The organism is Pseudomonas sp. 1152_12 (assembly GCF_052850675.1).
Window position 1 is genome coordinate 1 of the sequence record NZ_VXCW01000012.1, and the last position, 56,900, is coordinate 56,900.

The window sequence follows — 56,900 nt, forward strand, 5'->3', positions numbered from 1 at the left end:
GGCACGTAGATCAGCTTGATACTCATAAGATTACGACGCCGTGCTTGAGACGCGTGGGTGAAACGAGCCGTTGAAGGCTTTGAGGATGATAAAAAGCCGCCACCCTGTGAAGGAGTGGCGGCGCTGGAAGGGAACCCGGTAAGGCTTAGTAAGCCAGGCCAAAATCCTCTTCTTTCATGTCCATCAGGTTGTTGGCGCCCGACAACATGGTTGCAACGTGAGTGCGAGTACGCGGCAAAATACGCTGGAAGTAGAAGCGCGCAGTCTGCAACTTGGCGGTGTAGAACGCCTCTTCGGTGGTGCCGGCAGCCAGTTTCTCGGCAGCCAGGCGCGCCATGTCGGCCCAGAAGTAAGCCAGGCACGCGTAGCCGGAGTACATCAGGTAATCCACCGAAGCGGCGCCGACTTCTTCACGGTCTTTCATCGCGGCCATGCCGACCTTCATGGTCAACTCGCCCCACTCTTTGTTCAGTGCTGCCAGCGGTACGACGAACTCTTTAACCGCTTCGTTGCCTTCGTTGGCCTGACAGAACTTGTGCACGATCTTGGTGAAGCCCTTGAGCGCTTCGCCTTGAGTCATCAGCACTTTACGGCCGAGCAAGTCCAGCGCCTGGATGCCGGTGGTGCCTTCGTACAGCATCGAAATGCGGCTGTCGCGAACGTTCTGCTCCATGCCCCACTCAGCGATAAAGCCGTGGCCGCCGTAGATTTGCACACCGTGGTTGGCGGATTCAAAACCGACTTCGGTCATGAATGCCTTGGCGATGGGTGTCATGAAAGCCAGCAGGCCATCGGCCTGTTTCTTCGCCTCGTCGTCGGTGCCGTATTTGACGATATCCACTTGCTTGGCGGTGAAGTACACCATCGCACGGTTGCCTTCAGCAAAGGCTTTCATGGTCAACAGCATGCGGCGCACGTCGGGGTGCACGATGATCGGGTCAGCGGCTTTTTCTGGCGCTTTCGGGCCAGTCAGCGAGCGCATTTGCAGACGATCACGGGCGTATTTCAGGCCGCCCTGGAAGCCGATTTCGGCATGGGACAGGCCTTGCAGCGCGGTGCCCAGGCGAGCGGTGTTCATAAAGGTGAACATGCAGTTCAGACCTTTGTTCGCCGGACCGATCAGGAAACCAGTGGCCGCGTCGAAGTTCATCACGCAGGTGGCGTTGCCGTGGATGCCCATCTTGTGTTCCAGCGAGCCACAGGAAACGGCGTTGCGCTCGCCAATCGAGCCATCGGCTTGAGGCAGGAACTTCGGCACGATAAACAACGAGATGCCTTTGGTGCCGGCCGGTGCATCCGGCAGGCGGGCCAGTACGATGTGGACGATGTTGTCGGCCATGTCGTGTTCACCAGCCGAGATGAAGATCTTGGTGCCGGAGACTTTGTAGGAACCGTCAGCCTGAAGCTCGGCCTTGGTGCGCAGCATGCCCAGGTCGGTACCACAGTGTGGCTCGGTCAGGCACATGGTGCCGGTCCACTCGCCCGAAACCAGTTTGGTCAGGTAGGCGTTTTGCTGCTCGGGGGTACCGTGCTCGGAGATGGTGTTCATCGCACCGTGCGACAGGCCCGGGTACATGCCCCAAGACCAGTTGGCCGCGCCAACCATTTCGCTCACGGCCAAGCCCAGGGATTCCGGCAAGCCTTGACCACCATGCTCCACATCGTGGGCCAGGCTTGGCCAGCCGCCTTCGACGAACTGTTTGTAAGCTTCTTTGAAACCTGTAGGGGTCTTAACGCCTGACTCGCTCCAGGTGCAACCTTCGATGTCACCCACGCGGTTCAACGGTGCCAGCACTTGCTCACAGAACTTGGCGCCCTCTTCGAGAATGGCGTCAACCATGTCTGGAGTAGCGTCCTGGCAAGCCGGCAGGCTCTGATAGTGCGCTTCATAGCCGAGCAGTTCGTCACGAACGAAGCGAATATCACGCAAGGGGGCCTTGTAGTCAGGCATAGCGATAAACCTCTGCTGATGTATCTGGGATGAACAACCGCGTGGAATTGTTGTGGCGGTCAAACAGGTGTTTGAAACATACGTTTACGACCAGGGGTTGTCAAGCATCGTCCAGGCGCCATTTGTCATGACGCGGATCAATGGCGCGCACGGCAAGACCTGTGGCGAGATGCCACGCGGTTCAGGGTGTGTAAAATTTCAGATGGACGACGCAGAGCAAATGTGGGAGCGGGCTTGCTCGCCCCCACAGGAAAACCGGCGTACGGCAGAGAGGAGGATTAAGCGTAAGTGTCGATCAGGGTGCCAAGCATTTCATCCGAAGCCTTGACGACTTTGGCGCCCAGCTCCACTTGAAACTTGCCTTGGGCCATTTCGACCATGTTGCTCGCCGAGTTGGACGGCTGTGCGCGGTCGTTGGCTTGCAAACGGTCGCTCTGTGCGCCCGATGGCTGGGTCGTCGCGGCACTGGCAATGTTGCCAGCGGCTTGGTCGACACGGTTTTGCCCGGCCTGAATAGTACTCAGCCCCGAATAAAACGCGCTGCTTCCAGAGATTTCCATGGCGTAAACCTGCCTTTAGAGAATCGTGAACTTGAATTGAAGCAGAGATCCCGGCAAAACGCCCGTCAAAAACACTAATGGCATAATGCCTTGGCGATAGCCAAAATCAGTCAAGCAGGTCCAACGCCAAGAACTCGGCTACCGCCTCGGCGCTGGCGTGCTTGAGTTTCGGCACACGGCCCAAGCAAGGCGCGGGCAGCCTTTCAGCCAGGGTAGCGAGGTTCTCTTCCAGACGGGAGGTCTTGGGGTCGATGATATTTGCCACCCAGCCCGCCAAGGACAAACCGTCCCTTGCAATGGCTTCGGCAGTCAGCAAGGCATGGCTGATACAGCCCAGACGTACGCCCACCACCAGGATCACCGGCAGCTTGAGGGCCATGGCCAAGTCCGACAGGTTGTCCTGACCGGCCAACGGCACCCGCCAGCCACCCGCGCCTTCGATCAAGGTGAAATCGGCCTCCCGCGCCAGAATCTGCTGCATGGGTGTGAGCAGCGATTGCACCGTCAACGCCACGCCCGCTTCCCGCGCCGCCAAGTGCGGCGCAATGGCCGGCTCGAGCGCCACCGGGTTGACCTCGGCATAACTCAGCGGCAGCGAACACTCAGCCAGCAGTGCCAGGGCATCGCTATTGCGCAAACCTTTAGGCGTGACCTGGCAACCCGAGGCCAGCGGTTTTCCCGCAGCAGTGCTTTTGCCCGCCAGCCTTGCGGCATGCAGCAGGCCGGCAGCGATGGTGGTTTTGCCGACATCAGTGTCGGTACCGGTGATGAAGTAAGCGGCGCTCATAGAGATTTCTCCAGTACGGCGTACACCACTTGATAAGTGGCAGGCAGGCCCTGGGCCTGACGGAACTGCTCGTAAGCGTCCACCAGTGCAACAATCCGCGCGCGCCCCGTCAACCCTCCCGGGCGGCCCGGGTTGAGGTTATGCGCGCCCAATGCTTTGAGTTCGTGAGTCAAGCTGCGCACATCCGGGTAATGCAACACGTGGGGCTGGCGCTCCAGGCTGATCACACGTAAGCCGCTGGCGGCGCACAGCTGTTGATACGCCTCAAAGGTGCGGAAACGGTTGACGTGCACCAGGCCATCCGCGGCGCGCCAGCTTTCGCGAAGCTCATCCAGGGTGCCCACGCACAGGCTCGCGAACGCCAACACGCCGCCAGGTTGCAGCACGCGGTAAGCCTCGCTGAGCACCGCGTCGAAATTCGCGCACCATTGCACCGCCAGGCTGGAAAAGATCATCCCGCAACTATTGCCCTGCAACGGCAAGCGCTCGGCATCACCAGCGATGAAATGCTCGGCGCCACCTAATGGCCGCGCGTGGTTGAGCATGCCCTCGGCAATATCCAGTGCCACGCCCTGACTCACCGGCCAGCGCTCGCCCAACACCCGGCTGAAAAAACCCGTGCCACAGCCCAGGTCCAACCAGCGTTGCGGTGTGGTGGCAGCGGGCAGACGCACCAACAGTTGATTGCCCACTGTGCGCTGCAACTCGGCCACAGCGTCGTAACTGGCGGCGGCGCGAGAAAACGATGCGGCCACTTGGCGCTTGTCCGGCAAGGCGCCCGGCAGGGGTGGGTGGGATAAATCAGTCATCAACGCACTCATGCAAAAAAGCCTGGATGGCCCCCGCTACACCGTGAGGGTCTTCCAGAAGAAAAGCGTGACCAGCCTGTTCAATCAGGCCGACTTCTACATCGGGGAGCAGGGCCAGCAAGTCACTGGCGGCCTCGGCGGGCACCAGCCCATCCAGACCAGCGAACAGATGAAGCTGCGGCCCGCGATACGCCAACAAGGCTTCGCGGGTATCCAGTTGGGCAAGCAGTTCCAGGCCTGGCATCAATACGCTGGACGGTGTAGTCGGTGCGCCACTGACCAGCAAACGCGACAACCCTCTCGGGTCCTCGGCACCTTTGGCACACAGCAGGCCGAAGCGCTTGAGGGTGACTTGGGAATCGGCATGGCAACCGGCGAGAAACGCATCAAACGTCTCGGCTGGCATCGCGCTGGGCCAGCCGGCATGGGCCACAAAACACGGGTTGCTGGCTAACGTCAGAAGGCCGCAGCAACGCTCGCCGCGCCGCGCCGCCAACTCTGAGGCAAGCATACCGCCCAGGGACCAGCCGCCCAGCCAGGCATTGTCCGGCAGCGTGGCGTCGAGTTCGTCGAGCCATTCACCCAAGTCACCCGAACCCAGCGGCGGGAGCGGCTCAATCTGCACCTGCAGGTGTTCATCAAGACCACGCAGCGCCGCGGCCAAAGGCTCCAGCGGCGACACACCGAGACCCCAGCCGGGCAGCAATATCAGTCGATCACGCATGGTCGGGCTCCGTGGCACCTAACAAGCGAAAACACGCTTCCAACGCGTTTAACAATAGCTGCACCTGCGCCTCGCTGTGGGCCGCCGTCAAGGTCACGCGCAAACGCGCGCTGCCGGCAGGCACGGTGGGCGGGCGAATCGCAGTGACCATCAGGCCGCGCTCGCGCAGCATCTGCGACAGGCGCACGGCCTTGGCACTGTCGCCGATCATGATCGGCTGGATCGGCGTAAAGCTGTCCATCAACGCCAGGCCGAGCTGCTCAGCGCCTTGTCGAAACTGGCGGATCAGGCGATTGAGGTGCTCACGTCGCCAATGCTCGGTGCGCAACAGTTCCAGGCTCTTCAAGGTGGCACAGGCCAGCGCCGGCGGTTGGCTGGTGGTGTAGATGTACGGCCGGGCGAACTGGATCAGGCTTTCGATCAGATCTTCACTGCCCGCTACGAACGCACCGGCAGTGCCGAATGCTTTGCCCAGGGTACCGACCAGTACCGGCACCTGCTCCTGGCTCAAGCCGAAATGCTCGACGATACCGCCGCCGGTGGCACCCAACGGGCCGAAGCCATGGGCATCATCCACCATCAGCCAGGCGCCTTTGGCTCGGGTTTCACGGGCCAGCGCGGGCAGGTCAGCCAGATCACCGTCCATACTGAATACGCCGTCGGTGACCACCAACGTATTGCCGGTGGCTTTCTCCAAGCGCTTGGCCAGGCTGACAGCGTCGTTATGTAAGTAGCGATTGAAACGCGCACCGCAGAGCAAACCGGCATCCAGCAGCGAGGCATGATTGAGGCGGTCTTCCAGCACCGTATCACCCTGCCCCACCAACGCCGTGACCGCACCGAGGTTGGCCATATAGCCGGTGGTAAACAGCAGCGCACGCGGGCGGCCGGTCAGGTCAGCCAGGGCCTCTTCCAGTTCATGGTGCGGCGCGGAATGCCCGACCACCAAGTGCGACGCGCCACCGCCCACGCCCCAACGCGACGCGCCGGCACGCCAGGCTTCGATCACGTGCGGGTGATTGGCCAGGCCCAGGTAGTCGTTGTTGCAGAACGCGAGCAGCGGTTGGCCGTCCACCACCACTTGAGGGCCTTGCGGGCTCTGCAGCAAAGGGCGTTGGCGGTAAAGGTGTTCGGCACGGCGGGCAGCGAGACGCGCGGCGAGATCAAAAGACATGCAGGCCTCGGTAGATCAGGTTGAACTCTATCCAATGTGGTCGGCGTCAAACCACGGCGTTATAAAACTGCTCGCTGCTTTTCTGCTCCACCAACGCCTGCTCGATCGCCGCCTGATGCACTTCATCGGCGTGCTCTTCACGGGCTTCCGGCAAGATCCCCAGACGCGAGAACAGCTGCATGTCCTTATCTGCCTGCGGGTTGGCAGTGGTCAGCAATTTGTCGCCGTAGAAGATCGAGTTGGCGCCGGCAAAGAACGCCAAGGCCTGCATCTGCTCGTTCATCGCCTCACGGCCAGCGGACAGACGCACATGGGATTGCGGCATCAGGATGCGCGCCACGGCCAGCATGCGGATGAAATCAAACGGATCAATATCATCGGCGTTTTCCAACGGCGTGCCAGCCACCTTCACCAGCATGTTGATCGGCACCGACTCCGGATGCTCCGGCAAATTGGCCAGCTGGATCAGCAGGTTGGCGCGGTCGTCGAGGGATTCGCCCATGCCCAGGATACCGCCCGAACAGATCTTCATCCCGGAATCGCGCACGTAGGCCAGGGTTTGCAAGCGCTCGCCGTAGGTGCGGGTGGTGATGATCGAGCCGTAGAACTCAGGCGAGGTGTCGAGGTTGTGGTTGTAGTAATCAAGGCCGGCCTGGGCCAGGGCTTCGGTCTGGTCCTGATCGAGGCGGCCGAGGGTCATGCAGGTTTCCAGGCCCATGGCTTTCACGCCTTTGACCATTTCAAGCACGTACGGCATGTCTTTGGCCGATGGGTGTTTCCACGCCGCGCCCATGCAGAAACGGGTCGAACCGATAGCCTTGGCGCGGGCGGCCTCTTCGAGGACCTTCTGCACTTCCATCAGCTTTTCTTTTTCCAGGCCAGTGTTGTAGTGGCCCGACTGCGGACAATATTTGCAATCTTCCGGGCAGGCGCCGGTTTTGATCGACAGCAAGGTCGACACCTGCACCCGGTTGGCGTCGAAATGCGCGCGGTGCACGGTCTGCGCCTGGAACAACAGGTCATTGAAGGGCTGCACAAACAGCGCTTTGACTTCGGCTAAGGACCAATCGTGACGCAGGGTGGCAGTGGTGCTGGCGCTCATGGGCGATTCCTTGATTATGCTTGGGCTTTCGCTGCGGGAAGGGCAATACCCACAGTCACGACACGGATGCTCGGCATATTTAAGGAAGATTCATGCACTGTCAACCTGGATACAAACACGAGGTTTACATCTGGTTAAAAAACAACCAAATCTGTTTAGTTTGCGATGAAAGCACCGATTCGGCCGATTGTGTATGCAACGTCTGCGAAACTGAGCTGCCATGGCTAATGGAGCAGTGCGAGGTATGCGCCTTGCCGTTGCCGATGGACGGGTTGATCTGCGGCCAGTGTCAAAAACAACCGCCTGCGTTTAAACAGGTGATCGCGCCGTGGTCCTACAGCTTTCCGGTCGACACCCTGATCAGCCGCTTCAAGCACCAGTCACGCTGGCCATTCGGCCACATGCTCGCGCGCCTGCTGGGGCAGCACTTGCAACACCGCTTCGACAACGAACTCGCGCGCCCCGACTGCCTGCTGCCGGTGCCCATGGCACGTAAACGCCTGCGCGAGCGCGGCTTCAACCAAGCGTTGATGCTAGCCCGCTGGCTCAGTGAACGCCTGGATATCCCGTACGATGAACACCTGTTGTTACGCCCGCATGAAGCCGTCGCGCAACAAGCCCTCGACGCCAAGACCCGCAAACGCAATCTGCTGACCGCGTTTGCCCTGGCACCCGCCGCCCAGGTGCAAGACCGTCACTTGGCGTTGGTGGACGACGTCCTCACCACGGGCGCCACCGCCCACCGTCTGGCGCGGCTGTTGATGGATGCCGGTGCACGCCAAGTCGACGTGTACTGCCTGGCCCGCACGCCAAAACCCGGCACATGACTTGACTCCCGTGCGCCACGCCTGCAACGTCCGCTGACCTTATCGAAGCGTACCCACATGTCTCTGCCGACGTCTCTCAGCCAACACATCATCCGCCGCCCCCAGCGTATTGCCTTGCTGGCACACATTGAGGAGCAGGGTTCGATCACTCGCGCGGCCAAAAGCGCCGGTTTGAGTTACAAAGCCGCCTGGGACGCCATCGATGAGCTGAACAACTTGGCGCAAAAACCGCTGGTCGAGCGCAGTGTCGGCGGCAAAGGCGGCGGCGGCGCCAAGCTGACCGCCGAAGGCGAGCGCGTGCTGCGCCTGTATCAGCGCCTGCAAGTGTTACAGGCTGAGGTGCTCGGCTCGGACGAAGCGGCCCACGACTTCAACCTGCTGGGCCGCTTGATGTTGCGCACCAGCGCGCGCAACCAATTGCATGGCCAAGTCATCGGCATCGACAGCCATGGCCGCAATGACCTGATCCGCCTGCAGTTATCGGGCGGCTTGAGCCTGAGTGCACAGATCACCCACGACAGCACGCAGCGCCTGGAACTTGAAACCGGCGTGGAAGTGGTCGCGCTGATCAAGGCCGGTTGGCTGGAGCTACTCGGCAGCGAGCGGCCAGCAACATCTGGACACAATTGCATGAGCGGTGTGATCGAGACGATTATCGACGCCGATGACGGCCCCAGCGAGGTGCGTATCACGCTACCCAACAGCCAGGTTTTATGCGCCCTGTCGCAGCCTGCGGCGCTCAAGGCGCTGAATGCCGCCGAGGGCCAGCCAATCCAGGTGCAATTCGCCCCGAGCAATGTGCTGCTCGGCACGCCGGTGTAACGGGCGAGCTTCTTCAAACTGCAACAATTTGGTCACGAGCGCTCCTTAAGGTGTCTGCAAAAACCGCAGGGAGCCTGACATGAGCCTATTAGAAGAAAACCAAGCCACCGACCTGGAACAGATGGTCGGCCTCACCCGCCGTCGTTTTATCGGCGCCGGCGCTTTGTGCGGCGCCGCGATGTTCCTCGGCGGCAACCTCCTGACCCGTAGCGCTCTGGCCGTGAACGCCGCCAGCGCCAGCCCGCTGCTGGGGTTCACCAGCATCGCCGCCGCCACCCGCGACGCCATCACCTTGCCGCCGGGCTACAGCGCCTCGGTGCTGATCAGTTGGGGCCAACCGCTGCACAAAAATGCCCCGGCGTTCGACCCGTCCGGCAACGGCACGGCCAAGGCCCAGGAGCAGCAGTTCGGTGACAACAATGACGGCATGAGCCTGTTCGCCTTCCCCGGCGATGACAACCGCGCGCTGATGGCGATCAACAACGAATACACCAATTACCGCTACCTTTACGCCCACGGCGGCGCGCCGCAATCGGCCGAAGACGTGCACAAGGCACAGGCCAGCGAAGGCGTATCCGTGATCGAAGTACGGCGCCAGGGCGACACCTGGCAGTTCGTGCAGGACTCGCGCTACAACCGGCGCATCCACGGCAACTCGCCGATCCGCCTGAGCGGCCCGGCAGCCGGCCACGACTGGTTGAAAACCAGTGCCGACAAAACCGGTAAAAAAGTCCTCGGCACGTTCCAGAACTGTGCCAACGGCAAGACTCCTTGGGGCACTTACCTGACGTGCGAAGAGAATTTCACCGACTGCTTCGGCAGTAGCAATCCACAACAGGCCTTCGACGCAGGGCAAAAGCGCTACGGCGTGTCGGCGGCGAGCAAAGAGATCAACTGGCACCCGCACGACCCGCGTTTCGACATGGCCAAGAACCCCAACGAACTCAACCGCCATGGCTGGGTGGTGGAAATCGACCCGTTCGACCCGCAATCCACACCGGTCAAACGCACCGCCCTTGGGCGCTTCAAACACGAAAACGCCGCCTTGGCTGAAACCCGCGACGGCCGCGCCGTGGTGTACATGGGCGATGACGAGCGCGGCGAGTTCATCTACAAGTTCGTCAGCCGCGACACGATCAACCACAAGAACCCCAAGGCCAACAAAGACCTGCTCGACCACGGCACGTTGTATGTGGCGATCTTCGACGCGGGCGACGGCAACGCCGACCATCCCAAAGGCTCTGGCCAATGGGTCGAGCTGACGCATGGCAAAAACGGCATCGACGCCAGCACCGGCTTCGCCAGCCAGGCCGAAGTACTGATTCACGCGCGCCTGGCCGCCAGTGTGGTGAAAGCCACGCGCATGGATCGCCCGGAGTGGATCGTGGTCAGCCCTACGGATGGCCAGGTTTATTGCACCCTGACCAACAATGCCAAGCGCGGTGAAGACGGCCAGCCCGTGGGTGGGCCGAACCCGCGCGAGAAAAATGTCTATGGCCAGATCCTGCGCTGGAAGGCCAACGCTTCCGATCATGGCGCGTCGGACTTTACCTGGGACCTGTTTGTGGTGGCAGGTAATCCCGGTGTGCATGCCGGCACGCCGAAGGGCGGCTCGTCCAACATCAACCCGCAGAACATGTTCAACAGCCCAGACGGCCTGGGTTTCGACAAAGCTGGGCGCCTGTGGATTCTGACCGACGGTGACTACAGCAACGCGGGAGACTTCGCCGGCATGGGCAATAACCAGCTGCTATGTGCCGACCCGGCGACCGGGGAAATTCGACGTTTTATGGTCGGACCGGTGGCGTGTGAGGTGACCGGCATCAGCTTCTCGCCGGACCAGAAGACGCTGTTTGTAGGGATTCAACACCCGGGCGAAACCGGAGGCTCGACCTGGCCGGAGCATCTGCCCAATGGCAAACCGCGCTCCTCGGTGATAGCGATTCGGCGGGATGACGGCGCGATTGTAGGCGCCTGACAGGGCCTCATCGCGAGCAAGCCCGCACCCACAGTCGACCGCATTCCAAAGGTGAAACTCGGTCAATTGTGGGAGCGGGCTTGCCCGTGAAGGCGTCCGCACAGCCACCACCTATCTATGCGCGGGTGCGTTACCATACCGGGCCGGACGCGGCGCCCTGCTGCGCGCAGGAGTTCGCATGGCCCACCCGTTTGAAACACTCACTCCCGACCTGGTGCTCGACGCCGTCGAAAGCATCGGTTTTCTCAGCGACGCGCGCATTCTGGCGCTTAACAGCTACGAAAACCGCGTCTACCAGGTGGGCATCGAAGACTCCGAGCCGCTGATCGCCAAGTTTTACCGGCCGCAGCGCTGGACCAACGAAGCGATTCTCGAAGAGCACCGTTTCACCTTCGAACTGGCCGAATGCGAAGTGCCCGTGGTCGCGCCCATGATCCACAACGGCGAAAGCTTGTTCGAACACGCCGGTTTCCGCTTCACCCTGTTCCCCCGCCGTGGCGGCCGTGCGCCGGAGCCGGGTAATCTCGATCAGCTCTATCGCCTGGGGCAATTGCTCGGCCGTTTGCACGCGGTGGGTTCCACCCGCCCGTTCGAACACCGCGAAGCCTTGGGGGTGAAGAACTTCGGTCATGACTCCCTCACCACCTTGCTCGAAGGCAACTTCATTCCCAAGAGCCTGCTGCCGGCCTACGAGTCCGTGGCCCGCGACCTGCTCAAGCGCGTGGAAGAGGTGTACAAGGCCACACCGCACAAGAACATCCGTATGCACGGCGATTGCCACCCCGGCAACATGATGTGCCGAGACGAGATGTTCCATATCGTCGACTTGGATGACTGCCGCATGGGCCCGGCCGTGCAGGACTTGTGGATGATGCTCGCCGGCGACCGTCAGGAATGTCTGGGCCAGCTGTCGGAATTGATGGACGGCTACCAGGAATTCCACGACTTCGACCCACGCGAACTGGCGCTGATCGAGCCCCTGCGCGCCTTGCGCCTGATGCACTACAGCGCCTGGCTCGCCCGACGCTGGGATGACCCGGCGTTCCCGCACAGCTTCCCGTGGTTTGGCAGCGAGCGTTATTGGGGTGATCAAGTGTTGGCGTTGCGCGAGCAACTGTCGGCGCTGAATGAAGAACCGCTGAAACTGTTCTGACTCCCATGATCATTCCCGCGCTCTGCGTGGGAATGATCACCCATTGGTAGACAAAAATCCTTACAATTGCGCCTTTGTTAGCTGCCTAAGCAAGGATTCTGCAATGCAAGCCGCCAACCCCCGCAAAGGGTACATCCTGGGTCTGAGCGCCTATGTCATCTGGGGCCTGTTCCCGATTTACTTCAAAGCCATCGCCAGCGTTCCCGCCGCCGAAATCATCGTGCACCGCGTATTGTGGTCCGCACTGTTCGGCGGCTTGCTGTTGATGGTGTGGAAACACCCGGGCTGGTTCCGCGAACTGCGCGACAACCCAAAGCGCCTGGCAATTCTGGCGCTCAGTGGCTCATTGATTGCGGCTAACTGGCTGACCTATGTGTGGTCGGTGAACAGCGGGCGCATGCTCGAAGCCAGCCTGGGTTACTACATCAATCCGCTGGTGAACGTGCTGCTGGGTATGTTGATCCTCGGCGAACGCTTGCGCCGCTTGCAGTGGATGGCCGTTGGGCTGGCGGCGGTCGGCGTGGCCCAACAGGTGTGGCAAGTCGGCAGCTTGCCGTGGGTGTCGCTGGTGCTGGCGCTGACGTTCGGCTTCTACGGTTTGATCCGCAAGCAGGCACCGGTCAAGGCGCTGCCGGGGCTGGTGGTGGAAACCTGGATGCTAGTGCCGATTGCTGTCGCTTGGCTGTTGTTCAACCCGACAGCGCACAGTGCGCAGCTTGAATTCTGGAGCACGTCCGAAGCCTGGTGGCTGGTGGCCGCAGGCCCAGTGACATTGATCCCGCTGGTGTGCTTCAACGCTGCAGCACGGCATTTGCCCTACACCGCTCTGGGCTTTTTGCAGTACGTGGCACCAACCCTGGTGCTGCTGGAAGCGATATTGCTGTTCGGTGAGCATCTGGCAACAAGCACGCTGATCGCCTTCGCGTTTATCTGGGCGGGCCTCGTGGTCTACAGCCTGGACGCCTGGCTGACCTTGCGCAAACGCTGATCAAATAACGCACAAAGCTCTGCAAGCCACAACCCGCCTGGCTTGCAGATATCCACCCCACGGTTATCCACAGCCTGATCCCCGCCATCTGTGCACAAGCCGTTGAAACTGTTCGTTTTTTGATCAGATTACGAAGAAGCCCGCCCGGCACCGCCTGGCGCCGGGTCTCTACAGGTTATCCACAGGCACATGCAAGATTTCCATGCATAACCCTGTGGGCAGTTATTCCTCGTGGTGCAACTCCACCATCAAGTCATCCGCGAGGGTTTCAAGGGACAGTTGCAACGTATCCAGGGATAACGCTGCCGGCACCTGCAATACTGCCTCGGCGGTAAACAACGGATCACCGCTCATAGGCGCCGGGCGCACATCAGTGCTTAGACTTTCCAGGTTCACGCCCTGTTTACTCAACAGGGCTGTGATCTCGCGCACGATGCCCGAGCGGTCGTTACCCACCAGCGTCATCAAAATCGCCTTGGACGCCGCAGCCTGGCCGGTGCTGCCCTCGCCCACCAATACGCGAATACCGTGTGTGGATAAGTCCTCCAGCGCATTCACCAGATCCTGACGGTGTTCTGTAGGCACACTGACCCGCAGGATCCCGGCGAACTGCCCGGCCATGTGCGCCATACGGCTCTCCAGCCAGTTGCCGCCGTGGGCGGCGATGTTCTGTGCGATGCGTTCAACCAGCCCGGGTTTGTCGGCGGCGATAATAGTGAGTACAAGATGGTCCATGGCGAAGCCCTCTGAATTCAATCTACAAGGTGGACTCGGGAGCGAGCGAAAACAAATCGTGTACCATTTTTATATTTATCTGGAACAATCCATTAGTTTTTTGAGAACATCCCATACCCCACTGTGACTGCACAGCCAAAGTGGGTCGCTAAACGACGTAATTAGTCTAATTTTCACAACTGCAAGTCATCATGTAGTATGCCCAATCGCGCACTACATAACGTTAGGTCGATGTCTGCCAAGGCACCAACGTACCGCGACAAACCCTCCAACCCAGCCGCCCGCACGGCATGTACTGGGAGATCGGGCTCGTGGTTTAAATGGCCAAAGGCTTCATTGGTAAATTGAAAAGCTGAAAAGCGCATAGCTCCGCAGAGTGAGGCAAGCAATGACTGAACACGTTCAAGTCGGTGGCCTGCAGGTCGCCAAAGTCCTGTTCGACTTCGTGAACAACGAAGCCATTCCCGGCACCGGCATCACTGCCGACCAGTTCTGGGCCGGCGCCGACAAGGTCATCCACGACCTGGCACCGAAGAACAAAGCCCTACTCGCCAAACGCGACGACTTCCAAGCGCGGATCGATACCTGGCACCAGACCCACGCAGGCCAGGCCCATGACCCGGTGGCCTACAAAGCCTTTCTGCAAGACATCGGATACCTGCTGCCAGAAGCTGCAGACTTCCAGGCCTCGACCCAAAACGTCGATGACGAAATTGCCCGCATGGCCGGCCCGCAGTTGGTGGTGCCGGTGATGAATGCCCGCTTCGCCCTCAACGCCTCCAATGCCCGCTGGGGCTCGCTGTATGACGCGTTGTATGGCACCGACGCCATCAGCGAGGCCGACGGCGCCGAGAAGGGCAAGGGTTACAACAAAGTGCGTGGCGACAAGGTCATCGCCTTCGCCCGCGCCTTCCTCGACGAAGCCGCACCGCTCACGGCGGGCAGCCATGTCGACGCCACCGGCTACAAGATCGTGGATGGCAAGCTGATCGTCAGCCTCAAGGGCGGCAGCAACAGCGGCCTGCGCGACGACGCCCAGTTCATCGGTTTCCAGGGCCCTGCGGCCGAGCCGATTGCGATCCTGCTGAAACACAACGGCCTGCACTTCGAAATCCAGATCGACGCCAGCACTCCGGTCGGCCAGACCGACGCCGCTGGCGTCAAAGACGTGCTGATGGAAGCCGCGCTGACCACCATCATGGACTGCGAAGACTCCGTCGCCGCCGTCGATGCCGATGACAAAGTGGTGATCTACCGCAACTGGCTCGGCCTGATGAAGGGCGACCTGGCCGAAGAAGTTGCCAAGGGCGGCAAGACCTTCACGCGCACCATGAATGCCGACCGTGTGTACACCGGCGTAGACGGCCAGGACGTGACCTTGCACGGCCGGTCGCTGCTGTTCGTGCGCAACGTTGGCCACTTGATGACCATCGACGCGATCCTCGATAAAGACGGCAACGAAGTACCGGAAGGCATTCTCGACGGCCTGCTCACCAGCCTGGCGGCTGTCCACAGCCTCAACGGTAACAGCCGCCGCAAGAACAGCCGCACCGGCTCCGTGTATATCGTTAAACCGAAAATGCACGGCCCGGAAGAAGCCGCGTTCACCAACGAGCTGTTCGGCCGCATCGAAGACGTGCTGAACCTGCCGCGCAATACGCTCAAAGTCGGGATCATGGACGAGGAGCGCCGTACCACGGTCAACCTCAAGGCTTGCATCAAGGCGGCCAGCGAGCGCGTGGTGTTTATCAACACCGGCTTCCTCGACCGTACCGGCGACGAGATACACACGTCCATGGAAGCCGGCGCGATGGTGCGCAAGGCGGCCATGAAAGCCGAAAAATGGATCGGCGCGTATGAGAACTGGAACGTCGATATCGGCCTGAGTACCGGCCTGCAAGGGCGCGCTCAGATCGGTAAAGGCATGTGGGCGATGCCTGATCTGATGGCGGCGATGCTTGAACAGAAAATCGCTCACCCACTGGCCGGCGCCAACACCGCGTGGGTCCCTTCGCCAACGGCCGCTGCGCTGCACGCGCTGCACTACCACAAGGTCGACGTGTTCGCGCGTCAGGCCGAACTGGCCAAGCGTGAGCGCGCTTCGTTAGACGATATCCTGACGATTCCTCTGGCCAGCAACACAGATTGGTCTGACGAAGAAATCCGCAACGAGCTGGACAACAACGCCCAGGGCATCCTCGGCTATGTAGTCCGCTGGATCGACCAAGGCGTCGGCTGCTCGAAAGTACCGGACATCAACGACGTCGGCCTGATGGAAGACCGCGCGACCCTGCGCATCTCCAGCCAGCACATCGCCAACTGGTTGCGCCATGGCATCGTTAACGAAGCCCAAGTGATGGAAAGCCTCAAGCGCATGGCGCCGGTGGTAGACCGTCAGAATGCCGGTGACGCGTTGTATCGCCCGCTGGCACCGGATTTCGACAGCAACATCGCGTTCCAGGCGGCGGTGGAGTTGGTGATTGAAGGGACTAAACAGCCGAATGGGTATACCGAGCCGGTGTTGCATCGTCGGCGTCGGGAATATAAGGCGAAAAACGGTATTTAATTAGAAAACAACTCCCTGATCTGCGGATCAGGGAGTTCAAGCCCACACACAACACTCATCTATCCGATTTCATCATGGGGTGTATTGGATATCAGCCTTCCCATCAAACACGTACTTCTTACCTACTTCTTTTTCATAAACAGCAGTAATGGTAAGTGCTTGATGATCGCCGCCATCGGTAACAATCACTGTGACTGTCCCGGCCAAACCGCGGCCGTCTCCGTCGCCATAGAATTGTAACCCCCATGAATTATTTGCTGCGTAGTCAAACTTATAGGTCTTACCGTCTTCAACGCCATGAGGATAAACAATTTGCAAGACTGGTTTGCCTTTATTGTCAAAAGCAACGAAATTGTTTGCAGCCCCTTCAACCTTATCAAGGTTAAACTCAAGGTGCGGTTTGTCTTTATAGGTAACTTTCAGAATTGCCGAACCTTTGAACGAACTTTCAGTCGCCATTTCCACCACTCCGTCTAATGAGTATTTAAAGTAACGATCTCTACGCGTCACTTCATCCAGTAGACAAGAGCCTATTCAACTTTCCTACTGTCAACATTGACAGGTAAAGAGTAAAGCTGACCAGCGGTAGCTACTGCGCCATCCCCAATTCCCGCTTGACCATCTTCGCCAACTTCACGCTATCGATCGGCTTGAGCATGAAGTCCACCACGCTCATGTGCATGGCGTCGATCACATCGTGGGCTTCGGCGTCCCCCGACATGATGATGATCGGTAGCGCCGCCCGGGTGGAGCTGCGTACTTGCTGGATCAATTGCAGGCCGTTGCTGGGCGCCATACGCAAATCGGTGATCAACAAACCGATGGAACTGCTGGACTTCAACAGATCCCACGCTGTCTCGCCATTGTCGGCAGTCATGCAGCGAATACCGTCCAGACCCAGGATTTCCGCAAGCAATTCACGTGCATCCTTGTCGTCGTCGACAATCAACACCCGTTGTGGCGGTAAATCAGGCTCCAGCATCACGGCGCTCAGCGCTTCGCGTTCGGCATCACTCAAAATATCGTGGTCGGACATACGTTTCTCAGCAGTTCTATTCAATCTCCCAGCACACTCGTCAGACATCTGCGGAAGGGCGAACAATGTGCACTTCGTCGGAAAGTTTGCCTAGTGGGCGTTCTACGGGGTTTGGACGATAGTCATGTAAGGTTTTTCCCTAGTCGTAGTGGTTTTTTTGAGACCTAGACTTACGTCCAATGGGCACCCGCCGCGCGGGAGTCGACCATGCACGACGATAACGACAAAAAACTGCGGTCACTGTTATGAGTAAAGCTGATGCTTTCACGCAGGCGGGAAAAACCGCCGTGTTGCAGAACATCCACGGCACCCTGCAATTCCTGCAACGTTTCCCCCCGTTCAACCAGATGGAAAACACCCACCTGGCGTTTTTGGTCGAACAATGCCAGCTGCGCTTCTACGGCCCCGGCGACAGCATTCTCAAACCGTCCGGCGGGCCGGTGGAGCACTTCTATATCGTCAAGCAAGGCCGCGTCGTCGGCGAACGGCCGGACTCGACCCAAACCACCTTCGAAATCACCACCGGCGAGTGCTTCCCCCTCGCAGCGTTACTGGGTGAGCGTGCAACGCGCACCGAGCACAAAGCCGCCGAAGACACGTTCTGCCTGCAACTGAACAAACCAGCGTTTATCAAGCTGTTCGCCCTTTCCGGCCCATTTCGCGATTTTGCCCTGCGCGGTGTCAGCAGCCTGCTGGATCAGGTCAACCAGCAGGTGCAGCAAAAGGCTGTGGAAACCCTGGGCACCCAGTATTCGCTGAACACGCGCCTGGGCGAATTGGCCATGCGCCATCCGGTCACGTGCAGCCCGAGCACACCGCTGCGCGAAGCGGTGACGCTGATGCATGAGCAACAAGTGGGCAGCATCGTGATCGTCGATGAGCACAAGGCGCCGCTGGGGATTTTCACCCTGCGCGACCTGCGCCAAGTGGTAGCCGACGGCACCAGTGACTTCAATCAGGCCATCGAAGGCCATATGACCCAGGCGCCGTTCTATTTGAGCCCGGACCACAGCGCCTTTGACGCCGCCATTGCCATGACCGAGCGGCATATCGCCCATGTGTGCCTGGTCAAAGACCAGCGCTTGTGCGGCGTGGTGTCCGAGCGCGACCTGTTTTCCTTACAACGGGTGGACCTGGTGCACCTGGCACGCACCATCCGCAATGCACCTCGGGTGGAAAACCTGGTGGCGATTCGCGGTGAGATAGGCCAACTGGTGGAACGCATGCTCGCCCATGGCGCGTCTTCCACCCAGATCACCCACATTATTACGTTGCTCAACGATCACACCGTGTGCAGGGTGATTGAGCTGACCTTGGCCGACAAGGGCGACCCCGGCGTGCCGTTCAGTTGGTTATGTTTCGGCAGCGAGGGCCGCCGTGAGCAGACGCTGTTTACCGACCAGGACAACGGCATCCTGTTCGACGCCAAGGACGCCGCCGAAGCCGACGAGATTCGCGGTCGCCTGTTACCCCTGGCGCAGCAGATCAACCAGAGCCTGACAGTGTGCGGTTTCAGCTTGTGCAAGGGCAATATCATGGCCGGCAACCCCGAGCTATGTTTGTCGCGGGCTGAATGGGCGCGGCGTTTCGGGGCGTTTATCCGCGAGGCGACGCCGGAGAACCTGCTGGGGTCGAGCATCTATTTCGATTTGCGTGTGGTGTGGGGCGATGAACAGGGTTGCGAGCAATTGCGCCAGGGCATTCTCGATCAAGTCGCGGATAACCGGCTGTTCCAACGCATGCTGGCCGAAAACGCGTTGCGCCAGCGCCCGCCGGTGGGGCGTTTCCGTGACTTTGTGCTGACACGCAAAGGCGGCGAAAAAGCCACCCTCGACCTCAAGGTGCAGGGCCTCACACCCTTTGTCGATGGCGCACGCCTGCTGGCCCTGGCCAATGGCATCCACGCCAACAACACCCTGGAGCGACTGCGCCAACTGGTGGTCAAGGAAGTGATCGAACCGCTGGACGGCGCCGCCTATGAAGAGGCCTACCACTTTATCCAACAAACCCGTATGCAACAGCATCAGTTGCAGACGCGGGAAAACCAGCCGTACTCCAATCGCGTCGACCCCGACAGCCTTAACCACCTGGACCGGCGCATCCTGCGTGAATCCCTGCGCCAGGCACAGCGCCTGCAGAGCAGCCTGACCTTTCGGTATCAGCTGTGAGTCTGTTCGACTGGCTGCGTACGAAAAAGCCTGGCCTCAACGCGCCCCAACAGCGGCGCCTGGAGCAATTGCCCAAACCCGCCGTGCTAGGTGACAACGCCCTACGCAGCCAGCGTTGGGTCGTGGTCGACCTGGAAACCAGCGGCCTGAACCTCAACCGTGATCAGGTGCTGTCCATCGGCGCGGTGGTGATTGAGGACGGCGCCGTGGATTTCTCGCAAATGTTCGAGCGCACCCTGCACCGTGCCGAAACAAAACTCAGCCCCAGCGTGCTGATCCATGGCCTCGGCCCCAGTGCCATCGCCGCCGGCAGCGACCCCATCGAGGCGCTGTTGGATTTCATGGCATTTGTTGGCGACAGCCCGTTGCTGGCGTTCCATGCACCGTTCGATCAGCACATGCTGTGCCGGGCACTCAAGGACAGCCTGGGTTACCGCCTGACCCATCCGTTTCTCGACGTTGCCGACATCGCGCCGCTGCTCTGCCCTGAAGCGAATATCCGTGAAGCCGGGCTGGACGACTGGATCAGCCACTTCATGCTGCAGGTCGGCGAGCGCCATCACGCCAGCGCCGACGCCCTGGCCACGGCGGAGTTGATGCTCATCCTGTTTAGTCGTGCGCGCCAGCAGCACATCGACTCCCCGCTGGCGCTTCAGGAGCGCTTGAGCCAATGGAAACGGCGTAAACAAGCGCCCTCTTTCTAGCGGGACGCAGAGCGTCAGTGAGGCATTGCCACGCAGAGCGTGCCGACAGACGCCAATTGCGCCCACTCTCTGCCTCTGACACAATCGCGAATAATTCTCGTTAGTTTAAACCTCTCTTTCATTCGGTGATGCCTTGTCGTCGGTCCAGACCCCACGCAGTGAGCTTGTTGGCGCGTTATACCGCGACCATCGTGGCTGGCTGTTGGCGTGGCTGCGCCGCAGCGTGGCCTGCCCGAGCCGCGCCGAAGACCTCAGCCAAGATACCTTCATGCGCCTGCTGGGCCGTGAAGAGCTGCGCGAACCCCGCGAGCCACGGGCGTTCCTGGTGGCGATCGCCAAAGGCTTGCTGTTCGACTACTTCCGTCGTGCGGCCCTGGAACAGGCCTACCTCACCGAGTTGACGCTGATTCCGGAAAGCGAACACCCTTCACCGGAAGAACAGCACCTGATTCTCGAAGACCTCAAGGCCATCGACCGCTTGCTCGGCAAGCTGTCGAGCAAGGCCCGCGCCGCCTTCCTCTACAACCGCCTCGACGGCCTGGGCCACGCCGAAATCGCCCAGCGCCTCAACGTTTCAGTGCCGCGCGTGCGCCAATACCTGGCCCAGGGCATTCGCCAGTGCTACATCGCCCTGTATGGCGAACCGCTGTGACCGTGATCAGTTCCAAACCGGTCTCGGCCCGTGTGCTGGATGCTGCGATTGCCTGGCAACTGTCCCTCGACTCGGGCGATGGCAGCGTTGTGGAACAGGAAGAATTCGCCAAATGGCTGGCCAGCAATGACGAACATGCGCGCGCCTGGCGCCAGTTGGGCATGCTCGACCAGCGTTTCCGCGCGGCCGCAGGCCCGGCGCGGGCGGCGTTGTTGCAGTCACGCGAGGGCATTCGCCAGCGCGTGCGCAAGCTTGGGAGCGGCTTGGCGAGTATCGCGCTGGTCTGCGGCCTGGCGTTGTTTGCCGGCGAGCGTTACGTGCCGATCCACTACTGGCTGGCCGACCAGCGCACCGCCACCGGCGAGCAGCGCACGCTGAAACTGGCGGACGGCACGCGGATCAACCTCAACACCCACAGCGCCATCGACGTGCGTTTTGATGAAAAACGCCGGCTGATCGTGCTGCAGGAAGGCGAAATCCTGGTCGAAACCGGCCACAACGATGCCCGCCCGTTCTATGTCCAAACCCGCGACGGCAGCCTGCGGGCCCTGGGCACGCGGTTCATCGTAAAGCGCGAAGACGACGCCACACGCCTGAGCGTGCTGCAGTCCGCCGTGGCTGCCCAGCCTGAGGCGTTGCACCAGGAACAGGTTTTCAAGCAAGGCCAACAAGTGCTGATGCGCAGCGACGGCCTCGGCCCGCCGCTTGTTGTCATCCCCGCCGCCGACGCCTGGACACGCGGCATGCTGGTGGTCGACAACGCCCGTCTGGGCGATGTGATCACGGAACTCAGCCGCTACCGCAGCGGCTACTTGGGTGTGGATAAAAGCGTGGCCGACCTGCGCATCACCGGCAGCTTCCCGCTGCACGACACCACGTTGGCGCTGAATGCGCTGCTGCCGACCTTGCCGGTGCGGATCGAGCAGCACACGCCGTGGTGGGTGACCGTGAAGGGCAAGCCTTAGGTTAAGCAGTGCTTGGACCAATGCCATCGCAGGCAAGCCAGCTCCCACCTTGAAATGCATTCCCCTGTGGGAGCTGGCTTGCCGCGATGGGTCCCGCAAGAACACTCTGAGAAATATTTTCACCCAGCCCTATCACTTTTTGATTCTCGCTCGGCACCTAGGCAATTGAGAAATATTTCCATTCAGGAGCCGCCCTATGTCCCGCACGCTAGAAACCTTGTTGCGCCCCAGTCTGTTAGCCGTGGCCATCGCCCTTAGCGCCCCGCTGGCCAGCACCGCGCTGATCGCCGCCGAACAGGCTTCAAGCGTACGCGCGTACAACCTGCCAGCAGCGCCTTTGGCCAGCACCCTGAACCAGATCGCCAGCCAAGCCGGTCTTGCGCTGACGCTTAATCCTTCGCTGGTATTGGGCAAAACCTCGGCACCGGTCAAGGGCCAGTTCGATGCGCAAGGCGCGTTGCGGGAAGCGTTGCGTGGGACGGGGTTGCAGTTGGAGCAGAGCAGTGCGGGGACTTATTCGTTGGTCGCGATTGCGGACGGTGTCGTGGCGTTGGCCGAGACGAGCATCATTGCTCAAGCCAACACTGAGAGTGCATGGGGCCCGGTGACCGGCTATCTGGCGGCGCGCACTGCAGCGGGCACCAAGACCGATACAGCACTGGTTGAGGCGCCGCGCTCGATCTCCGTCGCCACACGCCAGCAGATGCAGGACCGCAACGTCCAGAACCTCGATGACGCGGTTAAATATATGCCCGGCATCGTATCTTCCAGCTACGGCAGCGACACCCGCTACGACTGGATGCGCGTGCGCGGTTTCGAACCCACACAGTTCCTCGACGGCCTGCCACTGCCACGCGGTGTGTATGCCAACCCAAAAGCCGAAACCTGGAACCTCGATCGTCTCGCACTGCTGCGCGGCCCGGCTTCGTCGGTCTACGGTCAGACGCCACCAGGCGGCCTGCTGGACATGGTCAGCCGCCGCCCCAGCGAGGAATCGAGCCATGCTATCCAGCTGCAATACGGCAGTGACAACTACCGCCAGATCAACTTCGCCAGCACCGGCAAAATAGATGATGAAGGCCGGTTTCTGTATGGCGTCAGCGGCGTAGTGCGCGATGCCGACACCCAGGTCGATCACATCGACAACAAGCGCTACAACATCGCGCCGAGCCTGACCTGGAACATTGATACCGACACCAAGCTGACGCTGCTCTCGCAGTTCACCCGTGACGATACGGGTGCCACCAGTCAGTTCTTGCCGATTGTGGGTACTAAAATCGACTCTGCGCTGGGTAAAGTCTCCCACCACAAAAACCTGGGCGACCCGGATTACGAGTTCTACGACCGCACCTACTACGCGCTGGGCTATGCCTTCGAGCATCGTTTCAACGATACCTGGCAGTTCAAGCAGAACCTGCGCTATACCAAGTCCGAACTGTCATTCCAGCAACTGACCGTGGGCGCCTTCGGCTATTATCCGGTTGATGCAGCGGGCAATATCGGCCGCACCTCGACCAACGTGGACGAGAACATCGGCCAATTCGCGGTCGATAACAACTTCCAAGCCGATTTCTCGACCGCTGATGTCACCCATACGCTGCTACTGGGCCTGGACCACCAGCGCACCGACACTTCTTACCTGTCGATCTACGGTGACGCTGGGCGCGTCAACATTTTCAACCCCGTCAACACAACACCGGTAGTGCGTCCGGCACGCGCCGATGCTTACTACGACTATAACCAGAAGACGCTACAGACCGGCCTCTATGTGCAAGACCAGATGGCTTTGGACAAATGGCGCCTGACCCTCGGCGGGCGTGAAGACTGGGTGCATCAAGGCACGACCTACTTCAACAAGAACGACGCGACCAATACCGACCGCAGCAAAAACTTCAGTGGCAACGCGGCACTGAGCTACGTGTTCGACTCGGGCTTTGTGCCGTACCTGTCCTACGCCGAATCGTTCCAGCCCGCCAGCAATGCCAGCGTTGACCCGCTCAAGTCGTACAAGCCCACCGAAGGCAAGCAATGGGAACTGGGGATCAAATACCAGCCGCCCGGCTCAAACACTTTGCTGAGTGCAGCGGTGTATGACCTGACCCAGAAAAACGTGCTTGTCTCTAGTACCGGCGCAGGCGGCCAGTCTGTTACCGACCAAACCGGCGAAGTGAAAGTCAAAGGCCTGGAACTGGAAGCCGTATCCGACGTCACCGAAAACCTCAAAGTGATCGCCGCGTACACCTTGGCAAAATCCGAAGTGCAAAAAGGCAGCTTCAAGGGCAACCGCCTGCAACTGATGCCAAACCAGCAAGCCTCCCTGTGGACCGACTACACCTGGCACAACGGTGTACTCGATGGTTTCGGCATTGGCTTTGGTGCCCGATACACCGGCAACACCTATGGCGACCAGGCCAACACTTGGCTGGGTAAAGCAAATGCCTACACCGTGTTCGACGGTGCCGTGCATTACGATCTGGGCCGCCTCGACAGCAGCCTCAAAGGTGCCGCGTTAAAACTCAACGCCACTAACCTGTTCAACAAGGACTACATTTCCACCTGTGATGCCTCCTACTGCTACTTCGGCGACCAACGCAGCGTAGTCGCCAGCGCCACCTATCAGTGGTAATCGGCTGATTTAATAACCAGGCCGTCCCTCGGGGCGGCTTTGGCGTGTCTGAAGGCTAGAAAAATGAAAAGCAAAACCATCCGCCGCTGGTCCTTCATCCACACCTGGACCAGCTTGATCTGTACCGTTTTTCTGCTGCTGCTCGCCCTCACCGGCCTGCCGCTGATCTTCCACCACGAGATCGATCACCTGCTGGGCAACGAGCCCGAGCTTGCGCAGATGCCCGCCGATACCCCGCAGTTGAACCTTGAGCAACTGGTGGCCAAAGCCCAGGCACATCGCCCGGGTGAGGCGATGCAATACCTGGCGTGGGACGAAGACGACAAGAACGGCGTGATCGCAATCATGGCCGCCACAGCCGGCACCGAACCCAACGCGTCCCACACCTTCATGCTCGATGCGCGCACTGGCGAAGCCGTGGAAACGCCGGCGGCCAATGGCGGGCTGACGCTGTTCCTGCTGCGTTTGCATGTGGACATGTTCGCCGGCCTGCCGGGCAAGTTGCTGCTGGCGTTCATGGGCATTCTGTTTGTGCTGGCGATTGTCTCGGGCACGGTGCTGTACCTGCCGTTCATGCGCCGCGTGAAGTTCGCCACCGTGCGCCAGGACAAATCCACCCGCCTGCGCTGGCTCGACCTGCACAACCTGATCGGCGTGATCACGCTGACCTGGGCATTGGTCGTGGGCGTGACCGGCGTGATCAGCGCCTGCGCCGACCTAATCATCGCCGCCTGGCGTCACGACAGCCTCAGCGCCATGATCGAGCCGTATAAAAACGCGCCGCCGCTGACCTTGCGCGCGCCGGCCACCGAGCTGCTGAGCATCGCCGCCAAGGCCGCGCCCGGCATGCAGCCGGACTTTATCGCCTTCCCCGGCACGCGCTTTTCCAGTGCACACCATTACGCGGTGTTCATGAAGGGCAGCACGCACCTGACCTCGCACTTGCTGACGCCGGTGCTGATCGACGCCAGCACCCTGGCCGTCACCGCCATCGCCGAGCGGCCGTGGTACATGGACGCCATGGGCATGTCCCAGCCGCTGCACTTTGGTGACTACGGCGGCATGCCGATGAAAATCCTCTGGGCACTGCTGGATGTGCTGACCATCATCGTGCTGGGCAGCGGCGTTTACCTGTGGATCGTGCGGCGCAAGGCGGCCAAGGTATGAAGCCGCGTCAGTCGAACTTCTGGAAGGTGTTTGGCCTTCCGCTGGGGATTGGTGTGCTCAGCGCGGCCGGGCTGTTTGCCGCGTTGCTGGGAGATGGGCTGTGGGATTCGCTCAGTTGGGTGGGGTTGGGGGTTCCTGCTGTCATTGGTGTTTGGGCGTTATTTAAGCGGCGCGGCTGAGGGCGCCATCGCAGGCAAGCCAGCTCCGACCTTGAAATACATTCCCCTTGCGTGAGCTGGCTTGCCTGCGATGAGGCCGCCAAAAACACCCACCCACCACTCGCCAGCCACCGCGCAACCCTCTAGGCTAGCCACTGCCCATTTCGAGGAATGACCATGTCCGCGCCCAGCATGACCTTGTTCCACAACCCCGCCTCACCCTTTGTTCGCAAAGTCCGCGTGCTGCTGATCGAGACCGGCCAGCAGGACCGCGTGGCGCTGCACGGCTGCATGCCGACGCCGGTTAACCCGGACGCGCAGCTTGTACAGGATAATCCCGTGGGCAAGATCCCGGCCCTGCGCCTGGCCGACGGCTCGGTGCTGCACGACAGCCGGGTGATCCTCGACTACCTGGACCACCAACATGTCGGCAATCCACTGATCCCGCGCGACGGCTCCGCCCGGTGGCGCAGCCTGACCCTGGCCTCAATGGCCGACGGCATCATGGATGCCGCCGTGCTGGTGCGTTACGAGACCGCCATGCGCCCGGCAGAAAAGCACTGGGCCCAATGGCTGGATGAGCAGCGCAACAAAATCCGCCGCACCGTTGCCGAGTTGGAGAAAGAGGCGATTGCCGAACTGGCCAGCCGCTTCGACATCGCGTCCATCAGCGTGGCCTGCGCGCTGGGTTACCTGGACTTGCGCGACCCTGACCTGCAATGGCGCACGGCTAACCCCAAGCTTGCCGATTGGTACGCCGAGGTCAGCCAGCGGCCGTCGATGTTTGAGACCCAGCCGCCGGTCTAGCCTGCCTTGAGGCAAGCCCGCTGCCTGTGGCAAGCGGGCTCGCCACAGGGAGCCCATTTACCACAAAAAACAGTGCGTTAATTTTGCCTATCAGCTGCGCCCTCACCTGCTGATCTTCGCGCAACCCGATCATTGCACCTCCTCCAGATCAAACTGCACCTTGCGCTTGCCCACGCCATACCAGTCCAGTTTGCGCGTCAGCACCATCACCGTGCCCAGCAGGCCGAACAGCAACAGCGAGCCCATCAGCAGCGCATAATCCTCGGCGCTCAACAGCCCGTACAACAAGCCATACAGCGCCGCCAACCCTGCCGAAAACCCCAGGCCATGGGCGATGCTGCGCAGCACATGGCACACGTAAAACCCAATCAACAACACACAGGCACTCGCCGACAACAGGTACGCCAGGCCAAAGCCAATGTGCTCGGACAACGACAACAACAGCAGGTAAAAGAACGCCAAGGCAAAGCCCACCAACGCGTATTGAATCGGGTGCACCGCCAGGTTCTTGAGCACCTCGAACAGGAAGAAGCCGGCGAACGTCAGGGCAATAAACAGCAGCGCATATTTGATCGCGCGGTCGCTCTTGAGGTACTGGTCCACCGGGTCGATAAAGCGCACGCCGAAGCTGCGGCTGTTGAAGTCGTCACACACCTTGTCCCACTCGCAGCCGCGCAGGGTTTCTTCCAGGTTGGTGGCGAAGAACGTGGTCTGCCAATGGGCGCTAAAGCCTTGCGCCGTGACCTCACGCTGAGCCGGCAGAAAGTTGCCGACAAAGCTCGGGTGCGGCCAGTTCGACGCCAGCTTCACCTGGCTGGTCTTGCCCACCGGCACCACTTGCAACTGCTCGGTGCCTTGCAGGCGCAGGTCAAAAGCGAAGTCAAACGGGGCTGGCTTTTTGCTGTCTTGCTCCGGCAGCATCACGTGCACGCCCTCGCCCAGCCAGGCCACTTGAGAGCCGGGCGCGAACGCCAGGCGTTGGCTGCCGAGCTCCAGCTTCAGCGCATTTTCGATGCCGCGAATGTCATTGATACCCACCGCCAGATACGCCGGTTCAAAACGATAGTCGGCAAAGTTTTCCGTGATGCCCAACTGCGCAGGCAGCTCGAAACGCCCGCTGATGCGGTTGTCGGCATGGAACAGCCGCGCCTGGTAAATGCCGCGCGAGCGCAGCTCGGTTTGCACCTTGCCGTCGAGTTCAAACTGCTCCGGCAAGAAATACAGACGCCCCCGCACTTCACTGACTTGCTCGTAGCGCTCGTTGAGTTTTTCATTGAGCTTCCACTCACGGACAGTCTTGCGATACGGCACCACCATCACCGGGCCGGTGAGGCGCTGGCTGTAGCTTGAGCTGCGGGCGATGTCCATCAATACGCCATCGCGCATCTGCTGGCGGTCGCTGATGATGCCGTTGATCATCAGCAGTGGAATCAGCAACAGCAGGATCAGCAGCGCAATCGCGCCAAGTTTGAAAAGCAAGCTGCGGTTCATGGGTCTCTCCCTGTTTTGATGGGCAGAGCGTGAACCGCGCGTATGGGCGATTTATGTGGGCAATGTGGAGACTGTGTGGAGATGCAGCACCACTTGCACGCCGCCTTGCACGTTGCCGATCTGCAACGCGCCGCCGTGCAGCTTCACCACTTCTTCGACAAAGTTGAGGCCCAGGCCGGTGCTTTTACGCCCGCTGGCCGGGCGTGGCAGGGAGTAGAAACGCTCACTCAGGCGCGGCAGGGCGTAATCGGGAATGGCTGCCGCCTGGTTGAACAGGCTGACCTGCACGTCGTTGTGCTGCGTTTGCGCACTGAACCTCAACGTGCCCCCGGGTGGCGTGAAGTCCAAGGCGTTATCGAGCAGATTGCCCAGGGCCTGGCGCAGCAGGAAGGGCTCGCCGAACACCTTCACATCCGCGCCAATCGCCTGTTCGACGTGCAAGCCGGCACCTTCGATGCGCGCGCATTGGGCCTTGAGTACGTCGTCGACCAAGGTGGTCAACGGCATGCTGACTTGTTCCTCCAACCCCTGGCGCTGCTCCACTTGCGCCAGGTTCAGCAGGCGCTCGATCAACTGCTGCAAGCGCGCGCTTTCGCTGTCGATGTTGCCGACAAAGCGCTGCTGCTGCTCACGGGTCATGTCGCCCTGCAACAGCTCCGCCGCGCCACGAATCGCCGCCAGCGGGCTTTTTAACTCGTGGGTCAGGGTGTGCACGTAACGCTCGACGTAGGCCTTGCCCTCCAACTGCGTGCGCATGTGCTCCACGGCAGTGGACAGCTGCTTGAGCTCGCCGCCACGGTAATGCGGCAACTCGACGCGCCGCCCCTCGCTCACGGCCTGGGCATAGGCCGTGAGCCGGTGCAGCGCCACGCTCAGCCACCAGGACAACAGCGCGCCTAGCAGCAGACCGAGAATCACCAACCCGGCGCCGTACCACAGCAGCCGATGCTCGGTGCGGTCGACATAGGGCTGCAACGAACTGTTGGGCTTGGCCACAGTAACTACACCGATGATCTGGCCGTTGTCGCGGATCGGCGCGCCCACGTGCATGACAGAAGAGTTGGGGTCATCCAGTTCACTTTTGGTCGAACGGGCGCCGTACTCGCCGCGCAGAGTCAGGTACACGTCGTTCCACTTGGAATAATCCCGGCCCACCGCCTCCCCCGTGGAGTCGAGCAGCACGATACCGTTGGCGTCAGTTACGTAGATACGGTGGTTGACCTGGTTTTTCGGCAGGCCCCAGATGGTCGCGCCCGGCTGGCGGTTGCCATAGGCCTTGAGCAACTGCGGCCAATGGCTCTGGCCGAGGGTGCCGTTCTTCACGTCCAGCCGCAGAATCTCGGCCAGCAGGTTGGCCGTGTCCACCAGGGTTTCTTCGGTGGACTGGCGCACGCCGGGGCGGATTTCCTTCATCACTGTGTTGAGCACGAAGTAGCCGGTCAGGCCGATAAACAGCGCATACACCAGGAAAATCCGCAGCCCCAGGCGCATCAGCTGTGGCTCGGGCTGTAACTGTAGCCCAGGCCGCGATGGGTCTGGATCGGCTCGGCGTCGGCCGCCACGCTGCGTAGTTTGCTGCGCAGGCTTTTGATATGGCTGTCGATATTGCGCTCGTAGCCAGCATCAGCCGCCACGCCCACAGCATCCAACAATTGTTCGCGGCTGAACACGCGTTCGGGTTGTTCGAGCAGACTCTGCATCAGGCGGAACTCATGGCGGGTCAAGCTCAAAGGCTGGCCGCGATAATGGATCTGCATGCGCTCCAGGTCCACCTGAAACACGGTAGGCGCAACACCTGGGCCGACGCGCTTTAGGATCGCCCGCACCCGTGCCGCCACTTCCCGTGGGCTGAACGGCTTGACCACGTAATCGTCGGCGCCGATCTCCAAACCCACCACCCGATCAATCTCGGCATCCCGCGCACTGAGGAACATCACCGGCACTTCGCTGAAACGACGCAATTGCTTGCAGGTTTCAAAGCCGCTGATGTCCGGTAGGCCGATGTCGAGGATGATCAGGTCGGCCGGGGTCTGGCGTTGGTGGGTCAACGCCTCCTGGCCAAGGCTCAGCCAGGTGGTGGTGAAGCCCTCGCCTTGCAGGGCGAAAATCAGCGTATCGGCTATCGCCGCTTCGTCTTCGACAATCAGGATATGCGGCATGTGGGTCCGTCAGCAGTCCGGTTTGTCAGCAGTGTAACGACGCGCCGGGTTCACCGCTGCACCGAATTCACGCAGGGCCTTGGCGCCGATCAGCAGCGGGTAGTTGAAGCTGCTGCGGTCGGTGAGGTTGACCTCGACGGTGCGCTTGACGTTGCCCAGGCACATCTCCAGGTCGATGACCGGGCGCTTGGCCACGGTGGCTTCGTCCTTGTCCTCGTCTTCGTCGGCGCGGCTTTTGATCTTGCTGATGCGTGAAACCTTGTGCTCGTAGACTTTGTTGCTGGCGTCCTTGCCGCCGAGGCGGAAGCGCACCCAGTCGTCGCCATCACGGGTGAAGGTCTCGATGTCACGGGCCGACAGTGAAGCGGTCAGTGCGCCGGTGTCCATCTTGGCCTTGAAGGTCTCGCCGATCTCCGGCAGCTGGATGTACTCGTAGCGACCGTAGAGCGTCGGTTCGCCAGCCGTGACCGGCGAGGCAGCCATAACGGGAAGAACTAGGGCGAGCGAGGCAAGGAGCAGTTTCACGAAGTGATTTCCTCGAAAGAAGTAGGCGGATTCTAGACCGCAAAAGCCGTCGTAAGTTAGTTCTCAACCATACCGGGCACATTGTGAAACATTCGTGCGGCGATTTGCGATTTGGCCTCTAGACTCAGCTTGCTTATGATGGCCCGCCCACAGGATTCCAAGAGTTACTTATGCGCCGCCTGCTCACCGGCTGTTTCGTCACACTGCTGCTATTGCTCAACACCCTGGTGCTGTTCGGGCCGTTGATGGTGTTTGCCCTGCTCAAGCTGGTGGCTCCTGGGCGCTATCGCGACTATGCCTCCTGGGCGGTGATGTGGATCGCCGAGACCTGGGCCGAGATCGACAAGCTGATCTTCTCGCTGTGCATCCCAACCCAATGGGAGATCCGCGGCGGCGGCGACCTGCGAGGCGACACCTCTTACCTGGTCATCAGCAACCACCAATCCTGGGTCGACATTCCCGCGCTGATCCAGACGCTCAACCGGCGCACGCCGTTCTTCAAATTCTTCCTGAAAAAAGAGCTGATCTGGGTGCCCTTCCTCGGCCTGGCCTGGTGGGCACTGGATTACCCGTTCATGAAGCGCTACACCAAGGCGTTCCTGGCCAAACACCCGGAGCTGGCGGGCCAGGACCTGAAAATCACCCAACAGGCCTGCGAGCTGTTCAAGCGCCAGCCGGTGACGGTGGTCAATTACCTGGAAGGCACGCGGTTCAGCGAGGCCAAGCGCAAGCAGCAGGATTCACCGTTTGCACGGCTGCTCAAGCCCAAGGCGGGCGGCGTGGCGTTTGTATTGGCGGCGCTGGGTGAACAGCTGGACGCGGTACTCGACGTGACGGTGGTCTATCCGCAGCAAAAGATTCCGGGATTTTGGGATTTGATCAGCGGCGCGGTGCCGAAAGTGATCATCGACATTCGCACCCGCGAGCTCGACCCCGCGCTGTGGCAGGGCGATTACGAGAACGATCCGGCCTTCCGCCAGACCGTCCAGAACTGGGTAAACCAGCTCTGGATGGAGAAAGACGCGCGCATCGAACAATTGCGCGCGCAAAGTAATTAGCTGCCAGTGCCCCAGGCCGACGCCAGTTTGCCCAGCACCGATTCGTTGGCGCCCTGGCCACCCAGGTATTGCAGGATCACCGGCGCAAACTTGCCGATCATGCTGTCATCCATGCCCAGCGCACTGAACGCGGTGTTCAGGTCGCTGGTGTTCTTCACGTTACCCAGCAAGCCGTCCAGGCCGCTGGTCTTGCTGCCGCCGCTTTGGCCGAGCATCCCGCTCAAGGCGCCGAGGCTACCCAGCGAGTTGCTCCCCGACAATTGATCCAGGCCCGGCACGCTTTTGCCCAGTTGCGAATAGTCGGTGTCGCTCAGCTTGTTTTTGGCCAGGCCCAGCATGGCGCCCGTGCCGCCAACGGCTTGTTCCGGGGTGACCTTCAATTGCGAAGTCAGGGCCTGCAACAGGCCGGCGGTCTGAGAACTCGGCGCTGCGGCAGCCGCCTTATTGTTGCCCTGGACACCGGATACGGCATTGGCCACGTCACCGAGGCTGAAACCTGCGGCAAAGACCGGGCTGGCGGCCACGGTCATCAGGCAGGACAGGGCAAAACCGCGTGATATCTTCATCAAGACAACCTCTGAATGTAGGAGCTAAAAGCAGGCGTTTGACTGAACGTCCCAAAGGATTGTTCCCACCTACAGATTAGTTCAGAAAAAGCTGCATCCAAATGAGCCTGCATTGCGTATATCCACCACGCACCGCCCGGAGTGGGATGGAATGAATGCTCAAGCTGGACTACCCTCTGCCTACCGTGCGCAGTCCCGTCGCCCTCGTCCGAGAGCCTGGAGAAGCCCTATTTCCACCCACGATGCTGACCCGTTGCGACCATTGCTGGCCCAATGCGCCTTAGGCAACCGCCAGGCGTTCGAAACCCTTTACCGCAGCGTTTCGCCACGGTTGCACGGTGTTGCGTACCGATTCATGGGGCGCTCGGACCTGGCCGAAGAAGTGTTGCAGGAAGCCTTCGTGCGCATCTGGTACAACGCCTCACGCTACGAGGCGCACCTGGCGGCGCCGATGACCTGGATGGTGAATATCACGCGTAACCTGGCGATCGACCAATTGCGCAAACATCGCGAACTGCCCCTGGCTGACGGCCAACAAGAGGCCATGCTCGACAATGGCCCCAGCGCGCACGAGCAACTGGACAGCGAGCGCGAAGCCCGCGCCCTCAACCGCTGCCTCGACACCCTCGACGGCATGCAGCGCCAATCAATTAGCGTGGCTTACTTCCAAGGCCTGTCGTGCGCGGAGTTGGCCGACCACTTGGCCGCCCCCCTGGGTTCGGTCAAATCCTGGATTCGTCGCGGCATGGAGCGCCTGCGCAGGTGCCTTGAATCATGAACTACCACACCACTGCCCTGCGCCGCGCCCTGGCCGCCGACTATGCCATCGGGCTGATGCCCGCCACCGCCCGTCGGCGCTTCGACGCCTTGTTATTGGAAGACCCCGCACTGCGCGTCGAACTGGGCCATTGGCAGGCTGCACTCGCCAGCCTGACCGGCACCCTGCCCGAACGGCCGGTGCCCGACCACGTGTGGGCAGGCATCAGAGCGCGCATCGAACCGCAGGTGCTGCATATGCCAGCCAAGAAACCGTTCTGGATGAATGTCCGCGTGCTGGCAGCCGCCTGCGCGGTGGTCGTCGCGGTGTTGGTGGGCGTGCTTTATCAACGCGATATTGGCGCCGAGTACAACGCCACACTGGTCGCGGCCAACCAGCAACCGGCGCTGCAGATCCAGGCGTTTGGCGATCACCTGCAAGTGAAGCCGTTGTCGTTGCCCGCTGTAGAGCCGACGCGTGCCCTGGAGTTGTGGGTCATTGCGGCCGGTGGCAAACCGGTCTCTCTGGGCCTGGTTCCCACCTCGGGTAAAGGCCGAATTCAGCTGAGCAAGGAACAGCAGGCGCTGTTGACGGCACCCGTAACCCTCGCCGTCAGCCTTGAACCGCAAGGCGGCTCACCGACCGGGCAGCCAACCGGGCCGGTACTTTACCAAGGCGCACTGGCCTCTCGCTGACACCCTGCAGTCGCTGTGGGAGCGGGCTTGCTCGCGAAAGCGGTCTATCAGTTGATGAATGCGTTGACTGACACACCGCCTTCGCGGGCAAGCCCACTCCCACATTTGATCTTAACCGCCTGGGCGACTTTGAAATAACCAGCCTCTCAACAATAAAAAAATACGCTAAAGAACTGTCACTTATAACAGTAGCCAGTACCGTGTATGCCCCGCAGCATGACCTCCTACGCCCCACTGGAAGATCGCCATGAAGCGCGTAATGCTTGCGGGTTTGTCTGCACTGACAGGGCTGGTAGCGAATGCCATCGCGGCGACTTCAACCTGCCCGTCGATCCAGAGCATCAATCAAACCGCCCTGGCCGGTGGAGGTTTCAGCTATGAAATATCGCAGGCTGACGGGCGCACTTGGAAAGGTCAAAACCCATTGGCGCCCGCCTCCTATCTGGCTGACTCGACGTTTCACGATGCCCGATACGATGCACAGAACACAGCCGTCATCTGCACCTACAAAGGGCCAATGGGTAACGACGCAAACCTTTCGATCACGCTCAAACCCGTGCCGGGATGGAATCTCACCCCTATCGGTGACTGGAGAGGCACCTATTGCGAAGCCCTGGACACCCTCAAGTGTTCATTCACCCATCTGTGACCCACATTTGAGCTTCAGTGGCCGGGCGACTTGCTCCTGGCGATAGATGGCGCTTATAGTTCGGCGGTCGTCCATATGGCGACACGGGTTTGGCGACTCGGTGGATATGAAGTATGCAAAAGCACCTGCTCCTTTGCAGGTTCTTTTGCACGCGTAAGGCTGCTTTCATGGCGGCTGTGCGCGGGAGACCTTCGGGTCTGCCGGCTTTGCTTCATTCCCCGGTTCGCCAACCTGCGTACAGCTGCCACCCATTCGTTTGGCGACGTGTGAGTAGCAGCCTCACTCTCTGGAATGAAGGTTAAAACATGAACCGATACATGCCGCTCACCGGCCACGACGCCGCCACTCCCTCCCTGCTCATCGACACCCAAGTCCCGCTCGACGTGCTCCATGATGCCGCCGTCTACCGCATCCGCGCCGTCACCCAAGTCATGGAAAACCTGGCGTTTCGCGAAGGCCTGAACACCGACAACCTCGTCCTCCAGGACTTCGCCCTGCTCTGCGCCATTCCATTGCGCGATGGCTGTGATCTGCTGGATGTGATCAGCCGGCGCTTGCAGGCTTAAACACCCGATGCAAAGAAGGGCAGCGCCCTGTTGCCCTTTCCTACACGTGAAGCAACCTTTAACTCGGAACCCAACCATCGCTACAGCTCACCCAAGGCTACCCCTATCGGGCATCCCTACTCAGGAGCTGTAACCACCATGATCGGATTGGTCCCCATCTTCACTGTTTTCAACACGCCGCAATCACCGGCGCCGGCCGCCGACATTGGCCAGTGTCCCGCCACTGCCGATATCAACTCCACACCCTACACAGACCCCGACCTCCCTGCGCCGTATGGCGAAGGTTATCAATACACCGCGCCTGCCAACGGCAAGACATGGACCGGGCAAACCGCCGGTACCAACGATGACTATTTGGCCCCGGAGTACGAACTCAAACCGCAGGAAATCAATGAGCGCAACGGTAAAACTCACTGCGACTACGGCGGCAAGCGGGTGATAAAAAACGGCGAAGTGGCCGACCCGTACCTGCGACTTACAAAGCTCAAATGAATCAAACATGTCAGCGTCTGCCGGGACTTGCGTAGTCCCTTTCTGAAACGTCAAAAACGCCCCTGCACGCGTCTTACCTCGCCTGTAGCGCCTTCTTATAGTCGTGCGCCTCAGTCACTTGGAGGTGCACGCTATGCAGGGACCCTACGCATTTATTAATGAACGACCGCAGCCTTATCCGCTGCTTAAACTCGACCTTTCACTCAACCCTCACATTCAAACCAAGTTCGACATCCTCAACCAACACATTCGCAACGTCGTGGTATTGCCAGGGCAGTTGGTGATCATTCCCGATGCGCGTACCGCGTCTTGCACGACGGAAGAAGCCCAACTGATGCGCTCGGCGCAGAACATCAAACAGGCGTTGTTCGCACACTCCGCGACGGATCAATTCCTGATCAAAGACTACGATCAGTTACAGGCCATCATGGCCCATGCCTCCCTGGGCATTGGCAGTGCCAGTAGCGCCTGGAGCAAACATCTGGCGCAAGTCGAGGCCACCCTCAAGGAAGTCGATGAGCTGCATAGGCAGTACCTGAGGAAGGGCACCGCGAGTGCGAGGAATGACTTTCTGGTTAAACGCAGGGCTTTGTTTGCGAGGCTCGATACCCAGCTCTCGGGGATGGCGCGCTTTGGTACGGGGTTGAAGAGTGAAGGTTCAATTAAGAAAATGCTGGGAATTTCCACTAAGAGCTATTGGCATCATGGAGAGATTCGCAAGTATGAGGAGACCGTCAAGCGTGTAGCCAAGGCCTCCCAGCTATTGAAGAAAGGTACTTACATTGGCATCGCACTGGATGTTGGGGCGGCTGCGCTGGAAATAACGGAGGCATGCTCCACTGGGCGTGAACAGGAGTGCACGAAAGCGAAATATGTTGACGGCGCCAAGCTGGTGGGTGCCGTGGGTGGCTCATACTGGGGAGGGAAAGCAGGGGCCGCTATCGGGATTGGCTCCTGCATGATTGTTTTTGGTATACCGACGGCAGGCGCCGGAGCCTTGGCATGTGCCATCATCGGTGGTGCCGCAGGCGGGCTTGCCGGGGGCGCGCTGGGGGGCGGGCTAGCCGAAGACGCAGGCAACTTTATCTATAAGACTGTGAGTAATTAAATGTTCTGGGGCTACCTTGGTATGGGCTCACTCCTCTTGATGTTTCTCAGTTTTCCACTCACCTTTTGCGCCATGTACACAAGGCTCGACGCAGCAGAAAGTTACCTGCAGTACAGCAGCTTTATCGTCGGATGCAGGCACACGTTTCGGAATACTCATTTTGAAGGAAGGCCTCAACGCGTATTTTCCATGGGCCTTGTCATCCTTATCCCAAAAGTGGTTCAGTGGCGAGGGATGGTGCTTGTTGAGGACGTTGAAAAAATCCCCCTGCACCTCAAGTGCTGGATGGTCGTACCGACACTCGTTACCTACCTATCCTTTGCCGGTATGTTTATCAGCTGGTTATTTATCACAGACTGATTCGCGATAAAAAAGGGCGACCCCAGGGTCGCCCTTATCTATCGCCTTACGCCGCGCTAAACATCTTATGCGGATCAATCACAAACTTCTTCGGCACGCCCGCATCAAACTCGCCATACCCACGTGGCGCGTCATCCAGGCTGATCACCTGCACACCGACGATTTCAGCAATGTTGATGCGGTCCCACATGATCGCCTGCATCAGTGCGCGGTTGTACTTCATCACCGGGGTTTGCCCGGTGTGGAAGCTGTGGGATTTGGCCCAGCCCAACCCAAAGCGAATGCTCAGGCTGCCCATTTTCGCGGCAGCATCCACAGCGCCTGGGTCTTCGGTGACGTACAGGCCCGGGATACCGATCTTGCCCGCCACACGCACCACGCCCATCAGCGAGTTAAGCACGGTGGCCGGCGCTTCGGCCTTGGCGCCTTCATGGCCGTGGCCACGGGCTTCGAAGCCTACGGCATCAACCGCGCAGTCGACTTCCGGCTCGCCCAGCAAGGCGGCGATTTGTTCGTGCAGTGGGGTGTCTTTGGAGAGGTCAGCAATTTCAAAACCCTGCGCCTTGGCGTGGGCCAGGCGGATCGGGTTGACGTCGCCAATGATCACCACGGCGGCGCCCAGTAGACGGGCGGAGGCGGCAGCGGCCAGGCCGACAGGGCCGGCGCCGGCGATGTAGACGGTGCTGCCTGGGCCAACGCCGGCAGTGACGGCGCCGTGGTAACCGGTCGGCAGGATGTCGGAGAGGCAGGTCAGGTCGCGGATTTTCTCCATGGCCTTGTCGCGGTCCGGCAGTTTCAGCAGGTTGAAGTCGGCGTACGGCACCAGTACGTATTCGGCCTGGCCGCCGGTCCAGTCGCCCATGTCGACGTAGCCATAGGCGCCACCGGCACGTGCCGGGTTGACGGTCAGGCACACGCCGGTGTGTTGCTCTTTGCAGGAGCGGCAGCGGCCGCACGCAACGTTGAACGGCACCGACACCAGATCACCGATTTTCAGGTTCTCGACATCGCTGCCCTTCTCGATCACCTCGCCGGTGATTTCATGCCCCAGTACCAGGCCGGTCTGGGCAGTGGTGCGGCCGCGCACCATGTGTTGGTCGGAGCCGCAGATGTTGGTGGAGACCACGCGCAGGATGACGCCGTGTTCAATCTTCCTGCCGCGGGGGTCCTGCATTTTGGGATAGTCGATTTTCTGTACTTCGACCTTGCCGTTGCCGAGATACACGACACCACGATTACCAGACATGCTTTCACCTCGCTGTTGTTTTTATGGAACCGCGCTGCCCAGGCAGGCAGCGCGTAAAGTGCTCGGGTTACAGATGCTGTTTTTGCGTTGTGAGTAAGGGCCTCTTTGGGAGCAAGCCCCCTCCCACATTTTGATTTGTGAACCCGATCAAATGTGGGAGCGGGCTTGCCCGCGAAGGCGTCAGTCAAAGCACCACCGTACGATTGGCGTTCAAGAACACCCGCCGCTCTATGTGATACCCAACGGCCCGGGCCAGTGTCAGCCCTTCGATATCCCGCCCCTTGGCAATCAGATCCTCGGGATAATGGCTGTGGTCCACCACCTCCACGCCCTGGGCGATGATCGGGCCTTCATCGAGGTCGTTGTTGATGTAATGCGCCGTGGCGCCGACCAGTTTCACGCCCTTGTTGTAGGCCTGGTGATACGGCTTGGCGCCCTTGAACCCCGGCAGCAACGAGTGGTGAATGTTGATGGCCTTGCCATCCAGCTTGCGGCACAGCTCCGGCGACAGCACTTGCATGTAGCGCGCAAGGATCACCAGTTCGGCACCGGTCTCTTCAATCACCTGCCACACCTGACGCTCCTGGGACGGTTTGTCGTTAGGGTCGAGGGGGAAATGGTAGTAGGGAATCTGGTGCCAGTCGGCCAACGGCTTGAGATCGGGATGGTTGGACACCACCGCGACCACGTCCATGGACAGTTGGCCGATTCGCTGGCGGTACAGCAGGTCGTTCAGGCAGTGATCCGCCTTGGAGACCATGATCACCACTTTTGGCCGGTAGTTCGGCGCCGTCAGCTCAAAGATCATGCCGAAGGCTTCGCCGCGCGTGGCCAGACCATCGCGAAAAGCCTGCTCGTCAAAACCGTCGGGCTGGCGGAACTCCACACGAATAAAAAACCGGCCCGAGAGGCGGTCATCGAACGAGTGGTGCTCGGTGACGTAGCAGCCCTGCTCGAACAGGTAGCGAGTGACCGCGTCCACCGTGCCGAGCACGCTGGGGCAGTCGGCAGTCAAAATCCATGTATCGGGTGCGCGGCTCATGGGTCACTCCTCAGGCTTGAACGTTCAGGCCAAATTCGGCTGACGCGTCCTGCAGCCACAACCACCAGTAATCCGAGAAGCTGCGACGAATCAGCAGTTCCCAGGTGTCCTCGGCGGTGTGGCGGATCACCAGTTGCGACTTGGCGAACACCGTGCCCACCGCCTTGCCCACCGGGAAATTGTTGGGGTGCACGTCGTAGCTGGTGGATTTCATCAGCACGTCGCGCACATTCGGGCCGCTGAGTTCGAGGATCTGCTGGCCGCCGCTGACGTTGACGATCTGGATATGCAGGTCGCCCAGGGCAGCCCGCAGGTTTTGCTCGGCGGCGAATTCTTCACCGCTCGGCACCACCAGCAGCCATTCATCCGGGCCGAGCCATTGCAGGCTGGTTTCGCCGTTGACGATAACTTGCAAGGCGCCGGGCAACTCGACACCGAGGGCTTTGTGCACGCCCGCAGCAAAGGCCGCGTCATGGCCATCGCCACGAATCGTCAGGTGGCCGAGGAGTTTCTTTTCGCGCACGGTCACGCCGGCGTTCTTGCGGCCCTTGCCGACCAGGCTGGCGAGGTCGGCATGGTGCAGCGACGACTCGGCCTTGGCGCCGGTGGTGGGGCGTTGTTGGTATACGTTGGCTGCTGTCATAAAGCACCTGTCTGAATTCTGTTGTGCGGCTACTGGCCTCATCGGGGGCAAGCCCCCTCCCACAGGAGAATGCATTTCAAAATGTGGGAGCTGGCTTGCCTGCGCTGCAGGCGCCTCGGTCTATCAGATGTTCTGCCGCTCGCCTTTCGGGTCAAAGAACACCGAAGACACAATCTCCGCCTCGATCACGCTGCCATCCGCCTGGGGCGAGAACACCCGTTCGCCGATGCGCTTCAAGCCGCCCTTCACCACGCCCATGGCAAACGAATAGCCGAGGGAGTTGTGGGCATAGCTTGAGGTGACGTGGCCGACCATCTTCATCGGGATCGTCTGCTTCGGATCGAACACCAGCTGCGCGCCTTCCGGCAGCCATACCGTCGGATCAATCGGTTTGAGCCCGACAAGCTGCTTACGCTCTTCGCGCACGCAATCTTCACGGTTCATCCCGCGCCAGCCGATCCACGAGAACGGCTTGGTGCGGCCTACACACCAACCCATGTTCAGGTCGTCCGGGGTCATCGAGCCGTCGGTGTCCTGGCCGACGATGATGAAGCCCTTCTCGGCGCGCAGTACGTGCATGGTTTCGGTGCCGTACGGCGTCAGGTTGTACTTCTTGCCCGCCTCGACGATCTGTTCCAGCACGCCCATGGCGTAGTCGGCCTGCACGTTGACTTCGTACGACAGCTCACCGGTAAACGAGATACGGAACACCCGTGCCGGCACGCCGCCCACCAACCCTTCTTTCCAGGTCATGAACGGGAAGCCGTCCTTGTCCAGGTCGATGTCGGTTACTTCGCTCAGCAGCTTGCGGCTGTTGGGGCCGGACAGGGTCATGGTTGCCCAGTGGTCGGTGACCGAGGTGAAGTACACCTTGAGGTCCGGCCATTCGGTCTGTTGGTAGATTTCCAGCCACTGCAGTACGCGCGCTGCGCCGCCGGTGGTGGTGGTCATCAGGAAGTGGTTGTCGGCGAGGCAGGCGGTGACGCCGTCATCGAAGACCATGCCGTCTTCCTTGCACATCAGGCCGTAGCGCGCCTTGCCCACGTCGAGCTTGGTCCAGGCGTTGCTGTAGATGCGGTTGAGGAACTCACGGGCATCCGGGCCCTGAATGTCGATCTTGCCGAGGGTGGATGCATCCAGCAGGCCGACGCTGTCGCGCACGGCCAGGCATTCGCGTTTCACCGCAGCGTGCAGGTCTTCACCGTTGCGCGGGAAGTACCAGGGGCGCTTCCACTGGCCGACGTCTTCAAACTCGGCGCCGTTTTTCACGTGCCAGGCTTGCAGCGCGGTGTAGCGTACCGGCTCGAAGATGTGCCCACAGTGGCGGCCCGCGACTGCGCCGAAGGTCACCGGCGTGTAGTTGGGGCGGAACATGGTGGTGCCCATCTGCGGGATGGTCACGTTCAGCGAACGGGCCGCGATGGCCAGGCCGTTGACGTTACCGAGCTTGCCCTGGTCGGTGCCGAAGCCCAGCGCGGTGTAGCGTTTGACGTGTTCGACCGACTCGAAACCTTCGCGGGTCGCCAGTTCGATGGCGGCGGCGGTGACGTCGTTTTGCAGGTCGACAAATTGCTTCGGCGCCCGTGCGGTCGCTTTCTCGTGAGGCACCTGGAACAGCGCCAACGTCGGCTCTTCCAGACGGCTCAAGGCTTTGGGCAGCGTGCCTTGCACCGGCGTGAAACCGGCTTCGCTGGCCGCGCGCACGCCGCCTTCAAAACCATCCGCCAGGGAATCGCCAAGGCCGTAGACGCCGTTGATACCACCAACGCACACGCGCTTCTGCGGTGCTTCGCCCGGGACGAAACCGAGGATGTCCTCACGCCAGGTCGGCTTGCCGCCCAAGTGCGAGGCCAAGTGAACCACCGGGCTGTAACCGCCGGAGCTAGCGACCAGATCGCAGTCCAGCCACTCGCCGGGGCTGGTGACTTTATGCGCTTTGACGTCGATCGCCGCCACGCGGGCGCCGGTCACGTGCTTGCTGCCACGGGCCTCGATCACGGCGCTGCCGGTGAGGATACGAATGCCTTTGGCGCGGGCTTCTTCCACCAGCGCGCCACGTGGGTTGTGGCGCGCATCGGCCACAGCGACCACGCTGAGGCCAGCGTCGAACCAGTCCAGCGCCACGCGGTAGGCATGGTCGTTGTTGGTCGACAGCACCAGCTTTTTGCCCGGCGCCACGCCGTAGCGGCGCACGTAAGTGGAAACTGCACCGGCCAGCATGTTGCCCGGCACGTCGTTGTTGCCGTATACCAGCGGGCGCTCGCATGCACCGGTCGCCAGCACCACACGCTTGGCGCGCACACGGTGGATGCGCTGGCGCACCACGCCAATCGGCGCACGGTCACCGAGGTGATCGGTGAGGCGCTCGTGGATGGTCAGGAAGTTATGGTCGTGGTAACCGTTGACGGTGGCGCGGGGCAGCAGCAGCACGTCCGGCAGGGCTTTGAGTTCAGCGATCACACTGGCGACCCATTCGGCGGCCGGTTTCCCGTCGAGGCTTTCGCGGGAATCCAGCAAAGAGCCGCCGAATTCTTCCTGCTCGTCCGCGATGATCACCCGCGCGCCGCTACGCGCAGCGGCCAAGGCCGCCGACAGCCCGGCAGGACCTGCGCCGACGATCAGCACGTCGCAATGACGGTTCATGTTGTCGTAGGTGTCCGGGTCGTTCTCGGTCGGCGAGCGGCCAAGGCCTGCGGCCTTACGGATGTACTTCTCGTAGGTCATCCAGAACGATTGCGGGTACATGAAGGTTTTGTAGTAGAAACCCGGCGGCATCAGCTTGCCGCCGACCTTGCCGAGAATACCCATCATGTCGTTGTTCACGCTCGGCCAGCCGTTGGTGCTGGTGGCGACCAAACCTTGGTACAGCGCCTGTTGCGTGGCGCGCACGTTGGGAATCTGGGTGGCTTCGGTGGCGCCGATCTGCAGCACCGCGTTCGGCTCTTCGGCACCGGCGGCAAAGATGCCGCGTGGGCGCGAATACTTGAAGCTACGGCCGATAACATCGACGCCGTTGGCCAGCAAGGCAGCGGCAAGCGTGTCGCCCTCAAAGCCTTTATAGCTCTGGCCATTAAAGGTAAACGTCAGGGCTTTATTACGGTCGATGCGGCCACCGTTGGACAGGCGATTTATCTGGCTCATACCTTCTCTCCAGAGGCCTTGGCGGTAAATTGCGGCTTCTCGCCGATCTTGTAGGTTTCAAGAATTTCGTAGGTCAGGGTGTCGCGCGTCGCGTTGAAGTACTGACGGCAACCGGCCGCGTGAATCCACAGCTCGTGGTGCAGGCCGCGTGGGTTATCGCGAAAGAACATGTAGTCGCCCCACTCTTCATCGGTGCAGGCATTCGGGTCCAACGGGCGCGGGATGTGCGCTTGGCCGGACGCGTGGAATTCCTCTTCGGAGCGCAGTTCGCCACAGTGAGGACAGAAGATATGCAACATGAGGTATTTCTCCTGTTAGTGGGCGACGGCCGCAGCGCCGTGTTCGTCGATCAGCGCACCGTTGTGGAAACGGTCGATGGAGAAAGGTGCAGCCAACGGGTGCATTTCACCCTTGGCGAGGCTGGCGGCAAACACGTTGCCGGAGCCCGGCGTGGCCTTGAAGCCACCCGTGCCCCAGCCGCAGTTGAAGAACATGTTCGGCACGGGGGTTTTGGAGATGATCGGGCAAGCGTCCGGCGTGGTGTCGACGATGCCGCCCCACTGGCGGTTCATGCGCACGCGCGACAGCACCGGGAACATTTCGACGATGGCCTGAATGGTGTGCTCGATCACCGGGTACGAGCCGCGTTGGCCATAACCGTTATAACCGTCGATACCGGCACCGATCACCAGGTCGCCCTTGTCGGACTGGCTGATGTAGCCGTGCACGGCGTTGGACATGATCACGCTGTCGATAATCGGCTTGATCGGCTCCGACACCAACGCTTGCAGCGGGTGGGATTCGATCGGCAGGCGGAAACCGGCGAGCGAAGCCATGTGCCCGGAGTTACCGGCGGTGACCACACCGACGCGCTTGGCGCCGATAAAGCCCTTGTTGGTTTCCACGCCGATGCACACGCCGTTTTCCTTGCGAAAACCGATCACTTCGGTCTGCTGGATCAGGTCCACGCCGAGTGCGTCAGCCGCGCGGGCAAAGCCCCAGGCCACGGCATCGTGACGGGCCACGCCGCCGCGCCGTTGCACAGTGGCGCCGAGTACCGGGTAGCGGGTGTTTTTCGAGCAGTCGAGGTACGGGATCTCATCGGCCACTTGTTTGGCGTTGAGCAGTTCACCGTCCACGCCATTGAGGCGGTTGGCGCTCACGCGGCGCTCAGAATCACGGATGTCTTGCAGGGTGTGGCACAGGTTGTAAACGCCACGCTGGGAGAACATCACGTTGTAGTTCAGGTCCTGGGACAGGCCTTCCCACAGTTTCATCGCGTGTTCGTACAGGTGCGCCGACTCGTCCCACAGGTAGTTGGAGCGCACGATGGTGGTGTTGCGTGCGGTGTTACCGCCGCCCAGCCAGCCTTTCTCGACCACGGCCACGTTGGTGATGCCGTGCTCTTTGGCCAGGTAATAGGCCGTCGCCAGACCATGCCCGCCGCCGCCGACGATGACCACGTCGTAGACCTTCTTCGGGGTCGGCGTGCGCCACATCTTCTGCCAGTTTTCGTGGTGGCTGAGTGAGTGCTTGAAGAGGCCGAAGCCCGAGTAGCGTTGCATAGTCATTACTCCAAAACCGCGCTCAGCGATAAACCGGGAAATCAGCGCACAGGGCAGACACGTGCTTGGCCACGTTGGCCTCGACATCGGCATCGCCGAGGTTGTCGAGGATGTCGCAGATCCAGCCGGCCAGTTCGATGCACTGCGGCACTTTGAAACCACGTGTGGTCACCGCCGGGGTGCCGATACGCAGGCCGGAGGTCACGAACGGCGACTGTGGGTCATTCGGCACGGCGTTCTTGTTGACGGTGATGTGGGCGCGACCGAGGGCGGCGTCCGCTTCTTTGCCGGTGAGGCCTTGGCGAATCAAGCTGACCAGGAACAGGTGGTTGTCGGTGCCGCCGGACACTACGTCGTAACCGCGCTTGATAAACACGCTGGCCATGGCCTGGGCGTTGTCGATCACCTGTTGTTGATAAACCTTGAAGCCCGGCTCCGCCGCTTCCTTGAAGCACACAGCCTTGCCAGCGATCACGTGCATCAGCGGGCCGCCCTGGGCACCGGGGAACACCGCGGCGTTGAGTTTCTTTTCAATTTCTTCGTTGGCCTTGGCCAGGATCAAACCACCCCGTGGACCGCGCAGGGTCTTGTGGGTGGTGGTGGTGACCACATCAGCATAGGGCAGCGGGTTCGGGTACAGACCAGCAGCCACCAGGCCGGCGACGTGAGCCATGTCGACGAACAGCAGCGCGCCGACCTTGTCGGCAATCGCGCGAAAGCGTGGGAAATCCAGGGTTTTGGAGTAGGCGGAGAAACCGGCCACGACCATCTTTGGCTTGTGCTCGACGGCCAGGCGCTCAACTTCGTCGTAGTCGATCAGGCCGGTGTCAGTGTTGATGCCGTATTGCACCGCGTTGTACAGCTTGCCTGAAGACGACACTTTGGCGCCGTGCGTCAAGTGGCCGCCGTGGGCCAGGCTCATGCCGAGAATGGTGTCGCCAGCGTTTAACAGGGCCAGGTACACGGCGCTGTTGGCGGACGAACCTGAGTGCGGCTGCACGTTGGCGTAATCGGCGCCGAACAGTTGCTTGGCGCGCTCGATGGCCAGGGCTTCAACCTTGTCGACGTGCTCGCAGCCACCGTAGTAGCGCTTGCCCGGGTAGCCTTCGGCGTATTTGTTGGTAAGGCCACTGCCCTGGGCTTCCATCACGCGTTTGCTGGTGTAGTTCTCTGACGCGATCAGCTCGATATGATCTTCTTGACGCTGCTCCTCGGCATTCATCGCCGCCAGCAAGGCGTCGTCATATCCCTGGATCTGGTCTTTTTTGCTGAACATCGCGTCTCTCCCAGCCTTTCGTATTGTTAAGGCCCGTGCAGGGCCCTTTGATGCGATGGTAGGGCTGGCGCAGACAGGTCAAATGCCTACGGACGCCACGCAAAGGTGCGTTTACGACATGGCCTGACGCTCCGGCAAATAAAGCACTGAGATTGCTCGCGTCACACGGGCAGCGGGAAACCAAAAACGCGGCCCAGGGGCACAAAACAGCAAAAGGTAGCGACGCTTGCCCCTATCTCGACCAAATACGTATCAAACTGACCGAGACTTTTACCCACTTGGTCTGGCCGAACGTTATCTTGCGCCAGCACGGTATTAAACCTTGGCAACTCGTTTAGAGAGATCCAGGCCAGACTCAATGAACACATATGACGTCATCATCCTAGGCGCCGGCCCAGCGGGTTGTTCGGCCGCTATTGCTTGCGCTCAACAGGGCCTGAAAGTGGCCCTTGTCGAGCGCCTGTTGTTTCCACGCCATCGCCCAGGTGAAACATTGCACCCGGGGATAGAGCCGCTGCTTCAGCAACTGGGTGTGGCTGAAAAACTGCGCGGCGACGCCTTCATCCGCCCCTTCGGAACGTGGGTGAAGTGGGATAAGAACCGACACTTTGTGCCCTTTGGGGAAGATATAAATGGGCCTTGGCGCGGGTTTCAGATTCCACGGGCAACGCTTGATGGGTTTCTGTTGGATAGAGCGATCGCGCTGGGCGTCCATGCCCGGCAACCCTGCCAGGCAAAGGAGGTACTGGTAGAAAAGGATCGCGTCGTTGGCATTCGTACCCAGACTGAGCAATTGTTTTGCAGGCACCTTATCGATGCCAGCGGTGCTCATGGCTGGCTGGCACGCCAACTGGGGCTGGCAACACGTCGCTACTCACCCGCACTGACGGCCCTGTATGGCTATAAGCGCGGAACGGTCGACGAGCGCGCTCTTGGTATCTTCGCTGACCGATCAGGCTGGTACTGGACGGCTCACATAGGCCAGGGGCTTTATCACTGGACGCGGCTGCGCTTTGCGCAAGATAAAGCCCCCAAGGCGTCAGCGGTACCGGGCTGTTTTGAACAACTGGTGTGCGAGGGCGCAATCCAGGGTGCCGATGTCACTTGGAGAATCTGCGAACACGCGGCCGGGAATGGGTACTTCATCATAGGCGACGCGGCTGCCGTTCTGGACCCGGGGGCCTCTCACGGGGTACTCAAAGCCTTGATGTCAGGAATGATGGCCGCGCACTGCATTGTCAATCAACATGCCGCCCCACCGCATAGGCAGGCTATTTCACTGCAATATTGCCAATGGCTGCGGGACTGGTTCGAACGCGACGTACAAAAAATGCGCGCGTTTTACGCGGCTCACCCGTTTGCTCCGCACTGGCTTCACTCATGTTAAGCCAATGACGTTGCGCACCAACAACAGCAATAAAAAATGCAGCGGATACAGCACATAGGCCCAGCGACGCATGGCGGGTGCAGAGGCGTGTTTGGCGTGTCGCAGAAGCAGCAATCCCGCCAATGGTGCGATCAGGCAAGCCGCCAGCCCAAGTATCGCGACCAGCGTGCCGCTATTGAGCAGAATCTGCCATTGGTTGGCAGCCACACAGACCAAACCCGGCAACACGTTGAAATACCATCGGCGGCTGAACACCAGCAGCATCGCCAGCGGCAGCAAGACACCGAAGAAACCGAACATCAGGTGCGTGGACAAAACACCGGCGATCATGAGGGCGATCAGCGCCAATCCTCGGTCAACAAGCGCTTTATGCTGCCATCCTCGGGCAACCAGCAGCCCTAACGCCAAGGTCGGCAACACGTTCAATGTATCGGCATCGTCGATGAACATCCGGTACGGTACTTCACTGATCACACTGAACAGCAGCAGCCAGCCCAGGTATCGCCATTGGCCAGTTACGGGCGTATGCCTGACTCGGTGCAAATTGGCCGCAATCGCCAGGCAAAACCAGGGAAACGCCAGGCGGCCGGGTACATACAGGCCATCAAGGCTCAAACCGACATAACGCAAATGGTCGAGCACCATGCTCAACAGCGCCAGCCACTTGAGCAAATCCAGGGCGCCATCGCGGACGCGTCCGACAGGCAACGTTTGTGTACCGTGCATAATTCCCCAGTGACTTTGCATTTACAGTGCGTGCGCACCTCAGACAATCTTGGGTACAGTGCGCACCAACATCGACCACAGGAATGGGCCATGACCGACAAGAGCCAACAATTCGCCAGCGACAACTATTCCGGCATCTGCCCGGAAGCCTGGGCCGCCATGGAACAAGCCAACCACGGCCATCAGCGCGCGTACGGCGATGATGAATGGACCCACCGCGCCGCCGACGGTTTCCGCAATCTGTTCGAAACCGACTGCGAGGTGTTCTTCGCCTTCAACGGCACCGCCGCCAACTCCCTGGCGCTGTCCTCACTGTGCCAGAGCTACCATAGCGTGATCTGCTCGGAAACCGCCCACGTCGAAACCGACGAATGTGGCGCACCGGAGTTCTTCTCCAACGGCTCCAAGCTGCTCACCGCGCGCACCGAGAACGGCAAGCTGACCCCGGAATCGATCCGCGAGATCGCCCTCAAGCGCCAGGATATCCACTACCCCAAACCACGCGTGGTCACCCTGACCCAAGCCACCGAAGTCGGCAGCGTGTACACCCCAGAAGAAATCCGCGCAATCAGCGTCACCTGCAAAGAACTGGGGCTGAACCTGCACATGGATGGCGCACGCTTCTCCAACGCCTGCGCGTTCCTCGGCTGCTCCCCGGCCGACCTGACCTGGAAGGCGGGCGTGGACGTGCTGTGTTTCGGCGGTACGAAAAACGGCATGGCCGTGGGTGAAGCCATCCTGTTCTTCAACCACACACTGGCCGAAGACTTCGACTACCGCTGCAAACAGGCCGGCCAACTGGCCTCGAAAATGCGTTTCCTCTCGGCGCCATGGGTGGGCTTGCTGGAAAACGATGCCTGGCTCAAGCACGCACGCCATGCCAACCACTGCGCACAACTGCTCAGCAGCCTGGTAGCGGATATTCCCGGCGTGGAATTGATGTTCCCGGTGCAGGCCAACGGCGTGTTCCTACAGCTCTCGGAAGCGGCCATTGAGGCACTGACGGCCAAGGGCTGGCGCTTCTACACCTTTATCGGCAAAGGTGGCGCGCGGTTCATGTGTGCGTGGGATACCGAGGAAGAGCGTGTAAGAGAATTGGCAGCCGATATACGGGAAGTGATGCGCGCCTGACGTTGAGGCTACTGCGCAGCCTATCGCGGGCAAGCCAGCCCCCACATTTTGATGTGTGAATACAGTCAAAGGTGGGAGCGAGCTTGCCTGCGATGCGGCTAACTCGGTCTTTCAGAACTCGATCCGCACATCACCCTTCGGCACACTGCAGCACGACAGAATGTAGCCTTCGGCTTCGTCTTCTTCGGTGATCCCGCCGTTGTGGTCCATTTCGACCTCCCCGCCCAGCTTCATCACCTTGCAGGTGCCGCAAATCCCCATGCCGCAGGCTTTTGGAATCAACAGGCCAAGCTTGGCTGCCGCCGCGTGCACAGTTTCGCCTGGGGCCACACGGATGCTTTTGCCCGAGGCAATGAATTCCACTTGGTGCAGGTCCGCCAGGTCGATTTCAGGTGCGTCGGCGGCTTGCTCGGCTTGCTCCACCGCATCTGCACGCGCTTCGGGAGGCGTGGCGCCGAAGGATTCCTCGTGATACCGCGCCATGTCGAAGCCCGCCGCTTCCAGCAGGCGCTTCACCGCATTCATGTACGGCGTAGGGCCGCAGCAGAACACTTCGCGTTCCAGGAAGTCCGGCACCATCAATTCGAGCATCTTGTGGTTCAGGTAACCGCGATAACCGGCCCACGGCTCACCCAACCCGTGCTTCTCGCAAATCAGGTGCAGGCTGAAGTTGTCGATTCGCGACGCCATGTGTTCCAGCTCGCGGTGATAAATGATGTCTTTGGGCGAGCGGGCGCTGTGGATAAAAGTCATGTCGACATTGGCGTTGGTGTCGTAATACCAACGCGCCATGGACATGACGGGTGTGATGCCGACACCGCCACTGAGATAAAGCACTTTGGTATTGCTGAAGTCGATCGCATTAAACAGCCCCACCGGCCCGTGCACGGCCAACTCCTGCCCTTCATGCAGCGTGTCATGCAGCCAGTTGGAGACCTTGCCGCCCGGCACACGCTTGATCGTCACCGAAAAGCTGTAGGGCACCGACGGTGAACTGGAAATGGTGTAGGAGCGCATGATCGGCTGGCCGTCGATTTCCAACTCCAGGGTGACGAATTGCCCGGGCTTGAAAAAGAACAGGATCGGCTGGTCGGCCATAAAGCAAAAGGTGCGCACGTCCCAGGTTTCCTGGATGACTTTGACGCAACGGACGATGTGCCGACCATTGGCCCAGGTCTGGGTAGTGACCGGATTCAGGAAGCTGTTGGACATGCTGTTCTCCGTAGCCGTGTGTCGGCCTGATGATGGCGATTCTGCGTAACGCCAGAACCTCCCATTTACCTATCTGCGACATTCACATACTTATCGCGACCAGCCCCCATAACACGGGGATTACACGTCGGGATCAGAGTGGGCCATGTCGTTAATGGACAAGGTTCTGGTGTTCTGCGGCCCCACACTCGCTCCCAACAACGACGCTTTCTTTACGCCTTGCAAAGTACCAACCGTAGCCACTATTCGCCGGCCACACAGAATGGCCCTGAGGACACACACGATGGACGTCACCGCAACTTTAAGCTTGGGCGATCCGCTGGAACCCGCACGCAAGGCCACCGCGCACATGCTGCAAGAGCGCGAGCGCACCTTTTCGCTGCCACAGCCGTTTTACTCTGACGAGCGGCTGTTTGATATCGACATGCAGGAGATCTTCCAGAAAGAGTGGCTGATCGCCGGCATGACCTGCGAGATCCCCGCCAAGGGCAACTACCTGACCCTGCAAGTGGGCAAGAACCCGATCATCGTGATCCGTGGCGCCGAAGGCGTGGTGCATGCGTTCCACAACGTGTGCCGCCACCGTGGCTCGCGCCTGTGCACCAGCGACAAGGGCAAGGTTGCCAAACTCGTCTGCCACTACCACCAGTGGACCTACGAGCTGGACGGCCGCCTGCTGTTCGCCGGCACCGAGATGGGCGCTGACTTCGACATGAAGCAGTACGGCCTCAAACCCGTGAACGTGAAGACCGCCGGTGGCTACATCTTCATCAGCCTGGCCGAGAACCCGCCAGCCATCGATGACTTCCTGTCGACACTGACCCACTACATGGAACCCTACGACATGGAAAACACCAAGGTGGCCATCCAGACCACCTTGTTCGAGAAAGCCAACTGGAAACTGGTACTGGAAAACAACCGCGAGTGCTATCACTGCAACGCGTCGCACCCGGAGTTGTTGAAAACCCTGCTGGAATGGGACGACGTCACCGACCCGCGCGCCGACCAGGCCTTCAAGGATCACGTCGCCGCGTCGGCCGCCGCTTGGGACGCTGAAAAAATCCCTTATGCCCACGCCAGCTTCGGCCTGCGTAACCGTATCGTGCGCATGCCGCTGCTCAAGGGCACCGTGTCGATGACCCTCGACGGCAAGCAAGGCTGCAACAAGCTGATGGGCCGCATCAAGAACCCGGACCTGGGCTCGATGCGCATCCTGCACCTGCCGCACTCTTGGAACCACTGCATGGGCGATCACATCATCGTGTTCACCGTATGGCCGATCAGTGCCCAGGAGACCATGGTCACCACCAAGTGGATCGTGCACAAGGATGCCGTCGAAGGCGTGGACTATGACGTGGAGCGCATGCGTAAAGTGTGGGACGCCACCAACGACCAGGACCGTCGCCTGGCCGAAGAAAACCAGCGAGGGATCAACTCCACCGCTTACCAGCCAGGGCCGTACTCCAAAACGTATGAGTTTGGTGTGGTGAATTTTGTGGATTGGTACAGCGAACGGATGCTGAGCAATTTGGGCGCGGCGCCAGCGCCGTATCTCAAAGGTGTGGCGGTTCATGAATAGCTGACACCCCGCAGATCAGAAATGCGGGGCTTTTGTGGGAGCTGGCTTGCCTGCTCCCACATTAGATATCATCAGTGTTCAATAATTGATCAACTCCCTTGCAACCCTTCACCACTCTGCCCTCCAGCCTTTCCCCAACAACTTATCCACAAAGCCACCCACAGTAATTGTGGGCAAGTGCGTTGCCCTCTCGAAATTAAATCAAGAAAAACCGTGACTTATTCAAATCAACGGGACCGGACAGCGACTGATCACTTATTGATCAAACCATTGAAAGCCCCGATATACGTGCCCTGTAGCAGTACGCAAACACCTTATCCACAGAAGCACCAACAGACTTTGGGGGCAACTTCTGCCGCCTTGTGGAAAACCCCGTCAAAGCGTCATAAACCGGGGGTATTCAGCCTGACTGGGCAGTGAATATCACGAATTGATCATATTTTGCACAAAACGCTTGAAGCCTCTGTCTGCAAGGGCTGTAGCCGATAGCGAACATCTTATCCACAGAAGCGCCAACAGACTTTGGGGGCAAGTCGGCATCGGCAATGTTCCTGTTTGTGGAAAAAACCAAGGAAAAACCGTCAGTTAGCCTGGTTGTTTTTCGTACAGCGGCTTGCAGGGCTTGATTTACCGGGGCTGTGGACAACCGCGAACAGGTTATCCACAGACGGGTCAACAGGGACTGTGGGTAAAACCGTGCTAGGGGTATTGCATCAAATAGGCTTCGCCGGTGACGCGCAGTAGCGGGTGTGGCACAACCTGACAACTGCCGACAATACGAAAGCCGTGACGCTCGTAAAATCGCCGGGCTCCTGTGTTGGCTGCATAGTCAATCAAGCTCAGCCCTGACAGCCCCAAGGTTTCGGCCTTTTGCCGAGCGAGCTCAAGAAATCGCACACCCAGGCCCTGATTGCGCCAACCGTCATGCAAGGCAAGGCTGGAAATATAGAGGGTGCCGGGAATTTCCAGGTCGGCGTAAGGCGCCAGGACAGGGTCGGTAACTGCAGGTGCATTCGGGTCATGGTGCATCGCATAACTGTGCATCATGCCCACCACATTGCCCGCCGACTCAGCGACCCAACAGTTCTCGTAGGAAAAATCCACATCAGAGCGCGCGTAGCGACTAGCGCCTACGTCCAGCAGCGCCTGACCAGGCGCTGCTAGTTTGCTCCATATATAGGCGGCAGCGCCTTCTGAAGAAATCAGAAACAGCTGGGCTATGGCCCGTGCATCTTGCGGCAATGCTTGGCGAAACAGTACGGACATAGTGCCGGATCCTTTGTTGACGCGCGGTGGTTTGCCACAGGCTCAAACGCCGGCAGGCACCTTCAACTGTGAAGCCGAACTATAAGTAAGCTCCGCAGCAGGTGTAAGACGAAGAACGGCTGTTAACACAATTTCAGAAACGGACTACACCTTCTTCCAGCAACAGTTTAAGGATCGCCTGGGCACCGTCCTCGGCACTGACCCCCTTGAGCACCTGCCCACCGCCGCCGCTGGCCTTGGCCGTGGCGGCCTTCATGCGGTCGGCGCCGCTCTTGGCCTTGATCACCTTGAGGCGCTTGGGACGTGGCTTGGCGGGTTGCAGCACTGAGCCTGTGAATAACTCATCCTGTTCGATCTCAACTTCATGGGCCGCCAGCTCACCGCGTTGCGCGGGGCCATAGGCGCTTTGCCGTGGCTTGGGCGCGGCGTTATCCACCGTGGCCAGAAACGGCAAGCGCACCTTCAAGCGCCGCCGCTGCCCGCGCGGCAAGGCTTGCAGCACGTGAGCCACACCGCCGTCGATAGACTCCACCTGCGCCAGCCCGACAATCAGCGACCAGCCCAGTTGCTCGGCCAGCAGGAACGGCAACATGCCCGAGCCTTCGCCGGTTTCCGCCTGGCTGCCGGTGAGCACCACTTGAACGCCTGCATCGCGCAGGTAATCACTGAGCACCGGCAAGGCGTCAGAACCTGCCGGCTGTTCCAGCACATGCAACTGCGGCAAGCCCATGCCCAGGTAGCTGCGCAATGTAGGCTCGTGAATGTTGCCGGCATGCAGCACCTGCAACTTATCCCCAGCCATTTGCAGGCCCAGCTCGACAGCGCGAGCATCTTGCTCGGCGCGGCGCGGGCGGCCTGACGTCGGGTGGGCACCGATGGACACCAAGCTGATTACATTTGTCGTCATGGTCATGTCCTTAAGCCGCATCGCGCTTGGCGCCGTTGCGGTGAGCCTCGACCGCAGCGATCAAGGCTTGCAGTATCGCGGCGCTGTCGCCGATCACCGACAGGTCGGCACGCTTGATCATGTCGCAACCAGGATCGAGGTTGATCGCTACCACCTTGTCGCAGGCACCAATGCCTTGCAGGTGCTGGATCGCCCCGGAAATCCCTACGGCCACGTATACCCGCGCCGTGACCCAGGTGCCGCTGGCGCCGACCTGGCGATCACGCGCCATAAAGCCATCGTCCACGGCCACCCGCGAGGCGCCTTCGGTGGCGCCCAAGGCAGCGGCGGTCTGATGGAACAGTGCCCAATCCTTCACGCCGTTGCCGCCGGAGAAAATAAATTCGGCCTCGGCCATAGGAATTGCGCCAGGGTCCACTGCCACCGCACCGAGGTCTTCGATACGCGGCAAGCTGCGCGCCAGGGCTGTGGATAACTCCACGGGCAATACTTCATGGCGCGTTTCGCTGACCGGTTCGGCGCATTCCACTGCCGCCAGGATCAGGCGCGGTAATGGCCGGGCCACGTCTTCCTGGCCCGCCCCGGCACGACCGATGCACGTCTCGCCCTTGATCTGCCAGACCCGTGTGGCCGGGCGCTCTTTGAGGCTGGCGGCAAAACGCCGACCCAACTCGCCACCACCGCTGCGGCTGTCCGGCAGCAGCCAATGGCGCGGGTTGAACTGGTTATCCACAGCCCGAAGGCCCTGCACGCGTTGTTCCGGTGAATAACCGTCGAACTCATGGCCTTCCAGCACCAGCAAACGATCAACGCCTGCCGTGGCAAACGCGCTTTCTTTGTGTTCGCCAAACACCACCGCCAGCACCGCCCCATCGTTGCCGGCGAGTTGCCGCGCCAGGCCGAGTACATCGCGGTCGTGGCTGCTCAGACGGCCACCGACCATGTCCGGCACCACGTTGATGTAGAACGCCGGGACAGGCACCTGATGCAATGGCAATTGCACCTCCGCCGCCGCCGTGCGTTTGGCCGCGCCGCCTTGCTGGGCGCCGCTGCGGTCAATGCGCTTGATGCCGTTGGGGCCGATAAAACCGACGCCATGCACGTTTTTGCGAATGACGCCGTTCGGCCCCATCCAGCTGTGCTGCACCGGTTGCATCGCCGCGTGCAGCGGGTGCAGGCGGTTACGGGCGATCCATTCGGCCCGAGGATCGCGGCGGATAATGTCGCTCATATATGCACCTGCGCAGGTTCACGCTTAATCGGAGCCTTGGTCGGTGTGGCGTCTTCAAGCAACGCGTCAGCCACCAGTTCGGCAATGTCCTTGATCAATGGGCGCGGCTCAACCACACCTTCGAGCATCGCTGTGCACTGCGGGCAGCCCACAGCCACCAGCTCGGCGCCCGTTTCGCGGATGTCTTCCATGCGCATGTCGGGGATACGTTGCTTGCCGGGAATATCGGTAATCGGCGCGCCGCCGCCACCACCGCAGCAGCGCGAGCGAAAGCCAGAACGTTGCATTTCCTTGACCTCGATGCCCAACGCACGCAGCACTTGGCGCGGTGCCTCGTATTCGCCGTTGTAGCGGCCCAGGTAGCAAGGGTCGTGATAAGTCACGCTGTTGCCTTTGTGCTGGCCCAGGTTCAGCGCGCCGTCGCCGATCAATTCGGCCATGAACGTGCTGTGGTGCTGCACCCGGTAGTTGCCGTTGAAGGCGCTGTACTCGTTTTTCAGTACGTGGAAGCTGTGCGGGTCGCAGGTGACGATGCGCTGGAAGCTGTACTTCTCCAAGGTCTGAATATTGCGCGTGGCCAGCAGTTGGAAAGTGGCTTCATCGCCCAGGCGACGTGCGACGTCGCCACTGTCGCGCTCTTCCAGGCCCAAGACCGCGAAGTCGACCTTGGCCGCTTTCAGCACCTTGACGAAGGCGCGCAGGGTGCGCTGGTTGCGCATGTCGAAGGCGCCATCACCGACCCAGAACAACACATCGGCGCTGCCTTTCTCGCTGAACAACGGCAGGTTCAAATCCGCCGCCCAGTTCAAGCGACCGCCCGGTGCGAAACCGCCAGGATTGTCGGTGGCGATCAGGTTTTCCAGGACTTCGGCGCCTTTGTTCGGGGTGGCGCCTTTTTCCAGGGTGAGGTGGCGGCGCATGTCGACGATGGCGTCAACGTGCTCAATCATCATCGGGCACTCTTCCACACAGGCGCGGCAGGTGGTGCACGACCACAGGGTCTCGGCGTCCACCAGGCCGTTGACGATGGGCTGGTGCGGGTTGCCGCTGTGTTCGCCAATAACCTTGCCTGGATACGGGCTACCGGCGAACTTGGCATCGGTGCCGCCGGCCAGGCCGACCACCATGTCTTGGATCAGCTTCTTCGGGTTCAGCGGCTGGCCGGCGGCGAAGGCCGGGCACGCGGCTTCGCACTTGCCGCACTGCACGCAGGCGTCAAAGCCGAGCAATTGATTCCAAGTGAAATCCTTGGGCTTCTCCACGCCCAGCGGCGCGGTTTTATCGCTCAAGTCCAGCGGTTTCAACCCGGTGGAACGGCCGCCACCAAAGCGTTCGGCGCGGCGGTGCCAGGCCAGGTGCAGCGCACCGGCAAAGGCGTGTTTCATCGGCCCGCCCCAGGTCATGCCGAAGAACATTTCCGACACACCCCACAACACGCCCACACTCAGCAGCGCGGCCAGCAGCCAGCCGCCGAAGTCAGCGGGCAGAATCCCGGCCACCGGCAAGGTCACCAGGAAGAAACTCACCGAAAACGCCATCAGGCTTTTCGGCAGGCGCATCCACGGGCCTTTCGACAAGCGTGACGGCGGGTTACGCCGGCGCAGATACACGAAGGTAGCGCCGACAAACATCAGCACCGAAGCCAGCAGCAAGGCATAGCCGA

The 56,900-nt window shown here is 60.5% G+C and carries 52 protein-coding genes (1 of these 52 running past the window's edge); 24 read left to right on the forward strand and 28 right to left on the reverse strand.

The window, feature by feature from the left end:
* Positions 1-145: 145 nt before the first annotated feature.
* The 7 genes from FW764_RS21365 to bioB all read right to left on the reverse strand — a co-directional run bounded on the left by FW764_RS21365 (position 146) and on the right by bioB (position 7,107).
* A complete protein-coding gene (locus tag FW764_RS21365) occupies positions 146-1,951 on the reverse strand; it encodes a phenylacyl-CoA dehydrogenase (RefSeq protein ID WP_446435582.1) in 1,806 nt (601 codons plus the stop codon).
* Positions 1,952-2,229: 278 nt separating this feature from the next.
* Complete coding sequence (locus FW764_RS21370) at positions 2,230-2,511, reverse strand: pyrroloquinoline quinone biosynthesis protein PqqE (protein WP_446435583.1); 282 nt, start codon at positions 2,509-2,511, stop codon at positions 2,230-2,232.
* A 106-nt stretch (positions 2,512-2,617) separates the two neighbouring features.
* The gene (bioD, locus tag FW764_RS21375; RefSeq protein ID WP_446435584.1) at positions 2,618-3,298 is read right to left on the reverse strand and encodes a dethiobiotin synthase; all 681 of its coding nucleotides are present in this window, start codon (positions 3,296-3,298) and stop codon (positions 2,618-2,620) included.
* Entirely contained in the window at positions 3,295-4,107 is an 813-nt protein-coding gene (bioC, locus tag FW764_RS21380; protein ID WP_446435585.1) for a malonyl-ACP O-methyltransferase BioC, read from the reverse strand. The genes bioD and bioC overlap by 4 nt, the downstream gene beginning before the upstream one ends.
* Positions 4,100-4,831 (reverse strand): alpha/beta fold hydrolase, encoded by a 732-nt coding sequence (locus tag FW764_RS21385; protein ID WP_446435586.1) that lies wholly within the window; start codon positions 4,829-4,831, stop codon positions 4,100-4,102. Before FW764_RS21385 ends, bioC begins: the two co-directional genes overlap by 8 nt.
* Entirely contained in the window at positions 4,824-6,005 is a 1,182-nt protein-coding gene (gene bioF / locus FW764_RS21390; protein WP_446435587.1) for an 8-amino-7-oxononanoate synthase, read from the reverse strand. The genes FW764_RS21385 and bioF overlap by 8 nt, the downstream gene beginning before the upstream one ends.
* A gap of 46 nt (positions 6,006-6,051) precedes the next feature.
* On the reverse strand, positions 6,052-7,107 hold the full coding sequence (bioB, locus tag FW764_RS21395) for a biotin synthase BioB (RefSeq protein ID WP_424487481.1): 1,056 nt from the start codon (positions 7,105-7,107) through the stop codon (positions 6,052-6,054).
* Between the two features lie 92 nt (positions 7,108-7,199).
* On the opposite strand from bioB, the gene FW764_RS21400 reads away from it, so the two are divergent.
* From FW764_RS21400 to rarD, 5 genes are all read left to right on the forward strand, one after another.
* Complete coding sequence (locus tag FW764_RS21400; protein WP_446435588.1) at positions 7,200-7,934, forward strand: ComF family protein; 735 nt, start codon at positions 7,200-7,202, stop codon at positions 7,932-7,934.
* A 57-nt stretch (positions 7,935-7,991) separates the two neighbouring features.
* Positions 7,992-8,756, forward strand: coding sequence for a TOBE domain-containing protein (locus FW764_RS21405; protein ID WP_446435589.1), 765 nt, complete (start codon positions 7,992-7,994; stop codon positions 8,754-8,756).
* A 79-nt stretch (positions 8,757-8,835) separates the two neighbouring features.
* Complete coding sequence (locus tag FW764_RS21410; RefSeq protein WP_446435590.1) at positions 8,836-10,734, forward strand: PhoX family protein; 1,899 nt, start codon at positions 8,836-8,838, stop codon at positions 10,732-10,734.
* Between the two features lie 178 nt (positions 10,735-10,912).
* Complete coding sequence (locus tag FW764_RS21415; protein ID WP_094949485.1) at positions 10,913-11,887, forward strand: serine/threonine protein kinase; 975 nt, start codon at positions 10,913-10,915, stop codon at positions 11,885-11,887.
* Between the two features lie 103 nt (positions 11,888-11,990).
* Entirely contained in the window at positions 11,991-12,875 is an 885-nt protein-coding gene (gene rarD / locus FW764_RS21420; RefSeq protein ID WP_446435591.1) for an EamA family transporter RarD, read from the forward strand.
* Between the two features lie 222 nt (positions 12,876-13,097).
* Here rarD and FW764_RS21425 read toward each other — a convergent pair whose 3' ends face one another.
* Entirely contained in the window at positions 13,098-13,610 is a 513-nt protein-coding gene (locus FW764_RS21425; RefSeq protein ID WP_446435592.1) for a glycine cleavage system protein R, read from the reverse strand.
* Between the two features lie 388 nt (positions 13,611-13,998).
* On the opposite strand from FW764_RS21425, the gene FW764_RS21430 reads away from it, so the two are divergent.
* On the forward strand, positions 13,999-16,176 hold the full coding sequence (locus tag FW764_RS21430; RefSeq protein WP_446435593.1) for a malate synthase G: 2,178 nt from the start codon (positions 13,999-14,001) through the stop codon (positions 16,174-16,176).
* Positions 16,177-16,248: 72 nt separating this feature from the next.
* Here the strand turns inward: FW764_RS21430 and FW764_RS21435 are convergent, their stop codons facing one another.
* On the reverse strand, positions 16,249-16,635 hold the full coding sequence (locus tag FW764_RS21435; protein WP_446435594.1) for a hypothetical protein: 387 nt from the start codon (positions 16,633-16,635) through the stop codon (positions 16,249-16,251).
* 130 nt (positions 16,636-16,765) lie between these two features.
* A complete protein-coding gene (locus FW764_RS21440; RefSeq protein WP_446435595.1) occupies positions 16,766-17,212 on the reverse strand; it encodes a response regulator in 447 nt (148 codons plus the stop codon).
* A gap of 245 nt (positions 17,213-17,457) precedes the next feature.
* Between FW764_RS21440 and FW764_RS21445 the strand changes: the two genes are divergently transcribed.
* The 8 genes from FW764_RS21445 to FW764_RS21480 all read left to right on the forward strand — a co-directional run bounded on the left by FW764_RS21445 (position 17,458) and on the right by FW764_RS21480 (position 26,459).
* Positions 17,458-19,380, forward strand: a complete 1,923-nt coding sequence (locus FW764_RS21445; protein ID WP_446435596.1) for a putative nucleotidyltransferase substrate binding domain-containing protein — start codon at positions 17,458-17,460, stop codon at positions 19,378-19,380.
* On the forward strand, positions 19,377-20,084 hold the full coding sequence (locus FW764_RS21450; RefSeq protein WP_446435597.1) for a 3'-5' exonuclease: 708 nt from the start codon (positions 19,377-19,379) through the stop codon (positions 20,082-20,084). The genes FW764_RS21445 and FW764_RS21450 overlap by 4 nt, the downstream gene beginning before the upstream one ends.
* 133 nt (positions 20,085-20,217) lie before the next feature.
* The gene (locus tag FW764_RS21455) at positions 20,218-20,736 is read left to right on the forward strand and encodes an RNA polymerase sigma factor (RefSeq protein WP_446435598.1); all 519 of its coding nucleotides are present in this window, start codon (positions 20,218-20,220) and stop codon (positions 20,734-20,736) included.
* Complete coding sequence (locus tag FW764_RS21460) at positions 20,733-21,701, forward strand: FecR family protein (RefSeq protein WP_446435599.1); 969 nt, start codon at positions 20,733-20,735, stop codon at positions 21,699-21,701. The genes FW764_RS21455 and FW764_RS21460 overlap by 4 nt, the downstream gene beginning before the upstream one ends.
* A 196-nt stretch (positions 21,702-21,897) precedes the next feature.
* Positions 21,898-24,327: a TonB-dependent siderophore receptor gene (locus FW764_RS21465; protein ID WP_446435600.1), complete on the forward strand. Its 2,430-nt coding sequence runs from the start codon at positions 21,898-21,900 to the stop codon at positions 24,325-24,327.
* Between the two features lie 63 nt (positions 24,328-24,390).
* The gene (locus FW764_RS21470) at positions 24,391-25,494 is read left to right on the forward strand and encodes a PepSY-associated TM helix domain-containing protein (protein ID WP_446435601.1); all 1,104 of its coding nucleotides are present in this window, start codon (positions 24,391-24,393) and stop codon (positions 25,492-25,494) included.
* Positions 25,491-25,673, forward strand: a complete 183-nt coding sequence (locus FW764_RS21475) for a hypothetical protein (protein ID WP_446435602.1) — start codon at positions 25,491-25,493, stop codon at positions 25,671-25,673. Before FW764_RS21470 ends, FW764_RS21475 begins: the two co-directional genes overlap by 4 nt.
* Before the next feature lie 156 nt (positions 25,674-25,829).
* Positions 25,830-26,459: a glutathione S-transferase gene (locus FW764_RS21480; RefSeq protein ID WP_446435603.1), complete on the forward strand. Its 630-nt coding sequence runs from the start codon at positions 25,830-25,832 to the stop codon at positions 26,457-26,459.
* A 129-nt stretch (positions 26,460-26,588) separates the two neighbouring features.
* On the opposite strand, the gene creD is transcribed toward FW764_RS21480, so the two are convergent.
* The 4 genes from creD to rloA2 are packed head-to-tail and all read right to left on the reverse strand — an operon-like array spanning position 26,589 to position 30,634.
* Positions 26,589-27,950, reverse strand: a complete 1,362-nt coding sequence (gene creD / locus FW764_RS21485; RefSeq protein ID WP_446435604.1) for a cell envelope integrity protein CreD — start codon at positions 27,948-27,950, stop codon at positions 26,589-26,591.
* Between the two features lie 51 nt (positions 27,951-28,001).
* Positions 28,002-29,441, reverse strand: coding sequence for a two-component system sensor histidine kinase CreC (gene creC / locus FW764_RS21490; RefSeq protein WP_446435605.1), 1,440 nt, complete (start codon positions 29,439-29,441; stop codon positions 28,002-28,004).
* Positions 29,441-30,109 carry a two-component system response regulator CreB gene (creB, locus tag FW764_RS21495; protein ID WP_446435606.1) on the reverse strand — a complete coding sequence of 223 codons (669 nt, stop codon included), beginning with the start codon at positions 30,107-30,109 and terminating at the stop codon, positions 29,441-29,443. Before creB ends, creC begins: the two co-directional genes overlap by 1 nt.
* Before the next feature lie 9 nt (positions 30,110-30,118).
* Positions 30,119-30,634 carry a retropepsin-like aspartic peptidase RloA2 gene (gene rloA2 / locus FW764_RS21500; protein WP_446435607.1) on the reverse strand — a complete coding sequence of 172 codons (516 nt, stop codon included), beginning with the start codon at positions 30,632-30,634 and terminating at the stop codon, positions 30,119-30,121.
* A 170-nt stretch (positions 30,635-30,804) separates the two neighbouring features.
* Between rloA2 and FW764_RS21505 the strand changes: the two genes are divergently transcribed.
* Positions 30,805-31,692, forward strand: a complete 888-nt coding sequence (locus FW764_RS21505) for an acyltransferase (protein ID WP_446435608.1) — start codon at positions 30,805-30,807, stop codon at positions 31,690-31,692.
* On the opposite strand, the gene FW764_RS21510 is transcribed toward FW764_RS21505, so the two are convergent.
* Positions 31,689-32,258: a DUF2780 domain-containing protein gene (locus FW764_RS21510; RefSeq protein ID WP_446435609.1), complete on the reverse strand. Its 570-nt coding sequence runs from the start codon at positions 32,256-32,258 to the stop codon at positions 31,689-31,691. The genes FW764_RS21505 and FW764_RS21510 overlap by 4 nt on opposite strands.
* A 151-nt stretch (positions 32,259-32,409) precedes the next feature.
* Here FW764_RS21510 and FW764_RS21515 point away from each other — a divergent pair, with 151 nt between their 5' ends.
* The 6 genes from FW764_RS21515 to FW764_RS21540 all read left to right on the forward strand — a co-directional run bounded on the left by FW764_RS21515 (position 32,410) and on the right by FW764_RS21540 (position 36,525).
* Entirely contained in the window at positions 32,410-33,036 is a 627-nt protein-coding gene (locus FW764_RS21515) for an RNA polymerase sigma factor (RefSeq protein ID WP_446435610.1), read from the forward strand.
* The gene (locus tag FW764_RS21520) at positions 33,033-33,710 is read left to right on the forward strand and encodes an anti-sigma factor (protein ID WP_446435611.1); all 678 of its coding nucleotides are present in this window, start codon (positions 33,033-33,035) and stop codon (positions 33,708-33,710) included. Before FW764_RS21515 ends, FW764_RS21520 begins: the two co-directional genes overlap by 4 nt.
* Before the next feature lie 247 nt (positions 33,711-33,957).
* A complete protein-coding gene (locus FW764_RS21525) occupies positions 33,958-34,359 on the forward strand; it encodes a hypothetical protein (protein ID WP_446435612.1) in 402 nt (133 codons plus the stop codon).
* Positions 34,360-34,664: 305 nt separating this feature from the next.
* Positions 34,665-34,925: a hypothetical protein gene (locus FW764_RS21530; RefSeq protein WP_446435613.1), complete on the forward strand. Its 261-nt coding sequence runs from the start codon at positions 34,665-34,667 to the stop codon at positions 34,923-34,925.
* 138 nt (positions 34,926-35,063) lie between these two features.
* Entirely contained in the window at positions 35,064-35,417 is a 354-nt protein-coding gene (locus tag FW764_RS21535) for a hypothetical protein (protein WP_017137996.1), read from the forward strand.
* Between the two features lie 133 nt (positions 35,418-35,550).
* Positions 35,551-36,525 carry a hypothetical protein gene (locus FW764_RS21540; protein WP_446435614.1) on the forward strand — a complete coding sequence of 325 codons (975 nt, stop codon included), beginning with the start codon at positions 35,551-35,553 and terminating at the stop codon, positions 36,523-36,525.
* Between the two features lie 406 nt (positions 36,526-36,931).
* On the opposite strand, the gene fdhA is transcribed toward FW764_RS21540, so the two are convergent.
* The 7 genes from fdhA to glyA all read right to left on the reverse strand — a co-directional run bounded on the left by fdhA (position 36,932) and on the right by glyA (position 45,798).
* Positions 36,932-38,131, reverse strand: coding sequence for a formaldehyde dehydrogenase, glutathione-independent (gene fdhA / locus FW764_RS21545; protein ID WP_017137993.1), 1,200 nt, complete (start codon positions 38,129-38,131; stop codon positions 36,932-36,934).
* A 184-nt stretch (positions 38,132-38,315) separates the two neighbouring features.
* Complete coding sequence (gene purU, locus FW764_RS21550; protein ID WP_032883972.1) at positions 38,316-39,173, reverse strand: formyltetrahydrofolate deformylase; 858 nt, start codon at positions 39,171-39,173, stop codon at positions 38,316-38,318.
* Positions 39,174-39,183: 10 nt separating this feature from the next.
* On the reverse strand, positions 39,184-39,816 hold the full coding sequence (locus tag FW764_RS21555) for a sarcosine oxidase subunit gamma (protein ID WP_446435615.1): 633 nt from the start codon (positions 39,814-39,816) through the stop codon (positions 39,184-39,186).
* Between the two features lie 123 nt (positions 39,817-39,939).
* Positions 39,940-42,957, reverse strand: coding sequence for a sarcosine oxidase subunit alpha (locus tag FW764_RS21560; RefSeq protein WP_446435616.1), 3,018 nt, complete (start codon positions 42,955-42,957; stop codon positions 39,940-39,942).
* On the reverse strand, positions 42,954-43,256 hold the full coding sequence (locus FW764_RS21565; RefSeq protein WP_010207083.1) for a sarcosine oxidase subunit delta: 303 nt from the start codon (positions 43,254-43,256) through the stop codon (positions 42,954-42,956). Before FW764_RS21565 ends, FW764_RS21560 begins: the two co-directional genes overlap by 4 nt.
* Positions 43,257-43,271: 15 nt before the next feature.
* Positions 43,272-44,522 (reverse strand): sarcosine oxidase subunit beta, encoded by a 1,251-nt coding sequence (locus FW764_RS21570; protein WP_010207084.1) that lies wholly within the window; start codon positions 44,520-44,522, stop codon positions 43,272-43,274.
* A gap of 22 nt (positions 44,523-44,544) precedes the next feature.
* Positions 44,545-45,798: a serine hydroxymethyltransferase gene (gene glyA / locus FW764_RS21575; protein ID WP_446435617.1), complete on the reverse strand. Its 1,254-nt coding sequence runs from the start codon at positions 45,796-45,798 to the stop codon at positions 44,545-44,547.
* A 358-nt stretch (positions 45,799-46,156) separates the two neighbouring features.
* Here glyA and FW764_RS21580 point away from each other — a divergent pair, with 358 nt between their 5' ends.
* Complete coding sequence (locus FW764_RS21580; protein WP_446435618.1) at positions 46,157-47,185, forward strand: NAD(P)/FAD-dependent oxidoreductase; 1,029 nt, start codon at positions 46,157-46,159, stop codon at positions 47,183-47,185.
* Here FW764_RS21580 and FW764_RS21585 read toward each other — a convergent pair.
* Complete coding sequence (locus FW764_RS21585; RefSeq protein ID WP_446435619.1) at positions 47,177-47,911, reverse strand: TraX family protein; 735 nt, start codon at positions 47,909-47,911, stop codon at positions 47,177-47,179. The genes FW764_RS21580 and FW764_RS21585 overlap by 9 nt on opposite strands.
* Before the next feature lie 90 nt (positions 47,912-48,001).
* Between FW764_RS21585 and FW764_RS21590 the strand changes: the two genes are divergently transcribed.
* Positions 48,002-49,042, forward strand: coding sequence for a threonine aldolase family protein (locus FW764_RS21590; protein ID WP_446435620.1), 1,041 nt, complete (start codon positions 48,002-48,004; stop codon positions 49,040-49,042).
* A gap of 111 nt (positions 49,043-49,153) precedes the next feature.
* Here FW764_RS21590 and gbcB read toward each other — a convergent pair whose 3' ends face one another.
* Positions 49,154-50,254: a glycine-betaine demethylase subunit GbcB gene (gene gbcB, locus FW764_RS21595; protein ID WP_446435621.1), complete on the reverse strand. Its 1,101-nt coding sequence runs from the start codon at positions 50,252-50,254 to the stop codon at positions 49,154-49,156.
* Positions 50,255-50,537: 283 nt separating this feature from the next.
* Here gbcB and gbcA point away from each other — a divergent pair, with 283 nt between their 5' ends.
* Positions 50,538-51,833, forward strand: a complete 1,296-nt coding sequence (gbcA, locus tag FW764_RS21600; protein WP_083356398.1) for a glycine-betaine demethylase subunit GbcA — start codon at positions 50,538-50,540, stop codon at positions 51,831-51,833.
* 699 nt (positions 51,834-52,532) lie between these two features.
* On the opposite strand, the gene FW764_RS21605 is transcribed toward gbcA, so the two are convergent.
* The 4 genes from FW764_RS21605 to dgcB all read right to left on the reverse strand — a co-directional run.
* A complete protein-coding gene (locus FW764_RS21605; protein ID WP_446435622.1) occupies positions 52,533-53,099 on the reverse strand; it encodes an N-acetyltransferase family protein in 567 nt (188 codons plus the stop codon).
* A 133-nt stretch (positions 53,100-53,232) separates the two neighbouring features.
* Entirely contained in the window at positions 53,233-54,006 is a 774-nt protein-coding gene (gene etfB, locus FW764_RS21610) for an electron transfer flavoprotein subunit beta (protein ID WP_446435623.1), read from the reverse strand.
* 10 nt (positions 54,007-54,016) lie between these two features.
* The gene (gene etfA / locus FW764_RS21615; protein ID WP_446435624.1) at positions 54,017-55,237 is read right to left on the reverse strand and encodes an electron transfer flavoprotein subunit alpha; all 1,221 of its coding nucleotides are present in this window, start codon (positions 55,235-55,237) and stop codon (positions 54,017-54,019) included.
* Positions 55,234-56,900: the 3' portion of a dimethylglycine demethylation protein DgcB gene (dgcB, locus tag FW764_RS21620; RefSeq protein ID WP_446435625.1), read on the reverse strand. It continues 280 nt past the right edge of the window; 1,667 of the gene's 1,947 nt are visible here — the last part of the coding sequence; the start codon falls outside the window, past its right edge; its stop codon occupies positions 55,234-55,236. Before dgcB ends, etfA begins: the two co-directional genes overlap by 4 nt.

What these genes read in the sequence shown, in the direction of transcription:
- FW764_RS21365 (WP_446435582.1), bottom strand. Translation starts at nt 1,951, where the DNA reads ATGCCTGACTACAAGGCCCCCTTGCGTGATATTCGCTTCGTTCGTGAC.
- FW764_RS21370 (WP_446435583.1), bottom strand. Translation starts at nt 2,511, where the DNA reads ATGGAAATCTCTGGAAGCAGCGCGTTTTATTCGGGGCTGAGTACTATT.
- bioD (WP_446435584.1), bottom strand. Translation starts at nt 3,298, where the DNA reads ATGAGCGCCGCTTACTTCATCACCGGTACCGACACTGATGTCGGCAAA.
- bioC (WP_446435585.1), bottom strand. Translation starts at nt 4,107, where the DNA reads ATGACTGATTTATCCCACCCACCCCTGCCGGGCGCCTTGCCGGACAAG.
- FW764_RS21385 (WP_446435586.1), bottom strand. Translation starts at nt 4,831, where the DNA reads ATGCGTGATCGACTGATATTGCTGCCCGGCTGGGGTCTCGGTGTGTCG.
- bioF (WP_446435587.1), bottom strand. Translation starts at nt 6,005, where the DNA reads ATGTCTTTTGATCTCGCCGCGCGTCTCGCTGCCCGCCGTGCCGAACAC.
- bioB (WP_424487481.1), bottom strand. Translation starts at nt 7,107, where the DNA reads ATGAGCGCCAGCACCACTGCCACCCTGCGTCACGATTGGTCCTTAGCC.
- FW764_RS21400 (WP_446435588.1), top strand. Translation starts at nt 7,200, where the DNA reads ATGCACTGTCAACCTGGATACAAACACGAGGTTTACATCTGGTTAAAA.
- FW764_RS21405 (WP_446435589.1), top strand. Translation starts at nt 7,992, where the DNA reads ATGTCTCTGCCGACGTCTCTCAGCCAACACATCATCCGCCGCCCCCAG.
- FW764_RS21410 (WP_446435590.1), top strand. Translation starts at nt 8,836, where the DNA reads ATGAGCCTATTAGAAGAAAACCAAGCCACCGACCTGGAACAGATGGTC.
- FW764_RS21415 (WP_094949485.1), top strand. Translation starts at nt 10,913, where the DNA reads ATGGCCCACCCGTTTGAAACACTCACTCCCGACCTGGTGCTCGACGCC.
- rarD (WP_446435591.1), top strand. Translation starts at nt 11,991, where the DNA reads ATGCAAGCCGCCAACCCCCGCAAAGGGTACATCCTGGGTCTGAGCGCC.
- FW764_RS21425 (WP_446435592.1), bottom strand. Translation starts at nt 13,610, where the DNA reads ATGGACCATCTTGTACTCACTATTATCGCCGCCGACAAACCCGGGCTG.
- FW764_RS21430 (WP_446435593.1), top strand. Translation starts at nt 13,999, where the DNA reads ATGACTGAACACGTTCAAGTCGGTGGCCTGCAGGTCGCCAAAGTCCTG.
- FW764_RS21435 (WP_446435594.1), bottom strand. Translation starts at nt 16,635, where the DNA reads ATGGCGACTGAAAGTTCGTTCAAAGGTTCGGCAATTCTGAAAGTTACC.
- FW764_RS21440 (WP_446435595.1), bottom strand. Translation starts at nt 17,212, where the DNA reads ATGTCCGACCACGATATTTTGAGTGATGCCGAACGCGAAGCGCTGAGC.
- FW764_RS21445 (WP_446435596.1), top strand. Translation starts at nt 17,458, where the DNA reads ATGAGTAAAGCTGATGCTTTCACGCAGGCGGGAAAAACCGCCGTGTTG.
- FW764_RS21465 (WP_446435600.1), top strand. Translation starts at nt 21,898, where the DNA reads ATGTCCCGCACGCTAGAAACCTTGTTGCGCCCCAGTCTGTTAGCCGTG.
- FW764_RS21470 (WP_446435601.1), top strand. Translation starts at nt 24,391, where the DNA reads ATGAAAAGCAAAACCATCCGCCGCTGGTCCTTCATCCACACCTGGACC.
- FW764_RS21475 (WP_446435602.1), top strand. Translation starts at nt 25,491, where the DNA reads ATGAAGCCGCGTCAGTCGAACTTCTGGAAGGTGTTTGGCCTTCCGCTG.
- FW764_RS21480 (WP_446435603.1), top strand. Translation starts at nt 25,830, where the DNA reads ATGTCCGCGCCCAGCATGACCTTGTTCCACAACCCCGCCTCACCCTTT.
- creD (WP_446435604.1), bottom strand. Translation starts at nt 27,950, where the DNA reads ATGAACCGCAGCTTGCTTTTCAAACTTGGCGCGATTGCGCTGCTGATC.
- creC (WP_446435605.1), bottom strand. Translation starts at nt 29,441, where the DNA reads ATGCGCCTGGGGCTGCGGATTTTCCTGGTGTATGCGCTGTTTATCGGC.
- creB (WP_446435606.1), bottom strand. Translation starts at nt 30,109, where the DNA reads ATGCCGCATATCCTGATTGTCGAAGACGAAGCGGCGATAGCCGATACG.
- FW764_RS21505 (WP_446435608.1), top strand. Translation starts at nt 30,805, where the DNA reads ATGCGCCGCCTGCTCACCGGCTGTTTCGTCACACTGCTGCTATTGCTC.
- FW764_RS21510 (WP_446435609.1), bottom strand. Translation starts at nt 32,258, where the DNA reads ATGAAGATATCACGCGGTTTTGCCCTGTCCTGCCTGATGACCGTGGCC.
- FW764_RS21515 (WP_446435610.1), top strand. Translation starts at nt 32,410, where the DNA reads ATGAATGCTCAAGCTGGACTACCCTCTGCCTACCGTGCGCAGTCCCGT.
- FW764_RS21520 (WP_446435611.1), top strand. Translation starts at nt 33,033, where the DNA reads ATGAACTACCACACCACTGCCCTGCGCCGCGCCCTGGCCGCCGACTAT.
- FW764_RS21525 (WP_446435612.1), top strand. Translation starts at nt 33,958, where the DNA reads ATGAAGCGCGTAATGCTTGCGGGTTTGTCTGCACTGACAGGGCTGGTA.
- FW764_RS21530 (WP_446435613.1), top strand. Translation starts at nt 34,665, where the DNA reads ATGAACCGATACATGCCGCTCACCGGCCACGACGCCGCCACTCCCTCC.
- FW764_RS21535 (WP_017137996.1), top strand. Translation starts at nt 35,064, where the DNA reads ATGATCGGATTGGTCCCCATCTTCACTGTTTTCAACACGCCGCAATCA.
- FW764_RS21540 (WP_446435614.1), top strand. Translation starts at nt 35,551, where the DNA reads ATGCAGGGACCCTACGCATTTATTAATGAACGACCGCAGCCTTATCCG.
- fdhA (WP_017137993.1), bottom strand. Translation starts at nt 38,131, where the DNA reads ATGTCTGGTAATCGTGGTGTCGTGTATCTCGGCAACGGCAAGGTCGAA.
- purU (WP_032883972.1), bottom strand. Translation starts at nt 39,173, where the DNA reads ATGAGCCGCGCACCCGATACATGGATTTTGACTGCCGACTGCCCCAGC.
- FW764_RS21555 (WP_446435615.1), bottom strand. Translation starts at nt 39,816, where the DNA reads ATGACAGCAGCCAACGTATACCAACAACGCCCCACCACCGGCGCCAAG.
- FW764_RS21560 (WP_446435616.1), bottom strand. Translation starts at nt 42,957, where the DNA reads ATGAGCCAGATAAATCGCCTGTCCAACGGTGGCCGCATCGACCGTAAT.
- FW764_RS21565 (WP_010207083.1), bottom strand. Translation starts at nt 43,256, where the DNA reads ATGTTGCATATCTTCTGTCCTCACTGTGGCGAACTGCGCTCCGAAGAG.
- FW764_RS21570 (WP_010207084.1), bottom strand. Translation starts at nt 44,522, where the DNA reads ATGCAACGCTACTCGGGCTTCGGCCTCTTCAAGCACTCACTCAGCCAC.
- glyA (WP_446435617.1), bottom strand. Translation starts at nt 45,798, where the DNA reads ATGTTCAGCAAAAAAGACCAGATCCAGGGATATGACGACGCCTTGCTG.
- FW764_RS21580 (WP_446435618.1), top strand. Translation starts at nt 46,157, where the DNA reads ATGAACACATATGACGTCATCATCCTAGGCGCCGGCCCAGCGGGTTGT.
- FW764_RS21585 (WP_446435619.1), bottom strand. Translation starts at nt 47,911, where the DNA reads ATGCACGGTACACAAACGTTGCCTGTCGGACGCGTCCGCGATGGCGCC.
- FW764_RS21590 (WP_446435620.1), top strand. Translation starts at nt 48,002, where the DNA reads ATGACCGACAAGAGCCAACAATTCGCCAGCGACAACTATTCCGGCATC.
- gbcB (WP_446435621.1), bottom strand. Translation starts at nt 50,254, where the DNA reads ATGTCCAACAGCTTCCTGAATCCGGTCACTACCCAGACCTGGGCCAAT.
- gbcA (WP_083356398.1), top strand. Translation starts at nt 50,538, where the DNA reads ATGGACGTCACCGCAACTTTAAGCTTGGGCGATCCGCTGGAACCCGCA.
- FW764_RS21605 (WP_446435622.1), bottom strand. Translation starts at nt 53,099, where the DNA reads ATGTCCGTACTGTTTCGCCAAGCATTGCCGCAAGATGCACGGGCCATA.
- etfB (WP_446435623.1), bottom strand. Translation starts at nt 54,006, where the DNA reads ATGACGACAAATGTAATCAGCTTGGTGTCCATCGGTGCCCACCCGACG.
- etfA (WP_446435624.1), bottom strand. Translation starts at nt 55,237, where the DNA reads ATGAGCGACATTATCCGCCGCGATCCTCGGGCCGAATGGATCGCCCGT.